This window comes from Streptomyces sp. NPDC001709, assembly GCF_053596375.1.
In genome coordinates, this window is sequence record NZ_JBSFGB010000002.1 from 401,980 (window position 1) to 459,069 (window position 57,090).

The window sequence follows — 57,090 nt, forward strand, 5'->3', positions numbered from 1 at the left end:
AGACCGCGGCTGCGCAGCACCCACCGCTCCAGCGGGCTGAAGATCAGCAGGTCGATGGCGATACCGACGAACAGGATCAGGAAGATCGCCTCGAACACCATCGACATGGAGCTGGCGTTGCGGCCGTTCTCCAGCAGCGCGCCCAGACCGATGCCCAGGTCGGGGGAGGAGGCGATGATCTCCGCGGCCATCAGCGAACGCCAGGAGAACGCCCAGCCCTGCTTGAGCCCGGCCAGATAGCCCGGCAGCGCGGCCGGCAGCACGATGTGCCAGGCGCCCCGCAGCCCGGTCGCGCCCATCGTGCGGCCCGCCCGCAGGAACAGCGGCGGCACCTGGTCGATGCCCGACACCAGGCCGTTGGCGATGGACGGCACCGCACCGAGCAGGATCACCGCGTACATCATCGAGTTGTTCAGGCCCAGCCAGATCACCGCGGGCGGCACCCAGGCCACCGACGGCAGCGACTGCAGCCCGGACAGCACCGGACCGATGGCCGCGCGCACGAACTTCACCCGGGCCACCAGCAGCCCCAGCGGGGTGCCGATGGCCAGCGCGAACAGGAAGCCCAGCAGACCGCGCGAGACGGAGGTCCAGATGTAGCCGAGCAGCGTGCCCCGCAGCCAGGCCGTCTTGAACTCGCCGGCGACATCGGCGGGCGAGGGCAGCTTCGCCGGATTGTCGACGATCTTGAAGGAGATCAGTGCCTGCCACACCAGCACCACCACCACGGCGGCGATCAGTGGCGGCAGGATCTTGTTGGTGAAGGTCTGCCGGAACGGGGTCCGGGAGGTGACGGCGGTCTCCAGGGCGTCCAGGCCCGCCTCGACGCTCGCGGCCTCGCCCAGGACGGTCTTCGCCGTGTCAGTGCTGGCCATGGCGGCGGATCTCCCCACGCAGTACTTCGGTGATCTCGAGGGACAGTTCGGCGACCGGCGCGTCCTCGATGCGCCGCGGCTGCGGGATGTCCACCTGCCACTCGCGCGCCACCCGGCCCGGCCGGGACGACAGCAGCACCACCCGCTGCGCGAGCCGTACCGCCTCGCGCACGTTGTGCGTGACGAACAGCACCGACAGTCCCGTCTCTTCCCAGATCCGGGTCAGCTCGTCGTGCAGCAGGTCACGGGTGATGGCGTCCAGCGCGGCGAACGGCTCGTCCATCAGCAGCAGCTGGCTGTCCTGGGCGAGCGCGCGGGCCATGGCCACGCGCTGGCGCATACCGCCGGACAGCTCGTGCACCCGCTTGCCGTACGCGCCCTGCAGCCGTACGAGGTCGAGCAGCCGCTCGGCCCGCTCCCGCCGCTCGTTCTTCGCGACGCCCCGGAGTTTCAGGGCGAGTTCGATGTTCTTGCCCGCGGTCAGCCACGGGAACAGGGCGTGCTCCTGGAACATCAGAGCCGGCCGCCCGTTGGTCGTGATGCTGCCGGTGGAGGGCTTGTCCAGCCCCGCCACCAGATTCAGCAGGGTCGACTTGCCGCAGCCCGAGGCTCCCAGGAGGGTGACGAACTCGCCCGGCGCGACATCGAGGCTGATGTCGTCCAGGACGAGCTGCTGCCCACCGGGGTGCGCGAAGGACTTCGAGACGTGCTCGATGCGCGCCGCGTGCTCTGTGGCCGCGGCGGCCCTGGCGAAGGTCGTGGCCATGGTCGTCACCTCCTGGGAACTCATCGGCTTTCGGGCTTACTTGACGCCGAGACCGGCGTCGCTGACGGCAGGCTTGCCCTCGGCCTTGAGGACCTTGTTCAGCAGGGTGAGGTCATAGATGCCGTCCAGCTTCGGGCTGTCCAGCAGACCGGCCTTGACCGCGTGCTGCGCCTCGGTGTTCAGGGTGGAGGCCAGCGGGTCGTCGGTGAACTGGATCGACTTCCACGCCGGGTCCAGGACGTTCGCCGGCAGCGCCTTGCCGGAGTCCGCCGCCAGCTGCTTGTTCGCCGCGTCCTTCGCCGCGTCCGGGTTGGCGTTGATCCACTTGTTGGCCTCGACCGAGGCCTTCAGCACCGCCTCGACCGCCTTCGGGTGCTGCTTCAGGAAGTCCTGCCGCACGATGATGTTCGTGATCACGAACTTCTTGTCCGGCCACAGCGACGCCTCGTCCAGCAGCACCTTGCCGCCCTTGGCCACCAGCTTCGACGCGGTCGGCTCCGGCACCCAGGCGCCGTCGATGGAGCCGGACGCGTACGCGTCCGGGGTGACCTTGTTGTCGGTGCGGACGACCGACACATCGCCCTTGCCGCTCTGCGCGTCGACCTTCCAGCCCTGCTCGGCGACCCAGTTGAGGAACGCCACGTCCTGCGTGTTGCCCAGCTGAGGGGTGGCGATCTTCTTGCCCTTGACGTCCTGCAGGGACTTGATCTTCTTCGGGTTCACGACCAGCTTCACGCCGCCGGACGCCGAACCGCCGATGATGCGCAGGTTCTTGCCGGCCGACTTGGTGTAGCCGTTGATCGAGGGGGAGGGGCCGATCCAGCCGATGTCGATCGAGCCCGAGTTGAGGGCCTCGATCTCGGACGGTCCGGCGTTGAAGATCTGGTACGCGGCCCGGGTGGCGCCCAGCTCCTTCTGGAAGAAGCCCTTCTGGTTGCCGACCAGCGCGGTGGCGTGGGTGAGGTTGCCGAAGTAGCCGATCTTCACGGAGTCGAGTCCGTCGATCTTCTTGGCCCCGGCGGCGACCTTGGCGGTGTTGTCGTCCTTGGCCTCGGAGCCGTAACTGCAGGCGGCGAGGGCGAGAAGGGGGAGCGCGGCTATCACCGCGAGGCTGCGGCGGAAGGCGGTTGTTGCAGGCACGGGAGGTGTTCCTCTCGGAGGCCCGGCGGTCACGGTCTCTCAGGTCGTGGCCGGGAGTTCGGCAAAGGGTCTTCGTCGCTTCCGGGACGTCGGGTGGGGGGTGAGGGCGCGCAAGCGGTGCGCGTACGTCAGCGCACACATCGCGCGACCCCGCCCTGTCCGCTGCCGAGGTCGCCGCTGCCGATGCGGCCGCCCTCCTTGGCGAACGTCGAGTAGACGTCGGTCGGATTCATGATCAGAAGTCCCAGCCGTCGTCGTCGGCCGCGTCCTTGACCGGCTCGGGGGAGGCGAACGACTCGCCGACCATGCCGGCGGTCAGCGTGGTGCCGTTGCTCGGGTCGATCAGGATGAAGGAGCCCGTGCGGCGCGAGTCGGCGTAGGAGTCGACCGGCAGCGGCTCGGCGGTACGGATCTTCACGCGGCCGATGTCGTTGGCGACGAGCAGTCCCGGGTGCGGGTGCAGGGACAGGTCGTCCAGCGTCAGCCGGGACGGGATGTCCTTCACGATCGCCTTCACCGTGCGCGTGCCGTGCTTGAGCAGCACCCGGTGGCCGACGGTCAGCGGCTCGTCGGCCACATGGCAGACGGTCGCCTCCACGTCCTGGGTGGTGGCCGGCGCGTCCTTCGTCGGCACGATCAGATCGCCGCGCGAGACGTCGATGTCGTCCTCGAGCAGGACCGTCACCGACTGCGTCGTCCAGGCCACGTCGACCGGCTTGCCCAGCAGGTCGATGCCGGCGATCTTCGTGGTCCGCCCGGACGGCAGGACCGTGACGGCATCGCCGACCCGGAAGGTGCCGGCCGCGATCTGACCCGCGTAGCCCCGGTAGTCCGGGTGCTCGGCGGTCTGCGGCCGGATCACGTACTGCACGGGCAGCCGGGCGTGGCAGTGCGCCAGGTCGTGGCTGACCGGGACGGTCTCCAGGTGCTCCAGGACGGTCGGGCCGCCGTACCAGTCCATGGTCGAGGACGGCTCCACCACGTTGTCACCGGCGAGTGCCGAAATCGGGATCGCGGTGACCTCGGGCACGCCCAGCTCGGTCGCGTACGCCGTGAACTCCTCGGCGATCGCGGCGAACACCGCCTCCTCGTACCCGACCAGGTCCATCTTGTTGACCGCGAGGACGACGTGCGGGACCCGCAGCAGGGCCGCGATCGCCGCGTGCCGGCGGGTCTGCTCGACCACGCCGTTGCGGGCGTCCACGAGGATCACCGTCAGCTCGGCCGTCGAGGCGCCGGTGACCATGTTCCGCGTGTACTGCACATGGCCCGGCGTGTCGGCCAGGATGAAGCGGCGCCGGGGCGTGGCGAAGTAGCGGTAGGCGACGTCGATGGTGATGCCCTGCTCCCGCTCGGCGCGCAGGCCGTCGGTGAGCAGCGCGAGGTCCGGGCCGTCCTGGCCCCGGCTCGCCGAGGCCCGCTCCACGGCCTCCAGCTGGTCGGCGAGGACCGACTTGGAGTCGTGCAGCAGCCGCCCGACGAGGGTGGACTTGCCGTCGTCGACGGAGCCGGCGGTGGCGAACCGCAGCAGGGTGGTGGCCGAGAGTGCCTCGGTCGTGATCGTGCTCATGGCTAGAAGTACCCCTCGCGCTTGCGGTCTTCCATCGCGGCCTCGGACATCTTGTCGTCGGCGCGGGTCGCGCCCCGCTCGGTGAGCCGGGAGGCGGCGATCTCGGCGATCACGGCGTCCAGCGTGGTCGCGTCGGAGTCGACGGCGCCGGTGCAGGACATGTCGCCGACGGTGCGGTAGCGCACGAGCCGCTTCTCGACACTCTCGTCGCCCTTCGGGCCGCCCCACTCGCCGGCGGTCAGCCACATCCCGCCCCGCTGGAACACCTCGCGCTCGTGCGCGAAGTAGATCTCCGGCAGCTCGATGCCCTCACGGTCGATGTACTGCCACACGTCCAGCTCGGTCCAGTTGGACAGCGGGAACACGCGGACGTGCTCGCCGGGGGCGTGCCGGCCGTTGTACAGGTTCCACAGCTCGGGGCGCTGGCGGCGCGGGTCCCACTGGGAGAACTCGTCCCGCAGGGAGAACACCCGCTCCTTGGCGCGGGCCTTCTCCTCGTCCCGGCGCCCGCCGCCGAAGACCGCGTCGAACTTCTCGCTCTGGATCTTCTCGGTCAGCGGAACCGTCTGCAGCGGGTTGCGGGTGCCGTCGGCACGCTCCTTGAGCACACCGCGGTCGATGTAGTCCTGGACGGAGGCCACATGCAGACGCAGGCCGTGCCGGGCGACCGTGCGGTCCCGGTACTCCAGGACCTCCGGGAAGTTGTGTCCGGTGTCCACGTGCAGCAGCGAGAACGGCACGGCAGCCGGGGCGAACGCCTTCAGCGCCAGGTGCAGCATGACGATGGAGTCCTTGCCACCGGAGAACAGGATCACCGGGTTCTCGAACTCGCCCGCCACCTCGCGGAAGATGTGCACCGCCTCGGACTCCAGCGCGTCCAGGTGCGACAGGGCGTACGGGCTGTCCGTACCCTCGCCGCCGGTCGCGGCCTTGGCGACGGTCGTCATGCCAGTCCCCTCTCACTCAGCAGGGCGTACACCGACGCCGCCGACTCCTGAACCGTCTGGTTCTGCGACTCGATCCGCAGATCGGGCGTCTCCGGCACCTCGTACGGGTCGTCGACGCCGGTCAGCCCGGTCAGCTCGCCCGCGGCCTGCTTGGCGTACAGCCCCTTCACATCGCGCACGCTGCACACCTCGACCGGGGTCGCCACATGGATCTCCACGTACGACGTCCCGTTCGTCGCGTGCCGCCCCCGGACCGCCGCCCGGCTGTCCGCGTACGGCGCGATCACCGGCACCAGCGCCTTGACGCCGTTGCGGGCGAGCAGCTCGGCGACGAAGCCGATCCGCTGCACGTTGGTGTGCCGGTCCTCGCGGGAAAAGCCGAGGCCCGCCGAGATGAACTCGCGGATCTCGTCGCCGTCGAGCACCTCGACGCGGTGGCCCTCGGCGCGCAGCCGGCCGGCCAGCTCGTACGCGATGGTGGTCTTGCCGGCGCTCGGCAGACCCGTGAGCCAGACGGTGGCTCCGGTGGTCACGTGGTTCTCCTGAAGATTCTGATGGTTCGTCATCCGTGCAGCCCGCACTCGGTCTTCGCGCGGCCCGCCCAGCGGCCGGCGCGCGCGTCCTCGCCCTCCAGGACCCTGCGGGTGCACGGGGCGCAGCCGATGGAGGCGTAACCGTCCATCAGCAACGGGTTGGTGAGCACGCCGTGTTCGGCGACATAGGCGTCCACGTCGTCCTGCGTCCAGCGGGCGATCGGGGAGACCTTGACCTTCTGCCGCTTCTCGTCCCAGCCGACGACCGGCGTGTTCGCCCGGGTCGGGGACTCGTCGCGGCGCAGGCCGGTCGCCCACGCCTGGTAGCCCTTCAGGCCCTCTTCGAGCGGCTTGACCTTGCGCAGCGCGCAGCACAGGTCCGGGTCGCGGTCGTGCAGCCTCGGCCCGTACTGCGCGTCCTGCTCGGCGACCGTCTGCTTCGGCGTCAGGGTGATGACGTTGACGTCCATCACGGCCTCGACGGCGTCGCGGGTGCCGATGGTCTCCGGGAAGTGGTAACCGGTGTCGAGGAACACGACATCCACGCCCTTGAGTACACGCGAGGCGAGATGGGCGACGACGGCGTCCTCCATCGAGGACGTGACGCAGAACTTCGCGCCGAAGGTGTCGACCGCCCACTGGAGGATCTCCAGGGCGGAGGCGTCCTCCAGGTCACGGCCCGCCTGCTCGGCGAGCGCCTTCAACTCCTCGGTCGTACGGGCTTGCTGAGCGGTCGTCATATCCGGTCATCCCCTCCGTTGTCGGCTCGCTGCAGTCCCCGGGCGAGCAGCCCGAGGAACTTCAGCTGGAATGCGCGGTTGCACGCCGCGCATTCCCAGGCGCCGTGACTCTGCTCGTGCGGACGCAGGTCCTCGTCACCGCAGTAGGGGCAGTAGAAAGGCGCGGCCCGCTCGCTCACGACAGGGCCTCCTCGGAAGCGCGCGCCGCCCAGGTGGCGAACCGCTCGCCCGCCTCACGTTCGGCCTGGAACCGCTTCAGGACCCGCTCGACGTAGTCGGGCAGTTCCTCGGAGGTGACCTTCAGGCCGCGCACCTTGCGGCCGAAGCCCGCTTCCAGGCCGAGTGCGCCGCCGAGGTGCACCTGGTAGCCCTCGACCTGCTCGCCCCGGTCGTTGAGCACCAGCTGGCCCTTGAGACCTATGTCCGCGACCTGGATGCGGGCGCAGGCGTTCGGGCAGCCGTTGAGGTTGATGGTGATCGGCTCGTCGAAGTCCGGCAGGCGGCGCTCCAGTTCGTCGATCAGCTGCGAGCCGCGCTGCTTGGTCTCGACGATGGCGAGCTTGCAGAACTCGATGCCGGTGCAGGCCATGGTGCCGCGCCGGAAGGAGGACGGCCGGGCGGTGAGGTCCAGCGCCTCCAGGCCCTCGACCAGCGAGTCGACCTTGTCCTGCTCGACATCGAGGACGATCATCTTCTGCTCGACGGTGGTACGCACCCGGCCCGAGCCGTGTGCCTCCGCCAGATCGGCGATCTTCGTCAGCGTGGCGCCGTCGACGCGGCCGACCCGCGGGGCGAAACCGACGTAGAAACGGCCGTCCTTCTGCCGGTGCACACCGATGTGGTCGCGCCACTGCTGGAGGGGCTGCTCGGGGGCGGGCCCGTCGATCAGCTTGCGCCCTCCCAGGTACTCGTCCTCCAGCACCTGCCGGAACTTCTCCGCGCCCCAGTCCGTGACGAGGAACTTCAGCCGGGCCCGGGTGCGCAGCCGGCGGTAGCCGTAGTCACGGAAGATCGAGATGACGCCCTCGTAGACGTCCGGAACCTCGTCGATCGGCACCCAGGCGCCGAGCCGCACGCCCAGCTTGGGGTTGGTGGACAGGCCGCCGCCCACCCACACGTCGAAGCCCGGGCCGTGCTCGGGGTGCCGGACGCCGACGAACGCCACGTCGTTGATCTCGTGCACGACGTCCAGCAGCGGCGAGCCCGAGATGGCCGTCTTGAACTTCCGGGGGAGGTTCGAATACGCCTTGTTGTTCAGCACGCGGCGCTTCATCTCCTCCAGCGCCGGCGTGGCGTCGATGATCTCGTCCTCGGCGATGCCCGCCACCGGGGAGCCGATCATCACACGCGGGGTGTCGCCGCAGGCGGTGACCGTGGACAGGCCCACGCCCTCCAGCCGCTCCCAGATCTCGGGCACGTCCTCGATCCGGATCCAGTGGTACTGGACGTTCTGCCGGTCGGTGATGTCCGCGGTGCCGCGCGCGAACTCCTGGGAGATCTCGCCGATCACCCGCAGCTGCCGGGTGGTCAGCGCGCCGCCGTCGATACGGACGCGCAGCATGAAGTACTTGTCGTCCAGCTCCTCCGGCTCCAGTACGGCGGTCTTGCCGCCGTCGATGCCGGGCTTGCGCTGGGTGTACAGCCCCCACCAGCGCATCCGCCCGCGCAGGTCGTTGGGGTCGATCGAGTCGAAACCGCGCTTGGAGTAGATCGTCTCAATGCGTGTCCGCACATTGAGACCGTCGTCGTCCTTCTTGAACTGCTCGTTGCCGTTCAGCGGGGTGAAGTGACCCACGGCCCACTGACCCTCACCACGGTGACGGCTCACCTTGCGGCGGGGCGCGGAGGCGGGGTTCGGCGGAGTGGCGGCCATGGTTCTACGTCCTTCGGGACCGGTGGGGAATCGGCTCTGACCTGCAAAGATGCGCGCACGCGGGCACGCGTGCGCGTCATTGCGCAGGGGGAATCAGGTGCGGGGGGCTCGGCGGTGCTGGGGCGGTCAGCTCGCCGGACAGATGGCGCTGGACATGCGGCCGAGGTCGACGTGCCGCCGACTCACCAAGGCAATTCCAGTTCCAGACATGGCCGAAGCGTGTCACGGCGATCTGGACACAGTCCAGCTTTATCCAACATGCGGACACCCTTGTCCCGGAGTGTGGGACAAGGGTGTCGTCGCTCACATGCGTCGCGGGAGGGCTTGTCCCGCCAGGTCAGAGGGGCTATCAGGCGGGGTGCGCACCGGGCCACGGCCCCGGCGCGGCCACGTCCGGCTCCAGCTCGACCTTGGTGTCGAACAGCTTGAAGCCGCGCCGCTGGTAGTTGTCCATGGCGAACTCGCCGTCCTTGCTGCAGGTGTGCAGCCACACCCGCTTCGTCGGCGTCCGCCCCGGCCACCGCTCGGCCAGGTCCCATGCGCGGGCCGTACCGTACGACAGCAGGTGCCCGCCGATGCGGCGCCCCCGGAAGGCGGGGACCAGACCGAAGTAGACGATCTCCACCACGCCCTCGTCCTGCGGATCCAGCTCCACATAGCCGGCCGGCGTGCCCCGGTCGTAGGCCACCCAGGTCTCCACGCCGGGCCGGTCCAGATACTCCCGCCACCGGTCGTACGCCCAGCCCAGCCGGTCGGTCCACCCGATGTCACCGCCGACCGAGGCATACAGAAAGCGGCTGAACTCGGGGGAGGGAACCTCGGCCCGAACGATCCGGACGTCGTCGCCCTCGGGCGCGCCGGCGGCCAGAAGATCGGCCGGGGACGTCTGCTCCAGAGACCAGGTGGTGACAGGAACGCTACTCATGCGGGCCAGGGAACCATCCCACCACCTGGTCTGTCGATCGAATGGGTCACGGGACGGTGGGGGCGGTGGGGGAGGGGCGGGGCTGTCCGGGGGCGGCGGATCCTGGGGCGGAGATCCGGGTCATGCGGGAGGCGGGCGGGGCGGGGTGTCCGAGGGTCGGCTGGGTCAGGCGGGAGACGGGCGGGTTTTCCGGTGATGGCCGGGGCCGGGTGAGAGGGCTGGGGCGTCCCAGAGTCGGTCGGCCGGGGCATACGGGAGACGACCGGGTATGCGGAGGAGGGCCGGGGGCCTGTGGGAGGGGGTCGGCCGGATCGCCGGGAGACGGCCAGGGTCTGCGGGGGCAGGTCGGGGCCTTCCGGAGATCTCCGGGTCATCCAGGAGACGTCCGGGTCGTCCCGGGGTCGGCCGGGTCGCCCGGAGACCGCTGGGGGTCCGGAGACGGCCGGGGGTCCGGAGACGGCCGGGGGTCCGGGGCGGGCCCGTCAGCCCAGGGAGTGGTCCAGTTTTGCCAGGGGGACTGCGAACAGCATGCGGTCCGACAGGGACCACACCTCGCCCGTCTCCTGCCAGTACGACAGGGAGCCCGCCGCCTCGGCCCAGCAGCGGTGCGAGGCGTCCGCGCCGCAGTGCGCCGTCTTCGCGCCCCCCGTGTCCTGACGCCACAGCCCGCCGTGCCCGTCCCGTGAACCGGGCAGGTGTCCCACATACCAGGACGCGGCTTCCGCCCCGGGCTGCCAGTAGGACAGCACGCCCCGGATCCCGGCCGCCCGGGTCCGGTACGCCTCCACCGCCTTCACCCGGCCGGCGGCATCCGTGGCGAGCAGCCCGCCGCGCCCGGGATCCGTACTGAACGTGTACCGCCACAGCCGGGCGTTCCGGTCGCCGTCCGGCGCGGTCCACTCCGCGGCGACCAGGCTGTCCGGCGCGGTGCCCCGGTCGAGGGCGAGCGCGCCGGGACACGGCGGGCCGGAGCGGGCGCAGCGGCCCGCGGTGAAGTGGTACGAGCCGACCGCGGGCATCACATACCGGTAGCCGTCGGCGGACCAGCCACCGGGCACCCGGCCGATCGCGGGCCCGTCGACACCGACGCGCTCGATCCGGTCGAGGTCGTAGACGTACAGCGCGTCGCCGCTGCCGCTCCCGGTGGTGACCAGCAGCTTGTCCTGGTACCAGACCATCCCGGAGATCTCGGAGGACAGGCCACGGTAGTCCCGGCCGCCGTCGACCGGCACCACCAGCAGCACCCATCGGTAGGCGAGACGGGCGGGGTCGTCGGCGTTGACGAAGGCGACCCTGGCCAGGCCCCGCTCGGCGGCGCGGCCCGTGGCGGTGCTGTGGGTCCAGCCGGCCAGGACCACCCGGTGAGTGCCCCAGACGCCGTCGTCGTCGGCGACCCCGGAGGTGGTCACCGACTGCGGCCGCCAGGCGCCGTCGGCGGAGTCGGCCGGGTCCCAGCAGTACGCGCGCGTGGCGGCCGGGGAGACGGGCAGGGACGCGCGGTCGCCGGAGGAGCAGTCCGCGGACTCGCGCATCCGGCGGTCGGCGCTCGCCAGTACGTCGTCCACGCCGACCGAGCCGTCCATCGCCGCGGACAGCCGGTCCAGCGAGCGGGCGGGGACCAGCTGTTCCCGGAGCTCGAGCAGGCCGGTGTCCGCCGGGGAGGAGAGCGGCCTGAGCGCGCCGGGGCTGTCGGTGACATCGGCCTGGGACACGCTGATCAGGGTGGCGGCCGCGGTGAGCGCCAGCGCGGTCCCGGTCAGGACCGCGCGCAGTGCGGCGCCGCGTCTGCGCCGGCGGTGTCTGCCGCGATGCTTCATCTCGTCCCCTCCTCCGGGACCCCTCCGCCGCCGGGCCGCCGCGTCGGCCGGTGGCGGGCCAACTGAGTCTGATGATCCGTCCGTTGACACGAGAAGCAGCTGAGGAGGCCCTCACGGGATGCTACGGCAGTAACGGCCCGCGCAGGGCGAAGACCCCGCAAATATGCGGAAGATACCCTCACCGATCTGCGAGCCCGCCGCCCTGCGCGGCCGTCCGCCTGCGCGTGATCGCCGGGGCCGTAGAGGAAGGCAGCAGGTCACGAGGGTCGTCGGGGAGGAGCACCTCGATCTCCGCGTCCTCGCGGAAACGATACGGCCGATGCTGGAGAAGTTCCCCGAAATACCGCCGGATCCGCGACATCTCAGCCCGCACCGTCACCGTGCGTGAGGCATCCCCGAACAGATCATCGGCCAGGGCCGCCGCACCACGGCCGGAGCGGTGCGTGGCGAGCAGATACAGCAACTCGGCGTGCCGGGGGCTGAGTTCACGGGACCAGGAACCCGCCGAACCGGTCACCGTCAGCGTACCGCGTCCCCGCCCGGCCAGATCCAGCACGATCCGCGTGGCGGTGCCGAGCGGTTCCTCCGCCGCCCGCAGCAACCAGCCCCCCGCCAGTGGCTCCACGGCGCACGAACCCAGCGCCGGCAACCACCGGCGGCCCGGCACCAGCGACTTGGGCAGCGCGACCCGCCGCACGTACGGCATCCCGGACACCGCCGCCGACCAGCCGTCCCGGTCCACCACCAGCGCCCGCCCGTCCAGCCGCGCCAGCACCGGCGCGGCCACCGCCCGCAGCCGCTCCAGCGAATCCCGGTGCAGCTCCCGCAACCGCGCCTCGGCCAGCTTGGCCACCGAGTCCACCCAGGCGAGCGTCGCCGGATGCATGGTCTCCAGGGGACCGCTGACATCCACGACACCGATCAGCCGGCCGTCCCTGGGGTCGGTGATCGGCGCGCCCGTACACGTCCAGGAGGCGTGCGAGCGGACGAAGTGCTCCGCGGCGAAGACCTGTACCGGCCGCCGTACGACCGCCGGAGTACCCACCCCGTTGGTGCCGACGACGTCTTCCCGCCAGTCCGCGCCGAGTTCGAAGCCCAGGCCGTCCGCCTTGCGCAGCACCTGCGGGGCACCCTCCCGCCACAGCACCCGCCCGTCGGCGTCCGCGACGACCATGATGTGCTGGGCGACATCGGCGACCGAAAGCAGACCCTCGCGCAGCACCGGCAGGACGTGCCGCAGCGGTGACTCCTCGCGCCGGCGCCGCACTTCGTCGGACGACAGCAGCCCCGATCTGAAATCGTGGTCGGGATCGACACCACTGCGCAGCATCCGTCCCCAGGACTGCTGGATCACCGGCCGGGGCGTGATCCTCGCACGCTGACCGGCAAGTGTGGCGTCGCGTACCTCACTGAGCAGCCGCGCCGCCTGTGCCGCGTCCACGGCGGCCAGGCGCGCCACGTTCATCGGCGGGTTCACCACGGGGGTCCTCCCGGAAAGGGCGTCGAACATACTTGTCAAGCCGTCCGGGCGGCGCTTTCCGGCCCGGCTGTGCCTCACATACTGCCGCTCCGGGCAGGCCGGAGGCACACACTCCGCGCACGTGCGCCACCAAGTTGCAACCCCTTGCAACCCTGGTGGACGGTCGGAGGGTGGCCGAGACTTGACCGTGGTGGGGGTGGTGCCGTGTCGGCGCAGCACCACTCCCTCCGGGGGTTAGGCCGCGTTCGCAGCAGGGGGTGCGTGGTGGCGGTTCGTTGACGGCTGCGGGTCCGTTGGGGTTGGTCGCGCAGTTCCCCGCGCCCCTGGGTAAGTCAGGTCGGCCTGCGTTTCAAAGCATCGGGTGTGCTCTGTCCACAACCGATGCCAGGTCCAGGCCCGTTGGCAAGGTACCGAAGGTTGCTCCGTGGTCTCCGCCCAGCCGGGAGGCACAGAAAGCGTCTGCCACCTCCGGCGGGGCGTATCGGACCAAGAGCGAGCCCTGAAGAACCAGCGCCAGCCGCTCCACCACCCGCCGGGCCCGGGCCTCAATGCTCTCCAGGTCGGCGAGTTCGGTGAAGAAGTCCTTCACCGCGCGGTCGAGCCGGTGGTCGGCGCCGTGGGCCCGGCCGATCTCGGTCAGACAGGCGTCCAGCGCGCCCGGCTCCCGCTGCAGCGCCCGGAGCACGTCCAGCGCCTGGACGTTTCCGGCGCCCTCCCAGATGGAGTTCAGCGGCGACTCCCGTACCAGCCGCGGCAGGCCCGACTCCTCTACGTAACCGTTTCCGCCCAGGCACTCCGCGGCCTCCACCACGACGGGCGCACAGCGCTTGGTGATCCAGTACTTGGCGGCCGGCACCGCCAGCCGCAGGAAGGCGCGTTCCTGTTCGCCGCCGTCGTCGTAGGCGGCCGCGAGCCGCAGCGCGAGCGTGGTCGCCGCCTCGGACTCCAGCGCGAGGTCGGCGAGGACGTTGCGCATCAGCGGCTTGTCGATCAGCTTCCCGCCGAACGCCTCCCGGTGTGCGCAGTGGTGGATCGCCTGCGCCACCGCCTGCCGCGTCAGCCCCGCCGAGCCCAGCGCGCAGTCCAGGCGGGTCGCCGCCACCATCTCGATGATCGTCCGCACCCCGCGCCCCTCCTCGCCGACCCGGCGCGCCCAGGTGCCGGCGAACTCCACCTCGGCGGAGGCGTTGGAGCGGTTGCCCAGCTTGTCCTTCAGGCGCTGGATCAGGAAGACGTTGCGGCTGCCGTCGGGCAGCACACGCGGGACCAGGAAGCAGGTGAGGCCGTCCGGCGCCTGGGCCAGCACGAGGAACGCGTCCGACATGGGCGCCGAGCAGAACCACTTGTGCCCGGTCAGCGCGTAGGCGCCCGCCTCGGCGAGCGGCCGGGCCTCGGTGGTGTTCGCACGGACGTCGCTGCCGCCCTGCTTCTCGGTCATGCCCATACCGACGAGCGCGCCGGGCTTCTGCGCCGTGGGCCGCAGCGCCCGGTCGTAGATCATGGACGTCAGCCGCGGCTCCCACTCGGCGGCCAGCGCGGGGTCGGTCCGCAGCGCCGGCACGGCGGCGTGGGTCATCGACAGCGGACAGCAGTTGCCCGCCTCGGCCTGGGTCCAGACCAGGAAGCCGGCGGCCCGCCGGACATGCCCGGACGGCCGGCTCCAGGCACTGGTCAGGCCCGCCGAGACGCCCTTGCCGAGCAGCCGGTGCCAGGCCGGGTGGAAGTCGACCTCGTCGATCCGGTGGCCGTACCGGTCGTGCGTGCGCAGCCGGGGCGGGTGCTCGTTGGCCTGCGCCCCCCACTCCTGCACCTGTGCCGAGCCCGCGGCCCGGCCCAGCGCGGACAGCTCCGCGCGCACCTCGTCGAGCACGTCCGGGCCGGTGTGCCGTTCGACGGCCGCCACGAGGGCCCGGTCGGCGGTGAAGAGGTCGTAGCCGACCAGCTCAGACGGCTGGTTCGTCACGGTGTGGGTGGGTGTGCCTGCCATGATTGCGAACCTACCCGGGACGGCGGCGATGATGGCCTCCAGAGTGGCACAGCGGCGCCCCCGGGCGCGCCGGACGAGGTCGTCCGCCCCGGAAGGTGAGGGCGGTCCGGTGCTGCGGATACCTTTGGGTCGTGCAGCCAGCAAGTGAACCCCCCGAGCGGCCCGCCGGTCGCCTCCACCGGGCCAGAGCCCTCTACCGGAACGTCTCCAAGCGCAGGACCGCCTGGCTGCTGCTGAAGGACACCGTCAACTCCTGCATGGAGTACCGCATCCTGGGCCTGGCGGCCGAGGCGGCGTTCTTCACGCTGCTGTCCGTGCCCCCCCTGCTGCTCTGCCTCATCGGGCTGCTCGCCTACGTCGACACCTGGACCGGCGCCCACACCATCAGCAGCCTGGAGACCAACATCCTCGACGCCTCGCGGACGGTCCTGTCCGACAAGGGCGTGAAGGAGATCACCGAGCCGATCCTGCACGACGTGATGAAGGGCCGCCCCGACATCATCTCCATCGGCTTCCTCTTCGCCCTGTGGTCCGGCTCCCGCGCGGTGAACGTCTTCATCGACACCATCACCGTGATGTACGGCCTCGACGGCGTGCGGGGCATCGTCAAGACGCGGATGATGTCGTTCCTGCTGTTCATCGTGGCGCTGCTGATCGGCTCGGTGGCGCTGCCGCTGATGGTGGCGGGCCCGGACGCGGTGGTCCGGGTGGTGCCCTGGTCGGAGACGGTGGTCCAGGTCCTGTACTGGCCGGTCGTCATCGTCTTGTCGATCGCCTTCCTGACCACCCTCTACCACGTCTCCGTGCCCGTTCGTTCCCCGTGGATCGAGGACGTACCCGGCGCCCTGGTCGCCCTGGCCATGTGGGTCCTCGGCAGCGTCCTGCTCCGGATCTACCTCGTGCACACCATCGAGGGCGCCACCATCTACGGCTCTCTCGCCGCCTCCGTCGCCGTGCTCCTGTGGATCGGAGTGTCGGCCTTCGCCGTCCTCGTCGGCGCGGCCGTCAACGCCGCCATCGACCGGGTCTGGCCCGCCGCCGCCACGGCCGCCGCCCGCGCGGCCAACGAACGGATCCGCGAGGCCCAGGTCGTCGAGTACGTCGCCCGGGCCGCGGCGGCCCGCGAGACGGACCCCGACGACCCCGACATGCCCTCCGAGTTCCCCGAGCGCTGGTCCCGCTTCCTGCCCCCGGAGGACGTCACGGCCCGCCTGCGCACCCACGCCAAGCACGCCCAGCACACGCACAAGGCCAACGGCAGGCATCCGCACGAGGGCGGCAGCGGCCGGCATCCCCACGAGGCGGGCGGGGACGGGGACTCCACCCACTGATCGATCCCCCCGTCCACCTTCTGTCCACCCGGCTCTCCACCCGTGCTCCGATCCGCCTGGTACCGACCCGGATCTAGCGTTTTTCGCAGGCCGACGCAGGCTGACGTAGGCCAGCGCGGGCTTGCGCAGACCCGGCGAGGGCCGGCGCGGTCCGGCCGGAGGCAGGGGCAAGGAGGCGGAGGACGTGGCGGACGCGGCGGAGACGACAGGCCGGGTAAGGCGGACGGGGACGAGGACGGGCAAGGGGACGGGCAGGGGGACGCGGTCGGGTACGGCGGCGCCGAGGAGGGGCGCTGCGGCCTACGGCCCGCTGCTCACGGTCGCCGCCGACATCCTCCTGCCGCTCCTCGTCTACTATGCGGCCCGCGCCCTCGGCACCGGACAGGGCCCGGCGCTGCTGCTCAGCGGCGCGCCTCCTGCCCTGCGGCTGGTGTCCGGTGCGGTGCGCCAGCGCCGGATCGACGGCGTGGACCTGTTCTTCACGGTGCTGCTGGCCGTCGCCGCGCTGGTGTCCCTCATCGGCGGCGGCCCTCGCGTCCTGCTGTTCAAGGACGCGGCGCTGTCCCTGGCGGTCGGCGCCTGGGTTCTCGGCACCGGGTGCACCGGCAGGCCGCTGGCCTTCCAGCTGGGGCAGCGACTGCACCGGGGGCCCGCGGCCCTGGCCCGGGCCGGGCTCTGGGAGGACTCCGCCGAGTTCCGCCAGGCACTGCGCGTTCTCACCCTGGGCTGGGGCACCGAGCAACTGCTCGACGGCGGCCTCGGCACGCTCGCCGCCGCCACACTGCCCACCGACACGGTGCCGCTGCTCACCCGCGTCCTGTCGCTGCTTCTGCTCACCATGACGGCCGCCGCCACGGCTGTGTACGCCCGCCGCTTCCGCACCCGCCACGGCCACCCGCTGCTCGGCGCCCCCGACACCGGAGGCGGCGACGTCCCCGGCACCGGAGGCGGCGACCGTCCGCGGGACGAGAGCCGGGCCCCCGACCGTGCGGGCGCCTCCGCACCCGACGAGGTGCATGCCCCGGCCCCGGCGAAGGGTGGCATACGCACCCCGGCGCCCCCGCGTCCCCCGGCCCGGCGCCCGAGCTGAGTGGGGGGCGCGGACAGGGCACCGGGCGCCGTCGGCGACGTAGGCTGGCACCCGTGTACGCGGAGCGGGCATCCCGGCTGACCGGCGCGGTCGTGTGGACGAACACCCCTGAGGGGGCCGGTGCCGGGCCCGTGCTGCCCGACGGCTGCATGGACCTGTTGTGGAGCGAGGGCCGGCTGCTGGTCGCGGGCCCCGACACTCGCCCCTACGTCCCCGAGGGCCCGCCGCGCTCCTGGGCAGGCGTCCGCTTCTTCCCCGGCACCGCGCCCGCACTGCTCGGCGTCCCCGCGCACGAACTGCGCGACCTGCGGGTCGACTTGGCCGACCTCTGGCCCGCCGACCGGGTCCGCTGGCTGCGCGAGCGTGTCGAGGCGGCGCCCCACCCGGCGGCGGCACTGGAGGACATCGCCCTGGACCGGGCCACGCGGACCACGGCCCCCGACCCGCTGCTGCACCGGCTGGTGGAGCGCCTGGACGAGGGCCGCCCGGTGTCCGCCACGGCCGCCGAACTGGGCATCGGCACCCGCACGTTGCACCGCCGCTGCCTGGACGCGTTCGGCTACGGCCCCAAGACCCTGGCCCGCATCCTGCGCCTGCAGCGGGCACTGGTGCTGGCCCGCTCCGGGACGTCGTTCGCCGAGACGGCCGTCCGCGCCGGCTATGCGGACCAGCCCCACCTCGCCCGTGAGGTACGGGAGTTGACGGGCGTGCCGCTGGGGAGGCTACTCGGCGGCCGGTAGCGGGGCGAACAGGTCGACGCCGTTGCCGTCGGGGTCGTGCACGGTGGCGTACCGCTGTCCCCAGAACGCGTCCCACGGCTTCAGCTCCCCGTGGTATCCGGCAGACACCAGGTCCTCGTACAGGGCGTCGACCTCGGCGGGCGAACCGCACCGGAAGGCGAGCCCCACGCGCCCGCCGCCCTCGGGCGGCCGCCAGCCGGAGTGGAAGGAACGGACGGTGGCCTCGGTGTCCAGTGCGAGCACCAGCCCACCGGGCAACTCGGCCTCGACATGCGGCTGTTCCTCGGCCCCCGGAGGGAAGACCAGCCCGAGGCGACGGTAGAAGGCGAGCGAGGCGGCCAGGTCGGATACCACCACGCCGATCACAGCGAATCGTGCAGTCATGCGATCACCGTAGGGGGGAGGGCGCCGGCCGGTCTTGAAGGAATCGGACACCCGGGGCGGCCTCCCGTGAAGCCCCTTGTGACGCGCCGCCCGTGCCCTCGGACGCTTCAGCCGAAGGTGACCGGTCCGTTGGGGGTGTCCACGGTGAAGGACAGCGCGACCGGTCCCGAGGCAAGCGTCAGACCGGTGCCCAGGGCCGCCAGCGGCCCGCGCACCTCCTCCGGGTCCGGCACCGTGGCGGTCACCTCCAGCAGCGGGGTGACCGGCAGGTCCGAGGCCGCCGGGTGGCGGGAGTCGCCCCAGTCGATCAGGAACGGGACCAGACCGGAGGGATGCGCCTGGCCGCCGTCGGTCAGCCGCCACCGCAGCACGGTGCCGTCCAGGGTACGGCGGCTCATCGGGTGCACGGGCCCGGGGTCGTAGCCCCGCGCACGGGCGGCTGTGATCGCCGCATCCAGGTCGGGCGGGCTGATCGCCCAGGTCAGCATGCGCGGCCCGGTCAACCGGTCGAGCCCGAACGGCCGTGGCCCGGCGGGCTCGGGCTGCTCGGGGTCGGGGCCGAGGATCTCCAGGTAGCTCCGGCCGCCCAGCCCCACCAGATGGTTGCGCGTGCCGAAGCCGGGATGCACACCGCCGGGTGCGGGCGTCACCCCGGTCCGCCGCGCGAAGTCGGCGAGCGTCGCCGCCAGGTCCGGCGTGGCGAGCACGAGGTGGTCCAGGAACGGGGGAATGGCGTTCATGCCCGGGGAGGCTACGTGACGCTTCTGCGCTGAACCGGTTCCGCCGCGGGAGTGAGCAGCGGTCGCGTACATAGAGGACCATGTGAACGGGCGCCGCACGTCACGCAGTTGACCGCTCCTCGGGCGGCGCTGCCGTGCTCGCGCGCTGCACCAGCCGGGTCGACAGCTCGGTGCGCGTGGCCTCCGGGCGTTCACCGTGCATCATCCGCACCAGCAGCCGGAGCGCGGCCGCCACCATCTCACCGAGCGGCTGGCGCACGGTGGTCAGCGCCGGGGCGGCCCAGCGGGCCTCGGGCAGATCGTCGAAGCCCACCACGCTCACATCGTCCGGCACCCTCAACTCCCGCTCCGCAAGCGCCTGGTACACCCCGAGGGCCATCCGGTCGGAGCACACGAACACCGCGGTCGGCGGCTCGGACAGGTCCAGCAGCTCACGCATGCACAGCCGGGCGGTGGCCACGTCGAGGGCGCCGGTCAGTACCAGGCCGGTCAGGTCGACACCGGACTCCAGGCGGGTGCCGGACCAGTTGTACGCCAGGCCGGTGGGCCTGTGGACAACGGTCCTGCGGCGTGCATCAGGCGACCCGGGCCAGATCCGCGTGCCGCACCTCGTGCAGGGGCGGCAGGCCCGCGGCCAGCCGCTCCAGCTCCTCCACGACAATGGTGCCCAGCCTCTCCAGCTCGTTGCCGAGCGAGCCCGCGATGTGCGGGGTGAGGAAGACGTTGGGCAGCCCGTACAGAGGAGAGCCGGCGGGCAGCGGCTCGGGCTCGGTGACGTCGAGGATCGCGCGCAGGCGGCCCGAGACCAGCTCCCGCGTCAGTGCCTCGTGGTCGACCAGCGCACCGCGCGCGGTGTTGACCAGTACGCCGCCGTCCCGGATGAGGGCGAGCCGGTCGCGGTCGAGCATGTGATGAGTCTCGGGGATGTCGGGGGCGTGCAGGGTGACGATGTCGCTGCGGCCGAGCAGCTCCTCCAGCGGCAGCAGTTCCGCCCCCAGGGCGGCGGCCTCGGCCGCGCTCACGTAGGGGTCGTACAGCAGGACCGTGAGGTCGAACGGCCGCAGCAGCTCCATGAGCCGGCGGCCCACGCGGGAGGCGCCGACGACCCCGACGCGGCGCCCGAGGTTGCCGGTGGTCGCGGTCTCGGCGTGGGTCGGCTGGGCATGGGTGCGGCGGTAGCGCTCGCGGTGACCGAAGGCGTCCTTGCCGGCGAGCAGGATCATCGCGAGCGTGTACTCCGCCACCGGCAGGGCATTTCCGGTGACCGCGCTGGACACGGTGACGCCGTGTTTCCACAGCGCCTCGCCGACCAGGGAACGGACCGAGCCGGCGGCGTGCAGGACGGCACGCAGCTTCGGCGCCGCGGCCAGGACGTCGGCGTCCAGACGCGGGCAGCCCCACCCGGTGATCAGCACCTCGGCCGGGGCCAGGGCGTCGGCCACCGCCGGATCGGCGAAGTCCCGTACGACGAGCGCCGCGTCGATGTCGGCCGTGCGGCTCAGCCGGGTCATGAGCGGCGGGGGGAAGAGCAGCGGGAGATGTACCGGATCCATCGCGAACACGGTCCGCGGCGGCTGGGGGCCGGGGGGCATGGCTCTCCTGACGAACGAGAAGAGAAACGTTTTCAGAAAGCGCCTTCTACCGTATGTCTGCCGGGAAGGGCGGTCAATCGGCAGGGGCGGGAGGCGGATCGCGGCGGGCCGGGGCGGCTAGTACCCGTGCCGGTACGGTGGCCACCCTGACCGCGGCCGCTTTCGGCATCGATCGCCGGATCCCCTGGACCGGGGTCGCTTCCCTCGGGGCTGGCATCTCGGGACTCCGTGAACGGGTGAGTTCGGGCGAGGTGGAGTGGCAGCTGACCGTGACAAGCGGTTTCTGCGATCGAGCGCAGCGTACGGTCAGGACGGCCAACCGCCCGGCACCGCCACGGTTTTCGAAGGTTCGTTGTGCCTCTTAACGCGGGGTGTTGGCAAGAAGGAGCTCCCTGCACTGCAGATAGAAAACGGTTGCTGGGACCTCGCACGCGGGGCCTCCCGGCTTCGTCGCCGGGGCGTCCACCGCCGCACTCGAGTCACCCGGCACCGCTCATCCCCGTACCCCTCGTCACGTGCGCAAGGAGCCCCCGTATGACCCCGCCCCTGTCCCGAACTCATGCGGGACTACGGCGCGTTCGACCTGGCCGCCTTCCAGGAGATGGTGGCCGACGTCTTCTACCCGCTCAACAACCAGTTCCTCACCGGCCACAACGACGCCTGTATCACCAACTACTGGGCCAACTGGGACCTGTGCAACATGGCCTCGATCAGGACGACAAGTGCATCTCGGCCATGTGCCACGACGTCGTCGCCCCCGAGGGCGGCGGAGGCGATTACGGCTCCACCAGCGGCGGCTACGACCAGCTCGGCTTCGGTACCCTGATGTACGCCAAGTGATCACCCGGCCACTTTCCGTTCCCGGATAGCCCGAACGGCCCTCCCGTGCGCCCGTGCGCCGGAATACCGGACGCTCCTGTGGTGCTCTGATGTTGCACGGTGCACGAGTGTGCGGCGAAGGGCTGGTGGGCGATGACGGCAGACCAGGCGAAACCGGTGGTCAGAACGCCGTACGGGGCGGTACGCGGCCGGTACGAGCAGGGCGTCGCGGTGTTCCGGGGCATCCCGTACGCCGCCCCACCCTTCGGCCTCCGGCGGTTCCGTCCGCCCGAGCCGCCCGATCCCTGGGACGGTGTCCGCGACGCCGGCGCCTTCGGGCCCACCGCACCGAAACCGCCGTACTCCGAAGCGTTCGCCCAGTATCTGTCCGACCCGGAGATCCCCGGCGACGAGTGCCTCAACGTCAACGTCTGGACCCCTCAGCCCGACCCCGGCGCGCACCTCCCCGTCCTGGTCTGGCTCCACGGCGGCGCCCTGACCAGGGGATCCTCGGCAGTGCCCGTGTACGACGGCGCCACCTTCGCCCGGGACGGCGTCGTCTGCGTCTCGGTCAACTACCGCCTCGGCGTCGAGGGCTACGGGCTGTTCCCCGACGCAACCCCCAACCCCGGCCTGCGCGACCAGCTCGCCGCCCTGCACTGGGTGCACGAAGCGATCGGCGCCTTCGGCGGCGACCCGGACCAGATCACGCTGTGCGGCCAGTCGGCCGGCGCCATCAGCGTCGGCGCCCTGCTCGCCGCCCCCGCCAGCCGCGGCCTGATCCGGCGGGCGGTACTGCAGAGCGGAGCGCCGGAGGCGTCCGAACGGGACAAGGTACGGCGGATGGTGCGCCGCATGGCCACCCGGCTGAAGATCCCCGCCACCGCCGAGGCCTTCGCCGCCGTCGACCGCGAGCTGCTGCTGCGCACCCAGGCCGAGGTCGGCCGGCTCAGCAGTCCGGTCCTGGGCGGCCCCGCCTTCGGCATCGTCGTGGACGGCGACCTCGTACCCCGCGACCCGCTCCGGGCCCTGATCGACGGCGAAGCCGCCCCGGACGTCGATCTGCTCATGGGCTGGACCCGCGACGAGTACCGGCTCTGGCTCGTGCCCGGCGGGCTGCTGGAGCACGTCGACCGGCTCGGGCCCGTCGCCCTCGCCGGTGCCATGGCCCGCTGCCGCGCCGGCCACGAGGTGACCCGCGGCTACCGCGCCCTGAACCCCGACGCCGGCGCCGCCGAGATCGTCGGCCAGATGGTCACCGACCACCTGCTGCGCCGCCCGCTGCACCGTCTCGCCGACGCCCGCCCCGGCACCTCCTACCTCTACGAATTCGCCTGGCCGTCCCGGCTCCCCGGCCTCGGCGCCTGCCACGCCCTGGAGCTGGGATTCGTCTTCGACTCCGGTGAGCTGCCGGAGTCGAAGAAACTGGCGGGTGAGGGCGCTCCGCGGCAGCTGGCACAGGAGATGCACGCGGCCTGGGTACGGTTCGCGACGACCGGGGATCCCGGCTGGCGGGCCTGGGACGCGTCCCATCCGGTGCGGATCTTCGACGACGGTGAGCCGCATACGGTATGCGGTCTACGGGATGCGGAAGTCGCCCTCTGGTCGACCGCCCCCACCGTCCCGGAACCCGATCCCACCTCGGAAGTCCGGGCTCCGGGAGCCGAGTTGGCGGCGGCGATGCGGCGATTGCGACGGTCGGTGGGGACGGCGGCCCGGCGCCGCTGATTGTCTACGGTCGCCCGTCGCCCGTCGCCCGTCGCCCGTCGCCCGTCGCCCGTCGTCCGTCGTTCGTCGTCCGTTGCTCGTCGTCGGCAGACTCGGAACTGCGGGCGTGCGCCTCGGCGCCGGGCGGCGCGTCGAGACCGAGCACCCCGGCGTCCGCCCGGCCGCAGGGCGCACGGCTCAGGCCGCGTCCAACGCCTGCCTGATCGACGCGATCGCCTCCGGCCCCACCCGGCAGCAGCCCCCGATGAGTCTCGCGCCCGCCTCCTGCCACGTCTTCACCTGCCCGGCGCCGAACCTCGTCCGCCCCGTCCAGGCACGTGCCTCGGCGTCCCAGGCCTCGCCGCTGTTCGGATAGACCACGACCGGTTTGCCGGTGACCCGCGCCGCGATCTCCACCGCGGGCCCCACGTCCTCGGGCGCACAGCAGTTCACGCCCACCGCGATCACCTCGTCCACGTCGGCGGCCAGGGCGAAGGCCTCCTCCAGCGGCTGCCCGGCACGCGTGTGCCGACCGTCGACCGTGTACGACAGCCACGCCGGGACCCCGAGCCCGCGCACCGTCCGCAGCAGCGCGGCGGCCTCGTCGGCGTCCGGCACCGTCTCCAGTGCGAGGACGTCCGGCGCCGCCCCGGCCAGCACCTCCATCCGCGGCCGGTGGAAGCGCTCCAGCTCGTCCACGCTCAGCCCGTAGCGGCCCCGGTACTCGGAGCCGTCCGCGAGCATCGCCCCGTACGGCCCGACCGAGGCCGCCACCCACAGCGGCCGCTCGACACCGGCGTCCCGGGCTCGGCGGGCGGCCTCACGTGCGAGGTCCACGCTCAGCGCGAGCATCCGCGCGGCGTCGTCATGGCTGATACCGCGCCGCGCGAAGGCCTCGAAAGTGGCCTGGTAGCTGGCGGTGATGGCCACGTCAGCGCCGGCCCGGAAGTAGGCGAGGTGCGCCTCCGTAACCGCTTCCGGACGTTCGGCGAGCAGCCGTGCCGACCACAGCTCATCGCTCAGGTCGTGGCCGGCCGACTCCAACTGGTTGGACATGCCGCCGTCGAGCACGACGGTCCCGGCGGCGAGGGTGTCGGCGAGGCTGGGGTGGGTGTTGCTGGTCATGTCACGACGCTAGTCGAAGCGGACGAGAGGCGCGGTGGGCCCGACCAAGAGCGAGAAAGGGCTTTCTCGAATCCAGCAGGACCCATTGACCTCACAGTGACCCGCCCTTACCTTTTCGGCGTTCGGAATAACAGATGGCATCCGATATTTCGAATCCCCATCGAGAGGCAGCCCGCATGAGCCGCGAGCACGACGTGCCCGAAGTCCCCAGCCGCCGACTGATGCTGAAGGGTGCCGCGCTGGCCGCGGGCGCCCTGGCCGCCTCTCCCGGCACGGCCCAGGCGTCCCCCACCGCCACCCCCCGGAAACCGGCTTCCTACCTCAATCCCCTGGTCCTCCAGCGTGCCGACCCGCACATCACCCGCCACACCGACGGCTTCTACTACTTCACGGCCACGGTCCCCGAGTACGACCGCATCGTCCTGCGCCGCTCGCGCACTCTGAACGGCCTCGCCACCGCCGCGGAGTCGGTGATCTGGCGGGCCCACGCCACCGGTCCGATGGGCGCGCACATCTGGGCGCCCGAGCTGCACCGCATCGGCGGCAAGTGGTACATCTACTTCGCCTCGGCCCCGGCCGAGGACGTGTGGGCCATCCGTATCTGGGTGCTGGAGAACGCCAACCCCGATCCCTTCCACGGGACGTGGACCGAGCGCGGCCAGATCAGGACCGCGTGGGAGACCTTCTCCCTCGACGCCACCACCTTCAAGCACCGCGGCACCCGCTACCTGGTCTGGGCACAGCACGAGCCCGGCATGGACAACAACACCGCGCTGTGGATCTCGAAGATGGCCAATCCCTGGACCCTGACCGGCCCCCAAGCGCGGCTCTCCACCCCCGAGTACGACTGGGAGTGTGTCGGCTACAAGGTCAACGAGGGCCCGTACGCCCTGCGACGCAACGGCCGTGTCTTCCTCACCTACTCGGCCGGCGCCACCGATCGGCACTACTGCATGGGCCTGCTGACCGCTGACGCCGACAGCGACCTGATGGACGCCCGGAGCTGGTCCAAGTCACCCGTGCCGGTCTTCACCAGCAATGACACCACCCGCCAGTACGGGCCCGGCCACAACTGCTTCACCGTCGCCGAAGACGGTCGCAGCGACGTCCTCGTCTACCACGCCCGCCAGTACAAGGAGATCACCGGAGACCCCCTGCACGACCCCAACCGTCACACCCGGATCCAGCGACTGGGCTGGAAGCCCGACGGCACCCCGGACTTCGGCGTCCCTGTCGCCGACACCGTGAAGGGGAGTGCGTGAGATGAGACGCGTGTACGCCGTTCTGCTCGCCGTGTGCTGCGCCCTCGCCGCGGCACTGGCGGCAGCCGGACCGGCCCAGGCGGCACCGCGGACGATCACCAACGGCACACAGTTCACGGATACCTCGGGCAACCCGGTGCACGCCCACGGCGGCGGCGTCATCAAGGTCGGCTCCTCCTCCTACTGGTTCGGCGAGGACCGCAACAGCGACAACACCTTCCGGTACGTGGCGGGCGTGCGGGCCAAGGGCGGCGAGCCGGTGCTGGTCACCGCGATCGTCCGCCGCTGGTTCAACGCCGACGGCACCCTGAACAACAACACCGCCCTGCTGGTCAACGGTCTCGGCGTAGACCTCCCCGCGGTCGTCCGGTCCGTCGCCGCCGCCGAACACGTCCCCCTGATCGACCTCACGGCGAGGACCAAGGCGCTGGTGGAGTCCCTCGGTCCCGAGGCCTCCAAGGCGCTCTACCTCTACAACGAGAAGCGCGACAACACGCACACCTCCGTGCACGGCGCCGCTCTCTGCGCGGGCCTGGTCCGCGACGGACTCCTCGCCCTGCACCTGGTGCCCGAGGGCGCCGTGCGGGTGGGATGAAGCCCTGGGGCGCCCCGACCGGAACCGGGGCGTCCCAGGCCCTGTCAGGAAGGACAGCCACCACCGTGATCGAACTGCCCCCCGACGACCGCGTGTCGAGCCCGTACACCGGCTACACCCGCGCCCACTGGGAGGCCGCCGCCGACGCCCTGCTGGCCGCCGTCGAGCCCTACGCCACCCCCGACCGCGCCCTCTACCACCTCCCCGGCGACCATGTGAGCCACTCGGGCCGCCTCTCCGACGGCTTGGAGGGATACGCCCGAACGCTGCTGCTGGCCGCCTTCCGCCGCGACGAGACCGCGCTCGGCCGCTACGCCGACGGCCTCGCGGCCGGTCCCGGCGGGATCTGGCCGCGCATCGAGGACCGCGGCCAGCCGCTCGTCGAGGCCGCGTCGGTCGCGCTCGCCCTGCGGCTGACCCGGCCGCTGTTGTGGGACCGGCTGGACGACTCCGTGCGGCAGCGCACCGCCGACTGGCTGGCGGACGCGCTCACCGCCGAACCCTGGCCGTGCAACTGGGAGTTGTTCCCGGTCACCGTCGGCGGCTTTCTCCAGGAGATCGGCCACGAGAGCGGGCAGGCCCGCAAGGCCGTCGACCGCGGCCTGGAGCGCATCGAGAAGTGGTACGTCGGCGACGGCTGGTACACGGACGGAGACGGCCGCAAGTTCGACTACTACAACGGCTGGGCCATGCACCTGTATACGGTCCTCCACGCATGGTTGGCCGACGACGGTGAACTGCTTTCTGTATACGGCCGACGGTTGTCACGCCACCTCGCCGACTACGCCCACCTGTTCGGCGGCGACGGCGCCCCCATGCACCAGGGCCGCTCCCTCACCTACCGGTTCGCCACCGCCGCCCCGCTGTGGCTGGGCGCGCTCACCGGCCGCACGCCCCTCACCCCGGGTGAGACCCGCAGGCTGGCCTCGGGCGCGCTGAAGTACTTCCTGGACCGGGGCGCGGTCGACGAGCGCGGCCTGCTGCCGCTGGGCTGGCTCGGCCCGGACGAGGCCGTACTCCAGAGCTACTCGGGCCCGGCCTCCCCGTACTGGGCGAGCAAGGGCTTCCTCGGCCTGCTGCTGCCCCCGGAGCACGAGGTGTGGACGGCGACCGAGGAACCGGGCCCGGTGGAGCGGGCGGACGAGGTGCGGTCCGTACCCGCCCCCAACTGGCTGATCCAGTCGACCCGTTCGGACGGCCTGGTGCGCCTGCACAACCACGGCAGCGAGGATGTCCGCTACGACCCCTACTACACCCGCCTCGCCTACTCGACGGCGACGGCGCCCTCGGCGTCGTACGACAACAGCGTGATCGTCGGCGGCGATCCGGGCCGCAGCGGGATCGTGCCGCTCGGGACCGGCGAGGGGTGGATCGCCTCCCGGCACACCGTGGGCGACGGGATCGGTGTGACGAGCGTGGTGCTCGCCGAGGGTGCGGTGGAGGTGCGGGCCCATCTGGTGTCGGGGGCCACGCCCGGGACACCGGTGCGGATCACCGGGTGGGGAGCGGCACGGGACGGCGTACGGGCCGAACTCCAGCCCACCGTGGGCCTGTCCGGCACGCTCACGGGGGTCGTCGGGGAGGGCGACACCCTCTTCGTCGCCCTGGCCCGGCTCACCGGAGACGGGGATCCGCTGCCGCTGGCGGAACTGGTGTCCGTGCGGGCGGACGGGGAGGGGGAGTTGGAGGTCCGGTGGAGCGGGGGAGGCACGGTCCGGGTGCGGCTGGCGGCGGCGGGGGTGAACGTCGCCCCGGTCAAAGGGGTGGCGTAGGCCGGGGCGACGGGCGCGTAGGGCCAGGTTGAGGGTGCCGTGTCCTACGGTGGCCGCCGGGCCGGGAAAGGTTGCCTTCAGGGGTTGCCGATCTTCACGGTCGCTCACCAGACTCCCTGACATGACTTCCAAGATCCGTCACGTGACCATCGACTGTGCCGACGCCTACGCCCTGGGCAGCTTCTGGGCGCAGGCGCTGGGCCAGCCCCTGCACGAGGACGACCACCCGGGTGACCCGATGGCCCTGATCGAGGGCGCGGGCATGCTCTTCATCACCGTGCCGGACGCCAAGACCGTCAAGAACCGCGTCCACCTCGACCTCCAGCCCCAGGACCGCAGCCGCGACGAGGAGGTCGAACGGCTGCTCGCCCTCGGCGCCACGCTGGTCGACGACCGGCGCAACGCCGACGGCACCGGCTGGGCGGTCCTCTCCGATCCCGAGGGGAACGAGTTCTGCGTGGAGCGCAGCGCGGCCGAGCGCGGGGAGTAGCCGGGCCGGGCCGCGCCGCGCCGGATGGTTCGGCGACCCGGACCGTTCGGACGGTTCGGCGGCCCGGATCGGCACGGACGGCCCAGATCGGCACGGACGGCCCGGATCGGACCGGGCAGCCCGGACAACCCGGCCCGGACGTTTCGGTGGGCGCCGAAACGACCCGCGCCTAGCGTGGCCGTATGACCGCTGAGCCCACCATGACGACGTTCGCCGGACTCCACCACCGGCCCGGCGTGCCGCTGCTGCTGCCCAACGCCTGGGACCATGCCTCGGCGGCCGCGCTCGCTGCCCGGGGCTTTCCCGCGATCGGCACGACGAGCCTGGCCACGGCCGCAGCCGTCGGCCTGCCCGACGGTGAGGGCGCGACCCGGGAGCAGACCCTGGCCCTCGCCCTGACCCTCGGCTCGGGGCCCTGGCACGTCTCGGTCGACGCCGAGGACGGCTTCAGCCCGGATCCCGGCGAAGTCGCCGAACTGGCAAAGGAGTTGTGGGCCGTGGGGGCCGTCGGGATCAACCTGGAGGACGGCCTGGGGCCGATCGACCGGCACGCGGCGAAGATCGCCGCGGTGAAGGCGTCCGTGCCCGGTCTGTTCGTCAACGCCCGCACCGACACGTACTGGTCAGGGGACGGCGACGAGCGGGACACCCTGCGCCGGCTCGATGCCTGTCAACAGGCCGGTGCCGACGGGGTGTTCGTGCCCGGGCTGACCGACCCCGAGCGGATCGCGGCCCTCGTCCGGCACCTCGACGTCCCCCTCAACATCCTCTACTCGCCCACCGGACCCACCGTCGCCCAGCTCGCCGACCTCGGCGTCCGCCGCGTCAGCCTCGGTTCGCTGCTGTACCGGCGGGCGCTCGGCGCGGCCCTGGACGCGGTGGCCGGCATCGCCGCGGGGCGGCCCCCCGGCGGAAGTACCCCCAGCTACGCCGAGGTCCGCGCACTGGAGCGGAACGTGTCGGTGAGCAGGTCCGCGAACGCCACCGGGTGATCGAGGGTGCCCAGATGCCCGCCCGGGAACTCCACGAACCCACCACCCAGCCGCTCGGCCAGCAACTCGGCGGTGGTGTACAGCGGTTGGCCGTGCGAGTCGGCGCCTGCGGCGAGGGTGAGACCGCCAGGGGGAGCGGTGAAGGACGGCAGGTGCGACGTGAACGGGCACAGCACGCGCGCCAGGAAGACCCCGTACGGGGTGGCCGCTTCACCCTCCGAGGCCGGGCGTCCGGGCCCGTCCAGCTGCCGGATCAGCTCGGCTCGCCGCTCCTCCCCGTCCGGCAGCGCCGTCACGCACGGCGGTTCGTGCGCGACCACGTGCGCCAGCCGCCCGGGGTGCCGGGCGAGCAGGTCCAGGGCGGTGATCCCGCCGGAGCTGGTCCCGAACACGTACGCCGGTCCGCCCGCCGGAAGCACTTCCTCCAGCACCCGGTGCGCGCCCTCGCTCCAGTCCGCCACCCGCTGTTCCGGAACCGGCAGGCCGAGCCGGCCGTGGGCGAGCCCGAGCGGGTCGTAGGTCACCACGGTGAAGTGCGCGGCCAGCCGCTCGGTCAGCGGCCCGAGCCCCATCGGGTGTCCGGCCCCGCCCGGCAGGACCAGCAGCACGGGACCGCTGCCCGTGACGTCGTAGTGAGGCTGTTCCGTCATCATTCCCGGTCCTCCCGGGGCCAGTGGGTGAGGGCGAGGTGCAGTGCGTCGATCGCCTTGTCCCAGGAGGCCTGTACGTCCCGGTCCGCGCCGAAGCCTCCGGCGGACTCCAGGGCGCAGTAGCCGTGGAAGGTGCTGCGCAGCAGGCGTACGGCGTCGGTCAGGTCGGGCTCGTCCAGGCCGTAGGCGCGCAGCATGCCGTAGGTGATCTCGGCGGTGCGGCGCAGGGCCGGGGAACCGGCGATCAGGGACTGGTCGATGCGGATCTGGGTGGCCGCGTACCGGCCGGGGTGCTCCAGGGCGTACGCGCGGTAGGCGCCGGCGAAGGCGGTCAGCGCGTCCTTGCCCGCGTGGCCTGCCACGGCCACCGCGATCCGGTCGATCAGCTCGCCGCCGGCATGCAACGCGAGCCGGGTGCGCAGGTCCGCGAGGCCCCGGACGTGCGAGTACAGGCTCGCGTCCTTCACCCCGAAGCGGCGGGCCAGCGCGGACAGGGTGACGTTCTCGAAGCCGGACTCGTCGGCGAGTTCGGCGGCGGCCGTGACGACACGGTCGACGGTGAGGCCCGCTCGAGCCATCCGCGATCCCCTCCTCCTTGGGTGCCTAGTGACAATCCTAGGATAACTAGGTTTAGGGGAGGGGACGAGGTTGAGCGGTGAAGTGACGGGCCCACTTACGGGACTCAGCCCATCGGTTCGTACAGCACTCCCAGTTTGTCGATCTCGTCGCCCGCGCGGCCGGTGAAGCCGACGATCTGCCAGCCGGACGGTGCGGTGAAGGTGGCCGTGTCGGTCGTCACCGTACCGGCGGACAGGGTCCGGCCCCGGTCCGTGGTGAACGCGGCGGAGAAGATCCGGGTGTGGCCGTCCTTCTGGCCCTCCGTCAGCTGCACCGAGGTGAGGTGTTCGCCGGAAGCGAGGGTGAAGGAGGTGGCCGTACCGCCCGTGCCGCCGTGGCCGAGGACCGCGCCGTCGTCGTACGTGAGGGACACCGCGTCCAGCCGGGCGGCACCGCGCAGGGTGAGGGTGCGCGGGGCGAGGGCGGCCGGGAGGTCGTCGGCGTCGGTGAACGCCGTACCGTGCGGGCCGCCGAAGAAGTCGCTCGCCCGGAGCTTCGGGTTGAGGGTGTAGGAGAAGTCGACGGTGTGCGGGAAGTGGTCGGAGAGGTTGCCGCCGGCGGAGTCCAGGAACTTCGCCCACTCGTCGTTGTACCGGGTCGCGGAGAGCGAGACGAGGTCGTTGCCGCGGTAGAGCACCTTGTCCACCACCTCGCAGTCGTTCGGCGGCGCGGACGTCGGGCACAGCAGCGGGTCGGCGCCCTGCGTGGGGGCCGTACCGCCCTTGACCAGCCGCACCCAGGCGTCGGTCAGGTGGTTGTCGTCGACGAGCTTGCGGATGTTGTCGCCGGTCCGGGTGTAGCGGGTGTTGGTGTCACCCATGACGATCACCGCGTTGCCGGCCGAGTTGGCCCGGATGAACTCCGACAGCTGAGTGATGTTGGCGCGGCGTGCGGCGAGGGCGTCGTCGGTGTCGTCGGCGTTCGGGTGGAGGTTGTACAGGTCGACGTAGACACCCTCGGCGAGCCGTACCCGGGCCAGGGTGAAGCCCTTCGGGGTCAGGCAGTTGGTGCCGGTGCAGTCGTTCCACTTGACCCGCTCGAAGTCCTCGAAGGGGTAGCGGGACAGGGTGTTGAGGCCGTCGCCGATTCCGGCGCCGCCGCTGGTCGCCGTGCGGTAGGGATGGTCGTCGCCCGCGTACAGCGCCGAGTGGTAGTTGAAGTCCTCCTGGACGTCGACGATGTCGTACCGCGCCAACCTCGGTGAGATCAGCGGGGTGTTGGTGGCCGGATGGCTGGAGCTGAGCCCCTCCGGCAAGCCCGCCACGTTGTACGTCAGCACGTTGAAGGTGCCCGAGCCGGCGGCCTGTGCGGGACCGGCGGACAGGGTGAGTCCGGTGAGGGCCAGCGCGCCGGCCGCGAGGGCGCCGAGGAGTCGTCTGATGGGTCGCATGTGACTCATGTTCATGTCAACTCACCTGTTTTTGAAGGGTAGTTGAGAAAACTGTTCAACATTAATGCATGGCCTGGGAGTGGACTCCTGGACCACTTGTGTAAGGTGACCAGGTGCAGCGTGACGACCCCCAACCCCTGTTACGACAGCGGGACTTCGTCGTCTTCTGGGTCGCCCAGACCCTCTCCGTCCTCGGTGACTCCTTCGCCCTGATCGCGCTGCCCCTGCTGGTGCTGGAGGCGACCGGATCGGTGGCCCGGATGGGGCTGCTCACCGCCGTGGGCGGGGCCGCCGCCGTCCTCGCCGCCGTGTTCGCGGGCACCGTCGTGGACCGCGTCGACCGGCGGCGGCTCCTCATCACGTGTGACCTCGTCCGTATGGTCCTGTACGGTCTGATCCCGCTCGTGTGGGCCTTCGGGCCCCGCATCTGGCTGCTGTACGCGGTGCTGCCGGTCTGTGAGGCCGTCGGCATGTTCTTCGCCGTCGGGTACGTCACCGTGGTCCGCGGGCTCGTCGGCACCGCGCGGCTCACCGAGGCCAACGGCCTGCTGAACGCCACCGCCGCGGCGGCCGGAGTGCTCGGGCCCGTGGGCGCGGGGCTGGTCGCCGCCTGGACCGGTCCGGCCGCCGCCGTCGCCGTCGACGCGGCCAGCTTCGCCGCCTCCGCCGCGTGCCTGCGCTGGGTACGACTGCGCCCCCGGACCGGCGACGACACCCCCGCGCCCGGCCGCAGCACCGTACGGCAGGACCTGCGCACCGGCATCGCCTTCCTGTACCGGCACCCCCTGCTGCGCTCGCTGACGGCCCTGCTGTTCGGCTTCAGCTTCCTCACCCTCGGCCTGAACGACCTGGTCATCTACCACCTGAAACACGACCTCGGCCACGATGACGGCACCGTCGGCACCGTCATGGCCGCCGGCGCGCTCGGCACCATCGCCGGATCGCTGCTCGTCGCCCGCGTCCGCCGCCTGGTCGGCTTCGGCACCGCCTGGATCGGCGCGACCGCGCTGTGCGGGTTCGCCTGCGCCGGTCTCGGCCGGGTCGGCGCCGTACCCGCGGTCGCCGTCCTCGCCGCCGTCTTCCTGGCCGGCGTCGGCATCGCCGGCACCTGCTCGATGTCCCTGCGCCAGGAGGTCACCCCGGAACACCTGCTCGGCCGGGTCACCTCCGCCTACTGGACCCTGCAGTACTCCGCCGCTCCGGTCGGCGCCGCCCTCCTCACCTGGGCCGCCGGCCGCTGGGGCACCGAACCGGCCGCCCTGACCGCGGGCACCACCTGCGTCCTGCTCGCCCTCACCGCCCTCCTCACCCCGGTCCGCACGGCCTGACCCCGCCTTCCGCGCCACTCGACGTGCCCCGGGACGCTCAGGAAGGCACTCTCGTACGACCCGCGAGCAGCGCCGCCCCCAGGCCCGCCGCCGCCAGGGCGAGCAGCGCCACCCGGAGACCCGTCACCCCGGCCGCCAGTCCCACCGCCGGGCCCGCCAGCAGGAAGCCCGGCCACTGGCCGATCGACACCACCGAGACCCCCTCCCCGGCGGGCACCCCGGGCTGCCGGCCCGCCAGGGCGATCACGGCCGGCAGCACACAGGCGACACCGAGTCCGGTGAGCGTGAATCCGGCGACGGCGAAAGGCAGTTGGGGGCGGGACACGGCCAAGGCCACACCCGCCGCCACCATCAGCAGCGACAGCCGCAGAAAGCCGCGCCGGCCCCACCGGGCCACCCCCGCGTCCCCCAGCAGCCTGCCTGCCAGGATCGCCACCGAGAAACAGGTGTAGGTCGCCGCACCCAGCGCCGACCCGACCGCCAGGTAGTCCGCCGTGTACACCGAACTCCACTGGGAGGCCGCGCCCTCGACGAACGAGCCGAGGAACGCGATCCCGGCGAGCAGCCGCAACTGCGGTGTGAAACGCCGCCGCAGCGGACGCCGCTCCGTGCGCCCTGGCCACTCGCCCGCGTCGGACGGCAGCCGGCGGCCCAGGAGGAGCAGCAGCGCGCCCAGCACGCCGCTGCTCACCGCCATCTGAGCGCCGGGCGCCAGTCCGACGGCCGCCGAGAGGGTGCCCAGGGCGCCGCCCGCGAGCACGCCACAGCTGTACGAGGCATGGAAACCGGACATCAGCGGACGGCCCGAGGCCCGCTCCACGGCGACCGCGATCGCGTTCACCGGGGTCGCGAGGAAGGTCGCCGACAGCCCCCACAGCCCCAGGCCCACCACCAGCGCCGACACACTGGACGCACCCGCCAGGACCGGCGCGTTGAGCAGCACCAGCGCGGCGGCGGACAGACACAGCAGACGGCTGCCGACCCGGCCGATCAGCACCGTGATCAGCACCAGCGCCACGATGTCACCGGCCGCCGACGTACTGCTCACCAGGCCCCACCGGGCCGTGTCCAGGCCGGTCGCGTCCCGGATCGCCGGGATCCGCGCTATCCACCCGCCCTGCGTGGCCCCGAGCACCACGAAGACCAGCCGCACCGCGAGCCGGGCCGGTACACCGCTCGTCGTGCCGTGCGCGGTCGCGGTCATCCGTCCACCCCCGTGCGGTGCCCGAGGGCGCGGCGCGCCGCGCGCACCTCGATGCTGCCGGGCACCCCGGCCGTTCGGGTCACAGGGCGTTCCTCCTGGTCGGCGCGGCCGCGGCCGGCCGGGTGGGGAGCCGTTCGGCCGCGGTGGGTGTCGGGACCGTGGCGGTCAGCCGGCCTCCGGGGTGGTGGAGAACACGAAGGAGAACTCCGCCGGTTCGGCCCGCAGGTGGTACTGGGGCAGCGGGGCCGGACCGCAGGACTGGGAGCCGATGCCGTGCTGGCCGTGGTCGAGGTTGACCCAGACCCCCGCGGCGGAGCCGCTGTCGGACGCAGTGCCGGGGGTGAGGTCGGTGCGGTGCGTGGCGGCGTCCAGTTGCTCGGTGGTCCAGCGGCGGGCGGTGAACCAGAACGCGGGGTCGCCCTCGATACGCAGGCCGCCGAGTTCGGCCCAGCGGACGTCGATGCGGGCGCCGTTCTCCTGGGGGCGGACGTAGGGCGTCTGCAGATCGTCTACGGTCGACTGCCAACGGCCGACCGCCGACGCCGTCCTGGTGTCCGGATACGCCTCGCCGGGACCGCCGCCGTACCACTGCACACGGTCGGCCGCGGACAACCCGAAGCGGATGCCGAGCCGGGGGAGGGGGACGGTCCACTCACCCTCCGGGGTGGTGCATACAGTCAACCGCAGACGGTCTCCATCCGACGTCCAGCGGTATACCGTCGACAACCCCAGTTCCCAGGCGGCCGGCGCCACGCGGGTGCGGACCGTCAGCGTGTGCGCGCCGGTCTCCACCGCGTCCAGCCGGTGTCGCATCCGGTGCAGACCGAGCTTCCGCCACAGCGGTCCGTAGCGCAGGTCGGACTGCCAGGGGGCACCGTCGTCGTTGTCGGTGGTGGCCCGCCACACATCCAGGCGCAGCCCGGAGACGGGCACCTCACCGACGGCCGTCAAGGCGCCGGTGCGGGCGTCGAAGGTGCCGGGGCCGAGGGTGATCACCCCGTCGCCGGGCACCGGCCGGGCGGTCGCCGCGACCACCGGCACCCGTCGCTCCGCCGCCCGGACCTGGCCCCAGGCCACCACATAGCCCTTCGGCGCCCACGGGCTGTCGGCCGCGAGCGCCGCCCGGACCGTCCAGTGGGCCTCGCCCGCCGGGGCCCCGGCCGGCGGCGCCGGCAGCTTGACGTCGGCGGACTCGCCGGCCGCCAGCTCCGGCACCGACAGCGTGCCGGACTCCACCGCCTCCCCCTCGACCTCGTACGACCACGAGAACGCCAGTGCCGAGAGGTCGGCGAAGTCCTGCTTGTTGGTGACCCGGACCGTGCCGTCGCCGGTGTCACCGGTGATGCCGACCGGTTCGATCACCTTCTTGTACTCCACCAGGCCGGGGGAGGGCCGCCGGTCCGGGAAGAGCAGGCCGTCGCAGACGAAGTTGCCGTCGTGCAGCTCCTCGCCGAAGTCGCCGCCGTAGGCGTAGCCCAGTTCCGGATGGGCGATGCCGTGGTCGATCCACTCCCACACGAAAGCGCCCTGCAGCCGGTCGTACGACTCGAACAGCCGCTGGTAGTCGGCGAGTCCGCCGGGGCCGTTGCCCATGGCGTGCGCGTACTCGCAGAGGATGAAGGAAAGTTCACGTCGCTTGAGGGTGCCGCCGTCCAGGCCCCGGCCGATCCGCTCGACCTCGGCGTGGTCGGCGTACATCCGTGAGTACACATCGGTGTCGCGGCAGGTGATGTCGCCCTCGTAGTGGAGCAGCCGGGAGGGGTCCCTGCCCTTGATCCACTCGGCCATCGCGGTCAGGCCCCGGCCGGTGCCGGCCTCGTTGCCCAGCGACCAGATGACCACCGACGGGTGGTTCTTGTCCCGTTCGACCATGCGGGACGCCCGGTCCAGCAGGGCCGGGGTCCAGCGGTCGTCGTCGACGGGGTTGTCCCGCCAGCCCTGCTCGGTGAAGCCGTGGGTCTCCAGGTCGCACTCGTCGATCACCCACAGCCCGTACTCGTCGCACAGGTCGAGGAAGGCCGGGTGCGGCGGGTAGTGGGAGGTGCGGACGGCGTTGATGTTGTGCCGTTTCATCAGCAGCACGTCCTCGCGCATGGTGGCGAGGTCCAGCGCGCGGCCCTGCTCCGGATGCCACTCGTGCCGGTTGACGCCCTTGAGGAGCACCGGCCTGCCGTTGACCTTGATCAGGCCGTCCGCCAGCTCCACGGTACGGAAACCGATGCGCAGCGGCACCCGCTCGCCCTCGGTGGCAAGCGTGCCCTCGTACAGCCGGGGCGTCTCCGCCGACCACGGCTCGACCGGCACGGTCACGCTCTTGCCGGTCGCGATGTCGATACCGAGTTCGGAAACGGTTACCCGGCCGTCCACGTCGGAGTCGACGCGCAGGGTGCCGGTGCCGGCACGGTGGTCGTAGGAGGCGTGCACGAAGAAGTCGAGGGCGGCGCCCGCCGGGCGGTGCAGCAGGGTGACGTCACGGAAGATGCCCGGCAGCCACCACTGGTCCTGGTCCTCCAGATAGGAGCCGGCCGACCACTGGTGGACGCGGACCGCCAGTACATTGTCTGCGGTTTTCAGTAGATGGCCGACCGCGAACTCGTGCGGCAGCCGGGACCCCTTGAACTCGCCGAGATCCGTGCCGTTCAGCCACACCCGGGCGCAGGACTCCACCCCGTCGAAGCGCAGTACGGCGCCGCCCTCGGCGTGGTCCGGCCAGTCCTGGGGCAGATCGAAGACGCGCAGATGGTCGCCGGTCGGGTTCTCGGTCGGCACCCGCGGCGGGTCGACCGGGAACGGGTAGAGGTGATTGGTGTAGATCGGGGATCCGAACGCGCCTCCGCCCTGCAGGACCCAGTGGCCGGGAACCGGGATCTGCGCCCAGTCACCGGCGTCGTACCCCTGCGCGGCGAAGGAGTCGTCCTCGGCGTCGGCCGTCCGCGACAGCCGGAAGCGCCAGTTTCCGTTCAGGGACAGGGACTTGGCGTCCGAGGACGCGTACCAGGCGCGGGGCGGCAGCGCCCCGGAGCCCGGCGAGACGTCCTCGACGTAGTCGGTGGTGGTGCGCGATGACATCGGTCTCCTCGCTCAGCCCTTGATGCCGGTCTGCGCGATCCCCTGGACCAGCCAGCGCTGGAGGAAGAGGAACACGAACAGCAGCGGCAGGATGGAAATGGCGGTTGCCAAGAAGATCTCGTGGAAGATGACGGTCTGGTTGGTGATGTACGACGAGAGCGCGACCTGGACGGTCCACGAGCTCGGGTCCTGCCCGATGACCAGCGGCCACAGGAAGGCGTTCCAGCCGTTGATGAAGGTGATTGTGGCGATCGCGGCGAAGAAGTTCAGCGAGTTGGGGACGACGACCCGCCAGTACGCGCCCCAGTAGCCGAGCCCGTCCACGCGCGCCGCCTCCTCCAGCTCCTTGGGGAACCCGAGGAAGTACTGCCGGAAGAGGAAGCAGGTGAAACCACTGAACAGGCCCGGGACGATCAGGCCCCGGTAGGTGTCCACCCAGCCGAGTGACGACACCAGTACGAAGCTCGGTACGAAGGTCACCGAGGTCGGGACCATCAGGGTGCCCAGGACGACGTAGAAGATCTTGTTGGCGTGCCGGTACGGGATGCGGGCCAGGGCGTAGCCGGCGAGCGAGCACACCAGCAGGATGCCGACCGTCATGGAGACGGCGACGATCGTGGAGTTCAGCAGGGCCCGGGCGAACGGCACCGACTGGTCGTCGAAGAGCTCGCCGATGTTGCCCCACTGCAGGTGCGTGGGGAAGAACTCCCAGTGTTCGCCGGTGATCCGCGCGTCGGTGGACAGGGCGTTGCGGAGCAGCACGTAGAACGGGATCAGGAAGAGGAAGGCGGCGACACCGGTGGCGATCCAGAGCCCCGTGCTGCCCATCACCCCGCCCCTGCGTCTCGTGGTCACTTGGAGTCCTCACCCCTTCCGAAGCCCATGAGCTTGCCCTGGAACAGGGTGACGACGACGATCAGCGCGGTCAGGATGACGGCGCCCGCGCTGCCGGCACCGTAGTCCTGTTCCGTGCCCAGGGCGGTGTAGTACAGCTCGACCAGCGGCGGCCGGCCCCATGTCGTCTTGTCGAGCAGGTTGTAGAATTCGTCGAAGGCCTGGTACGCGGCGATGAGCAGCAGCAGGATCACCGCGGTCGACGTGGCGCGCAGCTGGGGCAGCGTGATGTGCCGGAAGGTCTGCCAGCCCGGCTTGGCGCCGTCGATCGCGGCGGCCTCGTACAGCTCGGCCGGGATGTTCTGCAGCGCGGCCAGGAACAGGATCATGTAGAAACCGGACTGCAGCCACAGTCGTGCCGTGACGATGACCAGCCAGTACCAGGGCGGATCGGGGCTCGCCAGCCAGGCGATGTTGTCGATCCCGAACCAGCCGAGGACCGTGTTCATCAGGCCGAAGCGCACGCCGCTGAACAGGGACATCTTCCAGATCAGCGACGCGGCCACATAACTGCACGCGGTCGGCAGGAAGAACACCGACCGGAAGAACGCCCGCAGGAACCTGAGCCGGTTCACCAGCAGGGCGAGACCCAGCGACGACGCCCAGGTGGTCGGCACGATGAACGCGGCGAAGACGGTGAAGGTGCCGAGCGAGTGGACGAACTTGGGGTCCGTCAGCATGTAGGAGTAGTTGTCGAAACCGATGAACTTCGACGGTGTGACCGTGAAGCGTGCGTCGAAGAAGCTGAGGTAGACACTCCAGGCGATCGGCACGTAGATGAAGACGATCAGGCCGATGAGGAAGGGGCTGAGGAAGAGCCAGAAGTTGAAGGTGCGGCTGCCCCGCAGACCCCGCCAGGTCCGGGCCGGTCGGGCCTTCGCCGGGGCGGGGCCCGCGAGGGCGGGCTTGGTCGTCGTCGACATGTCGTGGTCCGTCCGCCGGCCTATCCGAAGAGCTTCTTCAGCTCGCGGCCCACCGTCCTGTCGCACTCGTCCAGAGCCTTCTCCGGGTCACCGTCCTTGCGGACGCAGTTGGCGAGGAGGTCCCAGGTCGCCTGGATCATCGCCTGGGTCCAGCCGATGTTGTCGAAGTGCCCATAGTCGTTGAAGAGCTTGACGCCCTGTGCGGGCAGACCGGACTTGAGCTTGGTCGCCGAGGCGGCGATCGAGGAGCGCGGCGGGATGTGGAAGCCGTACGAGGTCGAGAAGTCCTCCTGGTACTGCTTCTGGTCGATCCACAGCCACTTCACGTACTCCTTGGCCGCGTCGACGTCGCCGCCCTTGGCGTTGACGAACATCGACCAGCCGCCGTTGTAGACCGAGGGCTTGCCGGAGTCGACGGTCTTCGGGAAGGGGAAGATCCCGAGGTCGTCGCCGAGCGCCTGCTGGAACTGCGGCATCGCCCACATGCCGCAGAACTGGATGGCACACAGACCCTGGCTGAGCGAGGAGGGGTCCCAGAAGTCGGTCGGGGCACCGAGGAGCAGATGGCCGCTGGTGAAGAGCTTGCGCAGCTTCTTCAGGCCCTCGATGACGCCGGGCGTGTGGTAGGCGATCCGGTTCTTGTCGTCGAGGGTGTCGGCGCCCGCGGACCAGATCAGCGGGTTGACGATGGCGTGCAGGTCGTTGCCGAGGTAGACGCCCTTCATCTTGCCGGTGGTGAGCTTGGCCGCCGCCTCGATCAGCTCGTCCAGGGTCTCGGGGACCTTGACGCCGGCCTTCTCGAAGAGCGAGGGCCGGTAGAAGAAGAACTGCGGGTCGTCGATCATCCGGACGCCGTAGACCTTGCCGTCGACCGTGTGCGACTTGATGTCGGCCGCGTTGAAGTCGTCCTTGACCGGATTGACGAGGTCGCTCAGGTCCGCGACCTGGCCGCTCTTGACCAGCTGGATCTGCGGGTGGAACTCGAACACATCGGGGGCGTTCTTGGTGAGCAGCGTGGCGAAGAGCTTGCTCTCGTAGTCGGCGCTGGTGATCCACTGCGTGGTCACGTCCGCTTTCTTGTACGCGGCGGCGTACCGCTTGACCGCCTGCTCCACCCCCGGCTCGCCGTAGGCGTGGAACATCTGGGTGAGCTGCTTGCCCGAACCGGAGCCTGAGCCACGGCCGTTGTTGCTGCCGCAGGCGGCGAGCGGGGCGGCGACGGTCAGACCGGCGGCGGCCCGGAGTATCGAACGGCGGTCCCAGGCGCTGTTGCTCTGTGCCGACATGGTGACGTCCTTGTCTGTCGAGTGCGGGTGCGGGTGCGCGTGCGGCTAAGGCTGGTGCGGGACGTTAACCTTCGGCTAATGCTTCAGCAAGGGGTTGGACGAAGTCTGCTCGAAGCGTTGTATCCAGTTCGGAATACCGAACGTCCGGGCGGGGGAAGGGAGATGAGGGCCGTCCGGTCAGGGGAGTGTCCGGCGGCCCTCGGTCAGGGAAAAGGTGCCGTCGCCGGCGGGCGTGGCGGTGGCTGTCAGTCCCGAACTCCCCGCCGTCAGATGGCCGTTCGCGCCCTTCAGGGTGCCCCTCGCGTCGTACGCCACGACTGTCCCGCCGCGCCCGTGCAGGAGGCGATCGTGGCGCCCGAGGCGTCGGCGGTCAGGCACTTGCCGGACTGCCTGCCCACCAGGGCGCCGGTCAGCGCAGAACTGCTCTGGTCCCTACTGCCGTGGTCCTCCTGGTCGAAGACGTACGTCGTGATGGAACGGGCGGCCAGAGTTGTGGAAACGGTTCCGCCGCTGACATCCGGTTTCGCGACCTTCGCCCAGTTCTCGTCCGCCGACGTCCGCACCGCCTGCGTGGCCCGCACCGGTGTGTCGCTGTTGAAGTGCAGGTTCAGCGCGGTGTCGGTGGTGTTGTGGTTGTTCACCACGACCACCCACTGCCCGTTCCGGTCGTACGACGACACCTCCACGCCGTCCGGGGCCCCGGTCACGTTGTGCGCGACCGCGCCCGGCCGGACGAACCTGCTGTACTGGCCCAGCGCGTAGTACCGCTTGGTGAAGTACAGCTTCTGGTTGCCGTTCGTCGCGTAGTCGGGGTCGTAGTAGATGAGGCCGTCGTTCCAGCCCTGGTCGTTCCTCGTGTTCGGATCGGCGCCGTAGCCGCTGGCGAGAGCCACCCACCACTGGAACGCCGAGTCGTGGGAGGTCGCGAAGTCCTTGTAGATGATCCGCGACATCAGCAGCGCGTTGTCGATCGTCGGGTCGTACTCCTGGTTCCAGCCGGTGCTGCCCTTGCCGAAGCAGCAGATCTCGGTGGCCCAGGGCGTCTTCCCGACCGACCTCGACGTCTCGTAGACGTTTGCGAGCCGGCCGTCGTCCGGGTTGTCGTACGTGTGATGGGCCAGCTTGGACACGTACTGCGCGGTGCCGGGCTGTGCGATCCACTGCGGGACCTCGCTGGTGAACTGCGTGGTCTTGCTGGACTCGTCGGCGATGACCGACGTCTTCCCGTGCCGGGCCCGCTGCTCGGCGCCCAGCGCGCGCACGATGTCGTCGCGCTGGTCGACCGGCACCGGCATGCCCTCCTGGCCGCAGTCGGCGAAGCTGTTGTCCGGCTCGTTGAAGGGACTGATGTAGTCGAGCTTCACGCCCTGCCGCGCGAAGTGGTCGGTCACATCGGCGATGTACTTGGCGAAGTCGGACTCGTTCTCCGCCTTCAACCGGCCGCCGCAGCTCTTGCCGTTGGTCGTCCACCGGGCGGGCGCGCTGTTGACGAAGCCGATCAGGTCCTCCACGCCGTACTGCGCGGCGTACTTCAGGAACGTCCGGCCGCCCCTGTCCCGGCTCCAGTCGTACGAGCCGTCGGGATCGAGGAAGTCCTCGGCGGCGCGGGCCGGGGTGGTGACGGCGACACCGCCGCCGCCGATGTTGTAGCGGTACGAGCTGAGGTCCAAGCCCTGCTTGGAGAAGAGGAGTCGGGCGACCCGGGCCTGGACCCTGGGGTCGAAGTGCTGGAGGTCGTTGACCCACCAGGCGCCGGACGCACCGATGTTGTCGATGGTCTGCGCGGCGTGGGGGGAGACCTCGGCGGGGGCCGGGGCGGCGGTGGCGCTCGCGGACGGGGAGGTGAGGAGGGCTCCGGTGACGGCCAGTGCGGCGGAGGCTGTCAGCAGCAGGGATCTCTTGCGGGGGTGAGACACGTGCATCCCTTCCGTCGTCATGAAGGCGGTGCGGTACGGCTCCTTGCGAGGGCGGTGGTGCGCTTGGCGGTGCCCTTGGTGGTGCCCTGCCTCTGCCCGACGGACTGCAGCGCCCCCTCCAGCGCGAACGTGGCCGCGCCGAGGGAGACCGGGTCGGTGGGGATCGGGGAGAGGACGATCTCGGTGGCGGCCAGCGGCCGACGCAGCGCGTGCCGGGCGACCGCCTGGCGGACCTCGTCGAGCAGCGGCTCGCCCAGCCGGGCGGCGACCCAGCTGCTGAGCACGACCACTTCGGGGTTGAGCAGATTGATCAGGTCGGAGATGCCGGCGCCCAGGTAACGGGCGGTGTCCCGGACCACCTTGACCGCGACCGGGTCGCCGGCGGCGACCGCGCGGGCCAGCGCGTCGATGGTGGCTGTCTGGTCCTCGGGGTGCAACAGGGGGGAGCGCGGGCTGAGTTCGCGCAGGTTCTGCATGATGCCGGGCGCGCCGACGTACGTCTCGACACAGCCGTGGTTGCCGCAGTGGCAGAGCCGGCCGTCCAGCACCAGCGTGGTGTGGCCCCACTCACCGGCGCTGTTGCTCACGCCCCGGTGCAGCCCGCCGCCGAGGGCGAGACCGGCGCCGACCCCCGTGCCCAGATTGACCACGACCGCGTCCCCGCGGCCCCGGGCGGCCCCGAACCACAGCTCGGCCACCGCGCAGGCGCGCAGCGGATTGTCCAAGTGCAGGGGGTAGGCGATGTGTTCGGCGAGCAGATCGAGCAACGGCACGTCGTGCCAGTCCCAGTTGGGCGCGTACTCGGCGACGCCGGTGTCCCGGTCGACCTGGCCCGGCACGCTCACCCCGACCCCCAGCACCCGGGCCGCCTCGACCCCGGCCTGCGCCACCACCGAGCCCACGGCGGCGGCCACATGGCCGACCACCTGCTCCGGGCGGCTCTCGCCGGGCCGCATGTCCTCGTCGGCGCGGGCCAGCACGTTCAGCGCCAGGTCGAACAGCTCGACGTGGACGTAGGTCTCCGCGATGTCGACGCCGATCAACGCGCCCCCCGACGCGTTGACGGCCACCAGGCCGCGGGGGCGGCCGCCGGCCGAGTCCTCGAAACCCACCTCGGTGATCATGCGTAGGTCCAGCAGCTCGCCGACCAGCGTGGCGACCGTGGCCAGGCTCAGTCCGGTGGCGGCGGCCAGCTCCTGCCGGGAGGTGGGAGACTCGGCGATGATCTGGCGCAGCACCTCGTAGCGGTTCGCGGTGCGGATGTCACGTGATGTGCGCTTCAACGCGGCTGCCCCTCCCGTCCCGTCCAGCCGGACTGCGTCGGGGCGACAATCGACACCGGCGCGGGCGTCAGACTATGGGCTCGGAGGGGGTTTCTACAAGGGATTAGGAAAGGGGCTGGAGGAAGTCCCGCCCGAGCGGCCCTCAGTCGTAGGGGAGGCCGAGCAGGTCCCGCACGAAGGCGTTGGCGAACGTGCCGGAAGGATCCACGGGGCGGGCCAGGGCCTGGAAGTCGTGCAACCGTGCATAGCGGCCGCGGAGTACGGCCGAGGGGATCTGGAAGACCTTCCCCCAGTGCGGGCGCGAGTCGAACGGCTCCAGCACCTCCTCCAGTCGGCGCACCACCGGCAGCACTGCCGTCTCGTCCCGCACCCAGGTGAAGTGCAGCGCGACCGAATCCCGTCCGTGGGCCGGGCTCAGCCACTGCCTGTCGGCGGCGACCGTACGCACCTCGCAGGTCTGCAGGACACCGGCGACCGCCGACCGGATACCGTCGATCGCATACAGCGCCTCGACCGCAGTCGACCGCGGCAGCAGATACTCCGACTGGATCTCCTCCCCGCTGCTCGGCGTGAACTCCGCCCGGAAGTGCGGTAGCCGCTCGTGCCACGGCCCGGGCACGCCCAGCTGCTCGGTGCAGTTGCGCGCGGGCATGCCCGGCACCGGGTGCAGCGGGCCCGCCGCGGGCGCGGCCCACGGGAAGTCCACCGCCGGCCGGTCCGTGCGCCGCTTGACCCACACCTGTCTGAAGCCCGGCTTCCGCCAGTCCGTGAACAGGCTCACGCTGTACCCCGCGGCCGCCACGGCATCGAAGTCCAGCCCCTCCAGCGGGAGTTCGGTGTAGACCCGCTGCTCCACCTCGTACGCCGGCTCCAGGTCGAGCGTGAGCGCCGTGACGACGCCGAGCGCGCCGAGGGAGGTCACGACACCGTCGAACCGCTGGTCGTCCCGGCCCATCGTCCCGGTGTCGCCGCTCGCGACGATCATCTCCACCTCCCGGACCGCCGACGCCAGCGGGCCGTTGTCCACGCCCGAGCCATGCGTGCCCGTGGCCACCGAACCGGCCACCGAGATGTGCGGCAGGGAGGCCATGTTGGGCAGGGCGAGACCGTGCGCGTGGACCGTGCGGGCCAGTTCGGCGTAGCGGGCCCAGCCCGACACCCGGACCGTGCGCGCCGCCGTGTCGACGTCGATCTCCCGCGGCAGACCAGCGGTGGACAGCAGCACGCCGTCCGGGCCCGGGTCGGCGATCCGGTTGAAGGAATGCCCGCTGCCCAGCACCCGCACCCGCTCACTCCGCGCCACCAGTGCCGCGAGCACGTCGACGGTGCGCGGACGGTGGAACTGCCGCGGGGTGTAGCTGACGGTCCGCGCCCAGTTGGTGATCGTCCCGCGGGTCTTGGCCGTCCCTGTCACAGCTGCGTCCCTCCCGGAGAGTACGTGTGGGCCGACCCTCTCATCCAGCATGACCCGGGAGGGAGGCTTGCTGCGGATTTCGTTGTCCAGACGGACATTGATTGATGCATCTCGAATATCACTGGCTCCACTGCTGCGATATCGGTACCGTCCCGCTCATGACTCAGGAACCGCTTCCCGCCCGCCTGCCCGTCACCGACCGCACCCGCCACCGCCGCCTGCGCGAGCAGGGCAGCCGGGAGCGGGCGGAGCTGGAGGCGATCCTGGACGCCGCCTTCGTCTGTCACCTCGGCGTGCTGGTCGACGGGCGGCCGGTCGTCGTGCCCACGGTGTACGGGCGGGACGAGCGCTGGCTGTATCTGCACGGGTCCGTGGCCAGCCGAAGCCTCGCCGGTGACACGCCGGTGTGTGTGACCGTCACCCACGTGGACGGGCTCGTGCTCGCCCGGTCCGTCTTCGAGCACGGCGTCAACTACCGCAGCGCCATGATCCACGGCACGGCCCGCAAGGTCACCGACCCCGAGGAGAAGCTGGAGGGCCTGCGCCGGCTCACGGAGCACTCCGCGCCGGGTCAGTGGTCGTACGCCCGCCGCCCCAGCCGCAAGGAGCTGGCCGCCACCACCCTCCTCGCCCTCTCCCTCGAAGAGGCCTCCGTCAAGATCCGTACCGGCGCCCCGGACGACGGCGACGGACCCGACGCCGCCCTCGGCCTGTGGGCCGGGGTCCTGCCGCTGACCACGGTCTGGGGCACCCCGGAACCCGACCCGGCGCTGCCGGCCCGGACCGCCGTACCGGACCACATCGCGCGCCGTGCGGGGACCCGGCACGGTTGAGCCGCAGGCGGGGGCATACGGTGTAAGTCGTACGCCTGAGCCGGGAGGAGACAGACGGATGGGCAGTCGTACCGCGCTGGTCGAGGATCTGATGGAACGGTTCCCGCACGTGCCACGGGAAGCCGTCTTCAAGGAGGATCTGCTCCGCGGCGGTGTCGCCTTCGACCCGTCCGCCCTCAGTGACAACGAGGGCGGCGAGGTCAAGCCGAAGTCGTACTTCATCTTCTCCTTCGACCACGGCACCCTGCCCGAGCTGGGCGAGGCCGCGCTGCGCCGGCCCCCGGAGGAGATCATCCTCACCGGTGGGCCGTACGACCTGCGGCGTACGGTTGTCTCCGTACGGGTGAACCCCGCCTCGCCCTACCGGGTCGCCGCCGACGACGAGGGGCTGCTCGGGCTCTACCTCGACGGGAAGCGGATCGCCGACGTCGGTGTGCCGCCCATGCCGGAGTACTACCGGCACACCCTCTCCAACGGGAAGTCCGTGATGGAGGTGGCCCCGACCATCCAGTGGGGCTATCTGATCTACCTCACCGTCTTCCGGGTCTGCCAGTACTTCGGCGCCAAGGAGGAGTGCCAGTACTGCGACATCAACCACAACTGGCGCCAGCACAAGGCCGCCGGTCGACCGTATACAGGAGTCAAGGACGTCGAGGAGGTCCTCGAGGCCCTGGAGATCATCGACCGGTACGACACCCAGCGGGCGTCGACCGCATACACGCTGACCGGCGGCGCGATCACCAAGACGGTCGCGGGCCGGGACGAGGCCGACTTCTACGGCCACTACGCCAAGGCCATCGAGGAGCGCTTCCCGGGCCGCTGGATCGGCAAGGTCGTCGCGCAGGCGCTGCCCAAGGCGGACGTGCAGCGGTTCAAGGACTACGGCGTGCAGATCTACCACCCCAACTTCGAGGTGTGGGACCGCCGGCTGTTCGAGCTGTACTGCCCCGGCAAGGAGCGGTACGTCGGCCGGGACGAGTGGCACAAGCGGATCCTGGACTCGGCCGAGGTGTTCGGCGCACGCAATGTGATCCCCAACTTCGTGGCGGGCGTGGAGATGGCCGAGCCGTTCGGCTTCACCACGGTCGACGAGGCGATCGCGTCCACGACGGAGGGCCTGCGCTTCTTCATGTCGCACGGCATCACGCCCCGTTTCACCACCTGGTGCCCGGAGCCCACCACCCCGCTCGGCAAGGCCAACCCGCAGGGCGCTCCGCTGGAGTACCACATCCGGCTGCTGCAGGCCTATCGCCAGACGATGGACGACTTCGGGCTCTCCTCCCCGCCCGGCTACGGCCCGCCCGGACCCGGCCGCGCGGTCTTCTCCGTCAGCTCCTTCATGGACAGCCTGTCCGCCGGTGACCCGGTGGCGGACGCCGCGGAGGTGCCGGCCGAGGTGTGATCCCGCGCACCGGGCCGGCCGGACGGTGAGTACAGCGGCGCCCGCATCCGTACAGGAGGCCGGAGTTGCGGGCCCATCGCGTCACGCAGCCGGCCCGCCACCCCCGGTAACCGGATGTGAACAGGCCGCTTGTCAGTTGTGTCAAGGGCGTGAAAGGCTCTGTGCCCTGCCGCGAGGTTCCCTCGCAACTCCCTTCCTCATGTGGTGAGTTGCCCTCGTTCGTGGATGCAGGAGTCCCATGCCCGACCTGCCGACCCCCAAGGACGCCACCGAGTCCGCGCTGTTCTCGGAGGGCTGGGACGCCGTGCTCAGTTACGCGGACCTGTGCACCTCCGGGTCCCTGACGGCCCATCAACTGGCGACCGAGGCGTTCACGCTCGGCATGCGCGAGGTCCGCGCCGCCGCGAGCACCCATGTGCGCGGCGCGGGCCGGCGTACCGCACGGCTGCCCACCATCCCGGCGCTGCTCACCGCCGTACGCGACACCGCCGCCGCCTGGGAGGCCGACGGGCAGGGGCACAAGCTCGACCCCGACCTCAGACTGTGGCTCAACTCCGGTAAGGCCGCCCGCTTTTCGGGGCCGCCGCTGGAGCGCCCGGTCGCGTTGCGCGGCCTCAGGGACATGCAGGAGGCCGACGCGGCGCTGCTGTGGCTGGCCGAGGTGGAGGCACTGCCCCTGCCCACCGTCGCCCGCCGGCTCGGCCTGGACCCGGCCACCGTCGCCGACGAACTCGACCAGGTCCGCACCCTGTTCCGGGACCGCTGCCGCCGCGCCCACCTGGACACCCCGATGGACGCGCAGTGCCGCTCCTACGCCCGTCTGCTCGACGCGGTCACCCGCTCGCCGGCCGCCGGCACCCCCGACGACCTCTCCCGGCACCTCGCCACGTGCGTGCGGTGTGCCGAGGCCGCCGCGTGCCTGCGCCTGCACGGCGGCGGGCTGCCCGCCGCGCTGGCCGGCGGGGTCATCGGCTGGGGCGGCCTCGCCTACCTGGAACGCCGCCGCCGCGCCGCCGAGGTCCGCCTCGGCGCCGGCCGCCCCGGCGGTGCCGACCCCGCCGGCGACGATCCGGAGGAGGGCACCGGCCGCAGCCGCGTCCTGCGCGGCAGCCTGCTCGCCGCCGCCGTGCTGCTGTCGGCGCTGGCGCTCGGCGTGTCGATGATGCCGTTCGGCGACTCCGGCGGCGACTCCGCCGCCGCCCGCGAGAACAGCCGGCCGATCGCCGACCCCAGCCTCTCCCGCCCCACCACCCGTCCGGCCTCGCCGACGGCACCCGCCGCCGGCCCCTCCGCAGTGCGTACGACAGCCGCCTCCGGCCGGGAGCGGCCCGACCCCGAACCGCAGGGCACCACCTCCTCGGCCGCGCACTGGCCCGCCCCCGGCCGCACCACCGCATCCGCGCCCGCCGCGAGCTGCCAGGTCGCCTACGACCTCGTCAACCAGTGGCCCGACGGCTTCCAGGCCACCGTCACGGTCACCACCGGTCGGCCCCTCGACGGCTGGAGCGTGTCCTGGGCCTTCCGCGACGGCCAGCAGGTCGGCCAGATGTGGGACGCCACCGTCCACCAGGACGGCTCCCGCGTCACCGCCACCGCCGCCGACTACAACAAGACCGTCGCCGCGCACGGCACCCTGTCGTTCGGGTTCATCGGCACCTGGCAGGGAAGAAACCGGGCGCCGTACGGCTTCACGCTGAACGGGGCGTCCTGCACGGCCGGATGAGCACGGGCGGCGAACATCGTCGCCGTGTCGCGGAGGCCCGCGTACTCGATCGATCCGACGGCCACACCGCTCCCCTGTGGCGGTGTGACCGTCGGAGTTTCAGGGGCCGGCACCGGGACTCGCCCCAGCGCACAGCCGTCCAGTCCACCGCGACGCCCTCCTGTCGCAGGTCAGCACTGCCACCTCGACCGACGAGTGAGGTGATCTCCGAGTCCGTCGTGACGGGGAGGGGTCATCTCGAAGACGCGGTGAGCGGCGAGGGCCGTGATGATGTAACGCTCATTCATGTCTCCTGCGGAGGCGAGAACTCCATCACGATCAGGGATCATGCTGCACTCACTCACGGATGTCAATTGACGCCTAGATCATCCATCGGGACCCCTCGATGGGCTACAAATGTGACCCCGTTGGTGCGGTGCGCACCCTTCTGGCGCTAACCTTCAGTGCGCCGCCCACGCGGGTTTACCGACGACGAAGCAGGAGACCGCCTGTTTATGGAGAAGACCACCGGGGTGGAGGACGTCGCGGCGGCCCTGGCATCGATCAAGGCGGAGCTCGAAGAACTGGGCCACACCATCGAGGTGATCAACTTCGACCGGCTCACCCATGAAACGGGCATCGCCGAGGCGACGGTCCGCAAACTCTTCGCAGGGGAGTGCGTCGCTCCCGAGGAGGTCGACCCGCCCTTCAAGGACCGCCTGCGGTTCCTCCTGGACACGAGGCTCAAGGAGAACGGGCGCAAGCACACGTTCCAGGAGGTCGCCGATGCCGTCGGCGTGGCCAAGTCCACGATCACCAACCTGCTGAACGGCTCGCGCAACCCGGGATTCGACGTCAGCAAGGACCTGGCGGAGTTCTTCAACGCCCCGGGCTTCTTCACGCTCGGTCCGAAGACGGCTCTCCTGACGGCCCTTGAGCCCGTCCTGGAACAGGCACGTCTGATCGCCGAACTCAAGGGCCGGCAGGTGCAGCGCGTGGCTCTGCGGGGAAGCGTGTCGGCCGGCAGTGACCAGTTGTCACGGCAGTTGCAGGCGGCGATCCACCAGGTGGTCGAAACGGCCCAGCGCGCGTCCCAGGCACCGGCGGCTGCGACCGGTGGCGACGAGGACCCCGAACTCAGCGAACTCGCTGCCACGATGCGCTCGTTGCCGGCGAAGCACCGCAGGAGCGTGATGGGCATCCTCAGAAACGCGGTCGGCCTGGCCAAGCACGACGACTGACGACAGCTCCTGGATGCGGTCCGCGGCCTCGTGGCGCCCGGCCGGCCCGGGGAGACCGTCCGTCACCTCGATGGGCGCCGCACGCTTCTCGCGGCGCGATACTGCCGCGCCAGGACGCGGAGAGAGGCTGGGATCGACGGTCGCGCCCCGCCGTGCAGGAGGTCACCCCCCTTGCGTCGTACGGCCTGGAGCTGGAGCACCTGAAGGGAGATCAGGGCTCGCAGGAACGGCCGGTAGGGCGCGTCGACCAGATCAGGCAGTCCCCGGCACGCGGTGAGCGCGGTCTCGGCGAGATCGGCCTGCGCGCCGACCAGCCGCCCCAGAGCGGGAACGCGTGCCTGCGACTTGCTTCGCAGGTCCTCGACGGTCAGCCCGTACCGGTGAAGTTCCTCGGTCGCGATGCCGATGCGGCCCTGCTCGGCGTCCTCGGCGAGATCGGCCAGGAAGTCGATGCGCTGCCACCCCTCGATCAGCGCCCGGCATCCCTGGCGGAACAACTCGTCCACACCTGCGGTCGGCGCCGGCGCGATCAGCGACGCGGTGAGCATCAGGGCGGGCAGCGAGTAACGGTCGATGTAGGCCTGGTAGTCGGCCTCGCTGTCGAAGCCGGTCCATTCGGCCTCGACGGGCGCCCCGTCCAGGAAGTCGTGCACGCGCGCAGCCGTGTGCGGGCATCGGCGTGCGGTGTCGGCGAGCGCCCGGAGCAGAGTGGACGCGGGAGCCCCCGGGCCGGGGACGGCATCGAGTGCCTCCGTGACCTCATGGTGCCATGAACTCAGTGCTTCCTTGCGGGCGCCGACCTCTCCGGCGTCGATCCGCTCGTCGGTTTCGTGCATGAAGGCCACCATGGCGACGACGGACGGATGGAGCTTCGCGGGGAGCAGCAGCCGGGTGGCGAGGTACTGGTGGAGGGCGTACTTGCGTACCAGGTCGCGCTGGGCGTCGTAGGCTCGCCGCAGTGTCGGGTCAGTGATGCCGGCCTCGGTCAGGGCCGCGGGCCATCGGGGCACTGCTCTCCTTCGGTTGGTGGTTCCGGTACGGGCACGGACGGTCAGCGGTCCAGGAGGACGCGGGCCGTGCGCAGCAGGACACGGGGGCGGGTGAGGGTTCGCGGAGGCCGTCGCATGTGGACGACGTCCATGTAGGCGCGGTTGATCTCCGGATCCCGGACCGATGCTTGTGTGATCTTGTCGCCTACCCAGCGGATCAGGGGATAACCGCGTGGATAGGGACCGGTGACGTGGGGCTGGGCCAGGTCGGCGGTCGTGGACAGTTTCCACCCGGCGTCGATGAAGACCTCCGCGCGACGGAAGTAGTCCCAGGCCGGGGCGTGCGGCGCGGCTCCGGAGCGCAGGTACGTGGCGAGCGCGCCGGCCTGCAGGGCCGCGAGGGTGAGTCCCTGCCCGTAGACCGGGTTGACGGAGGCCATGGAATCGCCCGCCGCGACCAGTCCGCCCGGGAAGCGACTTGTCGCGCGGAACAGGCGGCGCCGGCTCTCACGGAAGGAGAACGTGCCGACATCGCCCTGCAGCGCGCAGTGGTCGGCGACCTCCCGCAGCGGGGCGACGCAACGTCGCATTCTGGCGACGAACTCCCGCGGGTCCCTGGTGGGGCGGTGACCGGCGTAACCGGCCAGGACGACCGTCCACCGGCCGTTCTCGACCGCCGCGAGTGCTCCGGGTTCGCAGCGTGCGGGCTGGTAGCCGCTGTCGGGTCCCGGGGTGGAGTGCGCGATCACCGTCCCCGGGAGTTCGCTGCCCCGGTGGAAGGTGGCCGTGGCGTAGCCGAGGTCGATCCGCATCCGCTCCACAGGCGGCATGGGCCACCCCTCCTGCTCGAGCCAAGCGCTCAGGCGGCTCGAGCGCCCCATGGCATCGACGACGAGGTCGGCGGCGAGCGTCGTCTCGTGCCCGTGCCTGTGCTCGTGTTCGTGCCTGTGCTCGTGTTCGTGCCCGGCCGGGGTGTAGCGGACGCCGCACACGCGGTCGCCCCGCACCAGGAGTCCTTGGCCGCGGCCGGTGAGGAAGCGCACGTTGGGCAGGTCTCGCGTGCGCCGTCGTACGGCGCGCTCGATGAACGGGCGTGTGGCGCCGAGCATTTCGACGTCGTCCAGGGGTGGGCGTGGCCTGCCGTCGACGTAGAACCGGACCGCTCGGCCGCTGCCGACCAGGGCGCCCTGCGCGGTCATCTCCCCGGTGATGCCGGGAAACCAGCGTTCCAGCTGCGCGTGCCCCATCGCGAGCAGGGCGTGCAACTGGTGCCGGTGCGGTGCGCCTGGGCCGGTTGCCTCACCGTCGAGGTGGTCTGGTTCCACGATGACGACCTCTTCGGCGAAGTCGCTCAGCACGCGGGCCGCCAACAGGCCCGCGTAGCTTCCACCGAGCACAACTGCCCGTTGCACGGGGCTCCCCTCCGAGCCCGTGACGGCTCAGCTCCGTTCGAATGGGTGCGTCGCCGAGAAGAGCGACCGGACGGGACACTATCGTGCCGCTGTGCGAGCCCGGGGCACCCCTTCGCCCTCCTGGGCAGAGCGGACCACCTGGAGTGACGAGTCCACCAGCGGGGAGCGGAGCGCCCGGGCCAGGCGCACCAGGCGGGTCCTCTCCTGAGCGGCGGGCGTGTTCTTTCCCGGGGCGAACAGCGCCGGCCCGGCAGAAGCGGCCGGTGCCGCGCCGTCCGGGCCTGCCGCCTGGAGTCGTTCGACCGCGTCACGCAGGACCGCGGCCGTGGCAGCGGCTTCGAGCTCGTGGGGGGACAGGCCCTTCTTCCCCAGGCCCAGCTGGCTTCGCAAGGCGTCGGTCTTCATGGCCTCGCTGTACAGGCCCGCGACCGCCTGCGCCGGCAAGTCGCTGATCCAGGCGCGCCGTTCCAGCTGCCGGATTCCGTCGAGGATCTCGATCACTCGTCGGTGAAGTGTCCACCGGACATTGAAGATGCGATTCGGCTTGGACCGCGCGGGACCGGCTGAGGCCTGCCGGTCGCTGTGATCCGACCGGCGGCGCCCCGAGCCCAGGGACAGTTCCTGGTCGACCCCGGCGACGACGAGATCCCACAACGGCTGCAGCACCGCGATGTCCCGACGTTCGCCGAGCCACTTGCTCAACGCCGCTCCGGAGACTCCGTAGCACGTCATGATGGATCCCACGACTCCGAAGGCGGAGCCCAGCACGCCCAGGTCGTCGAGTTGGTGGTGACCGAGGGCGGCGGCCGCGGCCGCGGGCGCCGAGCACACCACGTACCCGGACGTCACGAGCATGCTGCGCCCGTACCAGCGGACGGAGTGCATGATCGCCTTGTCGTCGGCCCGTGCGCGTCGCGTACGACGCCATGTGTGCACCGTTCCGCAGGTGAGCATGGTCAGAAACACAGTGAGGAAGACCTGCACCTGCGGATGGTTCACCTGGGCGGTATTGAACTCGAGCGGAACGACCGGTCCGCCGAGATCCGTGGTCACAAACGTGACGACCATGACCGCGAAGGCGATGCCGTAGGCGACCGTCCAGGCAGCGATCTGCCGCCGGACCCGCCGCGGTTGATCCGACCGGGACGGGGTCCACACGATGGTCAACAGGTGCTGCGTCCCGAAGCACAACAGGATGCCCAGGTAGATCGGCAGCGTAGGGAGCCACGGTTGACCGGACGCCGAACCGAGACTCCGGTATCCGAAGGGTGAGGCGACGACGTAGACGATGCCGCCCAGTCCGTGGGTCGCAACCTGCAGGCTCAGCCCGAAAGAAGGGGAACGGACGAAGGCAGAGGCCTTCCAGACGGCGATCGTCAGATGGAGGGCGGCGATCACCAGGTAGACAGTGGTCGCGCTGCTCTCAGACACCAGTCCTCCGGTGGGTGAAGCTGAAGGCGAAGCCATGCGCGTCGGACTCTTGGAGCGCGATCTTGCGGTCCAGCGCCACGGTGGCGAAGGCCTCGACTTTTCGCTCGACCGGCGAGTCGTAGTGGGACCGTTGGAAGAACGCGGTGACCGTATCGGGGTTGAGCGCGGGTGTGAGCTGAACCGCCAGTTCCCTCGACAGCGGGCTGCCGTCACTCGCCCCGACAGGCACCGTGACGTCCTCCGCCTTGTCGAAGAGGAAATGACCCAGTTCGTGGGCGATGGAGTTCACTTGGGTGAGTTCACTGGCGTGCTCGTCGACCGCGATGTAGTCCTGGTCCGGGGTGGCGAGAGAAAACGCGCTGACGGTGGGCGGCATGTCGATGTACAGTACAGAGATGGGGGTGCCGCGCCGTTCTGCGACGAGCTCCACCAGAGCGTCGATGCTCTGCACGCTTGAAAGGCCCAAGTCCCTGCGGATCTGCCGGGCAGCCGCATGGGTTTCGCGGCGTATGGCGAGTTCTTCCCTGAGCGTGCCGATCCAGCGTGGCCATTCCGGTCGCCCACGGCCCGTCCTCACGATCGGCAGCCTCCTCGTTCCCCTCCACCTGGGACCGCGGCCACCGCGCGCCGGTTGAACCTCTCGTCGACGAGGGTGGCGGTCTGCGCAGCGCCCGGTTGCGGGAGCCATGCCCGGTGCTTGGCTGGAAGCCCCGCTTGTACTGCCCTGGTGCCCGCTCCTGTGGCGGATCGCGCGATCCACCCCGTCATCCGTTCTCCTCACCCTGCCCCGACCACACCCCGGAAACCGCGTTCAAGTCACCAGACCCGGACTGTGTTTCAAAGCGTGTCGACCAACGCGTCGTCAACTATAGGGCGGGAACGTCGAGGGGTGGGCAGCCTACCGCGGCCCGTGAAGCCGATGCGGCGGAGGAGTTGGCCCTTGAGCGCGCAGCCGCGCGAGCGGGCGGACGGCTGGGACGAGGCGTGGGCGGACCATTTCCGCACCCTACGACTCCGAAAGCCTGCCGCCCGGAGGGGTGGTCCGCGTCGACCGCGGCCAGTGCGAGCGGCGAGGCACTGCCGCAGGGTCCCGCCCGCCGCCGCGGTGAACGCCAGGGGCCCGAAAACCGTAGGCCACTGCGGCGGTACGGGTGCGACATCCGATCGCCAGTTCCTCGATCGCCGCCCAACAAAGGGGTCCCATGAAACACCGCCGCCCGCGCCACCGTCGCAGAGTGATCGCCCGAGCGGTCGGTACGGCGGGGACGCTGGCCATCGCCCTGGGTGCGGGGATGACGCCGGCGATGGCCGCCGGGAAGACGGCCAACAAGCCCACCGCCACCGGATTCTCACCCGACCAGCCCGACCAGCCCGACCAGCCCGACCAGCCCGACCAGCCCGACCAGCCCGACCAGCGCGCCCAGGACGACGCGCCCTGGGCGCCCCAGCACGACGAGGTGCCGAAACAGCACACGGCCGTCCGTCCGGAAGCCGTCACGCCCCGCGCGGGCACGTCCGCACTCCAGCTCAGTCTGCCCGCACCGACCGGGCACCATGGCGTGGGCACGTTCAGCCTGCACCTCGTCGACAAGTCCCGCACCGACCCGTTCGTGCCCGGTAACAAGCCGCGCGAGCTGATGGTGTCGTTCTGGTACCCGGCCGCCTCCACCCGCGGCCACTACGCGGCGCCGTGGATGCCGTCAGTCTCCGGCGCCCACTTCCTCGCCTCCCAGGGCCTGACGCCACAACAGGCGACGCTGCCGAAGACCGCGGGCCATGTCCTCGCGCCGGTCGACACCAAGCTCGGCAAGCTGCCCGTCCTGCTGTACTCGGCCGGGCTGCACGGGGACCGCGCCGGGAGCACCGCTCTCGTCGAGGACCTGGCCAGCCGCGGCTATCTCGTCGTCACCGTCGACCACACCCACGACGCCAGCGAGGTGCAGTTCCCCGGCGGACGGGTCGAGGGCAACACCATGCCGGCGGGCGCGCACTCCCGCGACACGCTCGACGTACGCGCGGCCGACATCCGCTTCGTCATCGACCAGCTCGGCGCGATCGACAAGGGCCACAACCCGGACGTCGACCACGCCAGGCTCCCCACCGGGCTGTCGCACGCCGTGGACATGTCCCGCATCGGGATGTTCGGCTGGTCGCTGGGCGGTGGGGCGGTCGACACCGCCATGCAGCTCGACCACCGCATCGCCGCCGGCGCCGACCTGGACGGCCAGTTCTTCGGCTCGGCGCCGAGCAAGGACCTTCACCGCCCCTTCATGCTCTTCAGCTCCGGCACCCACAACCTCAACAACGACTCGTCGTGGCGCACGCTGTGGTCGCATCTGAAGGGAGACCGGGTCGACATCCAGCTGAAGGGCTCGGCGCACCTGTCGTTCGGCGACACGGAGGCGATGCTGCCGCAGGAGGCGAGCCTGCGCGGGCTCTCCCCGGCCCAACTCCAGCAGATCCTCGGCACGCTCGACCCGAACCGCGCGATCGAGATCCAGCGCGTCTACCTCGCCGCCTTCTTCGACAAGGAACTGCGCCACCAGCACGGCACCTTGCTCGACGGGCCCGACAAGAAATACCCGGAGATCTCCTTCGTCCGCTGACCGGGCCATCCGAAGGGCCGGCCCTGCACGCGGGCCCGCCCTCCGGATGGGCCGAAGCCCGACCGGCACGGCCTGTGACCCTGCCAGAAATTCGATGGCGCCGGAATTGCGGGTGCCTCTAGGGTGAGGACTGCTTCGCGCAGTGACTGTCGGCCACTGCCGTCAGCCGAGTGAAGAACGGGAGGTGTGACCGATGGCTGTCTCTGT

Annotated in this window: 48 protein-coding genes and 4 pseudogenes (1 of these 52 only partly in view); 18 read left to right on the forward strand and 34 right to left on the reverse strand. The window is 71.2% G+C overall.

Annotation, left to right across the window (positions count from 1 at the left end; all coding sequences use genetic code 11):
• The 14 genes from ACWC0C_RS04660 to ACWC0C_RS04725 all read right to left on the reverse strand — a co-directional run.
• On the reverse strand, positions 1–875 hold the 5' portion of the coding sequence (locus ACWC0C_RS04660) for an ABC transporter permease (RefSeq protein ID WP_450861566.1). 16 nt of this gene lie to the left of the window's left edge; the window shows 875 of its 891 coding nt (coding positions 1–875); it begins with the start codon at positions 873–875; its stop codon lies off the left edge, out of view.
• Positions 862–1,665 carry an ABC transporter ATP-binding protein gene (locus tag ACWC0C_RS04665; protein WP_450861568.1) on the reverse strand — a complete coding sequence of 268 codons (804 nt, stop codon included), beginning with the start codon at positions 1,663–1,665 and terminating at the stop codon, positions 862–864. Before ACWC0C_RS04665 ends, ACWC0C_RS04660 begins: the two co-directional genes overlap by 14 nt.
• Before the next feature lie 12 nt (positions 1,666–1,677).
• On the reverse strand, positions 1,678–2,781 hold the full coding sequence (locus tag ACWC0C_RS04670; RefSeq protein ID WP_450861569.1) for an aliphatic sulfonate ABC transporter substrate-binding protein: 1,104 nt from the start codon (positions 2,779–2,781) through the stop codon (positions 1,678–1,680).
• Positions 2,782–3,016: 235 nt separating this feature from the next.
• Entirely contained in the window at positions 3,017–4,351 is a 1,335-nt protein-coding gene (locus ACWC0C_RS04675) for a sulfate adenylyltransferase subunit 1 (RefSeq protein ID WP_450861571.1), read from the reverse strand.
• 2 nt (positions 4,352–4,353) lie between these two features.
• Positions 4,354–5,298 carry a sulfate adenylyltransferase subunit CysD gene (gene cysD, locus ACWC0C_RS04680; protein ID WP_450861573.1) on the reverse strand — a complete coding sequence of 315 codons (945 nt, stop codon included), beginning with the start codon at positions 5,296–5,298 and terminating at the stop codon, positions 4,354–4,356.
• Positions 5,295–5,831: an adenylyl-sulfate kinase gene (cysC, locus tag ACWC0C_RS04685; protein ID WP_450861575.1), complete on the reverse strand. Its 537-nt coding sequence runs from the start codon at positions 5,829–5,831 to the stop codon at positions 5,295–5,297. The genes cysD and cysC overlap by 4 nt, the downstream gene beginning before the upstream one ends.
• A 29-nt stretch (positions 5,832–5,860) precedes the next feature.
• Entirely contained in the window at positions 5,861–6,571 is a 711-nt protein-coding gene (locus ACWC0C_RS04690) for a phosphoadenylyl-sulfate reductase (RefSeq protein WP_450861576.1), read from the reverse strand.
• Positions 6,568–6,750: a hypothetical protein gene (locus ACWC0C_RS04695; RefSeq protein ID WP_450861578.1), complete on the reverse strand. Its 183-nt coding sequence runs from the start codon at positions 6,748–6,750 to the stop codon at positions 6,568–6,570. Before ACWC0C_RS04695 ends, ACWC0C_RS04690 begins: the two co-directional genes overlap by 4 nt.
• Complete coding sequence (locus tag ACWC0C_RS04700; RefSeq protein WP_450861580.1) at positions 6,747–8,444, reverse strand: nitrite/sulfite reductase; 1,698 nt, start codon at positions 8,442–8,444, stop codon at positions 6,747–6,749. The genes ACWC0C_RS04695 and ACWC0C_RS04700 overlap by 4 nt, the downstream gene beginning before the upstream one ends.
• 126 nt (positions 8,445–8,570) lie before the next feature.
• Positions 8,571–8,654: a putative leader peptide gene (locus tag ACWC0C_RS04705; RefSeq protein WP_309486338.1), complete on the reverse strand. Its 84-nt coding sequence runs from the start codon at positions 8,652–8,654 to the stop codon at positions 8,571–8,573.
• A gap of 139 nt (positions 8,655–8,793) precedes the next feature.
• On the reverse strand, positions 8,794–9,369 hold the full coding sequence (locus ACWC0C_RS04710) for a GNAT family N-acetyltransferase (protein ID WP_449194689.1): 576 nt from the start codon (positions 9,367–9,369) through the stop codon (positions 8,794–8,796).
• Between the two features lie 482 nt (positions 9,370–9,851).
• Positions 9,852–11,186: a hypothetical protein gene (locus tag ACWC0C_RS04715; RefSeq protein WP_449194688.1), complete on the reverse strand. Its 1,335-nt coding sequence runs from the start codon at positions 11,184–11,186 to the stop codon at positions 9,852–9,854.
• Between the two features lie 178 nt (positions 11,187–11,364).
• Positions 11,365–12,651, reverse strand: a complete 1,287-nt coding sequence (locus tag ACWC0C_RS04720) for a GAF domain-containing protein (protein ID WP_450861722.1) — start codon at positions 12,649–12,651, stop codon at positions 11,365–11,367.
• A 364-nt stretch (positions 12,652–13,015) separates the two neighbouring features.
• A complete protein-coding gene (locus ACWC0C_RS04725; RefSeq protein ID WP_450861582.1) occupies positions 13,016–14,653 on the reverse strand; it encodes an acyl-CoA dehydrogenase family protein in 1,638 nt (545 codons plus the stop codon).
• Between the two features lie 131 nt (positions 14,654–14,784).
• Here ACWC0C_RS04725 and ACWC0C_RS04730 point away from each other — a divergent pair, with 131 nt between their 5' ends.
• From ACWC0C_RS04730 to ACWC0C_RS04740, 3 genes are all read left to right on the forward strand, one after another.
• Positions 14,785–15,984, forward strand: a complete 1,200-nt coding sequence (locus ACWC0C_RS04730; RefSeq protein ID WP_449194685.1) for a YihY/virulence factor BrkB family protein — start codon at positions 14,785–14,787, stop codon at positions 15,982–15,984.
• Positions 15,985–16,168: 184 nt separating this feature from the next.
• Positions 16,169–17,074 (forward strand): VC0807 family protein, encoded by a 906-nt coding sequence (locus tag ACWC0C_RS04735; RefSeq protein WP_450861584.1) that lies wholly within the window; start codon positions 16,169–16,171, stop codon positions 17,072–17,074.
• 53 nt (positions 17,075–17,127) lie between these two features.
• Entirely contained in the window at positions 17,128–17,814 is a 687-nt protein-coding gene (locus ACWC0C_RS04740) for a helix-turn-helix domain-containing protein (RefSeq protein ID WP_450861585.1), read from the forward strand.
• Here ACWC0C_RS04740 and ACWC0C_RS04745 read toward each other — a convergent pair.
• The 4 genes from ACWC0C_RS04745 to ACWC0C_RS04760 form a co-directional block, all read right to left on the reverse strand.
• Entirely contained in the window at positions 17,797–18,198 is a 402-nt protein-coding gene (locus tag ACWC0C_RS04745) for a VOC family protein (protein ID WP_450861587.1), read from the reverse strand. The genes ACWC0C_RS04740 and ACWC0C_RS04745 overlap by 18 nt on opposite strands.
• A gap of 107 nt (positions 18,199–18,305) precedes the next feature.
• Positions 18,306–18,938, reverse strand: a complete 633-nt coding sequence (locus ACWC0C_RS04750) for a VOC family protein (RefSeq protein ID WP_450861589.1) — start codon at positions 18,936–18,938, stop codon at positions 18,306–18,308.
• A gap of 100 nt (positions 18,939–19,038) precedes the next feature.
• Positions 19,039–19,599, reverse strand: coding sequence for a LacI family DNA-binding transcriptional regulator (locus ACWC0C_RS04755; protein WP_450861590.1), 561 nt, complete (start codon positions 19,597–19,599; stop codon positions 19,039–19,041).
• Positions 19,514–20,530: a hydroxyacid dehydrogenase gene (locus ACWC0C_RS04760; protein ID WP_450861591.1), complete on the reverse strand. Its 1,017-nt coding sequence runs from the start codon at positions 20,528–20,530 to the stop codon at positions 19,514–19,516. Before ACWC0C_RS04760 ends, ACWC0C_RS04755 begins: the two co-directional genes overlap by 86 nt.
• A 553-nt stretch (positions 20,531–21,083) precedes the next feature.
• On the opposite strand from ACWC0C_RS04760, the pseudogene ACWC0C_RS04765 reads away from it, so the two are divergent.
• From ACWC0C_RS04765 to ACWC0C_RS04775, 3 genes and pseudogenes are all read left to right on the forward strand, one after another.
• Positions 21,084–21,242 (forward strand): annotated as a pseudogene (locus ACWC0C_RS04765) (alginate lyase family protein); the annotation flags it as partial.
• Positions 21,224–21,370, forward strand: a complete 147-nt coding sequence (locus tag ACWC0C_RS04770) for a hypothetical protein (protein ID WP_450861593.1) — start codon at positions 21,224–21,226, stop codon at positions 21,368–21,370. The pseudogene ACWC0C_RS04765 and the gene ACWC0C_RS04770, both read left to right, overlap by 19 nt.
• A 132-nt stretch (positions 21,371–21,502) precedes the next feature.
• On the forward strand, positions 21,503–23,077 hold the full coding sequence (locus ACWC0C_RS04775; protein ID WP_450861595.1) for a carboxylesterase/lipase family protein: 1,575 nt from the start codon (positions 21,503–21,505) through the stop codon (positions 23,075–23,077).
• Between the two features lie 177 nt (positions 23,078–23,254).
• On the opposite strand, the gene mmuM is transcribed toward ACWC0C_RS04775, so the two are convergent.
• A complete protein-coding gene (gene mmuM, locus ACWC0C_RS04780; RefSeq protein ID WP_450861597.1) occupies positions 23,255–24,181 on the reverse strand; it encodes a homocysteine S-methyltransferase in 927 nt (308 codons plus the stop codon).
• A 176-nt stretch (positions 24,182–24,357) separates the two neighbouring features.
• On the opposite strand from mmuM, the gene ACWC0C_RS04785 reads away from it, so the two are divergent.
• From ACWC0C_RS04785 to ACWC0C_RS04810, 6 genes and pseudogenes are all read left to right on the forward strand, one after another.
• The gene (locus tag ACWC0C_RS04785) at positions 24,358–25,443 is read left to right on the forward strand and encodes a glycoside hydrolase family 43 protein (protein ID WP_449194677.1); all 1,086 of its coding nucleotides are present in this window, start codon (positions 24,358–24,360) and stop codon (positions 25,441–25,443) included.
• A gap of 1 nt (position 25,444) precedes the next feature.
• A pseudogene (locus tag ACWC0C_RS04790) lies at positions 25,445–25,687 on the forward strand (beta-xylosidase); the annotation flags it as partial.
• Positions 25,670–26,038 (forward strand): annotated as a pseudogene (locus ACWC0C_RS04795) (carbohydrate esterase); the annotation flags it as partial. The pseudogenes ACWC0C_RS04790 and ACWC0C_RS04795, both read left to right, overlap by 18 nt.
• A 68-nt stretch (positions 26,039–26,106) precedes the next feature.
• Positions 26,107–27,810: a DUF2264 domain-containing protein gene (locus ACWC0C_RS04800; protein WP_450861724.1), complete on the forward strand. Its 1,704-nt coding sequence runs from the start codon at positions 26,107–26,109 to the stop codon at positions 27,808–27,810.
• Positions 27,811–27,931: 121 nt separating this feature from the next.
• Positions 27,932–28,300 (forward strand): VOC family protein, encoded by a 369-nt coding sequence (locus ACWC0C_RS04805; RefSeq protein WP_450861600.1) that lies wholly within the window; start codon positions 27,932–27,934, stop codon positions 28,298–28,300.
• Between the two features lie 182 nt (positions 28,301–28,482).
• Complete coding sequence (locus ACWC0C_RS04810) at positions 28,483–29,292, forward strand: isocitrate lyase/PEP mutase family protein (protein WP_450861602.1); 810 nt, start codon at positions 28,483–28,485, stop codon at positions 29,290–29,292.
• Here ACWC0C_RS04810 and ACWC0C_RS04815 read toward each other — a convergent pair.
• From ACWC0C_RS04815 to ACWC0C_RS04825, 3 genes are all read right to left on the reverse strand, one after another.
• Positions 29,226–29,945, reverse strand: coding sequence for an alpha/beta fold hydrolase (locus ACWC0C_RS04815; protein ID WP_450861604.1), 720 nt, complete (start codon positions 29,943–29,945; stop codon positions 29,226–29,228). The genes ACWC0C_RS04810 and ACWC0C_RS04815 overlap by 67 nt on opposite strands.
• Positions 29,942–30,520, reverse strand: a complete 579-nt coding sequence (locus ACWC0C_RS04820; protein WP_450861605.1) for a TetR/AcrR family transcriptional regulator — start codon at positions 30,518–30,520, stop codon at positions 29,942–29,944. Before ACWC0C_RS04820 ends, ACWC0C_RS04815 begins: the two co-directional genes overlap by 4 nt.
• A 104-nt stretch (positions 30,521–30,624) precedes the next feature.
• Entirely contained in the window at positions 30,625–31,941 is a 1,317-nt protein-coding gene (locus ACWC0C_RS04825) for a jacalin-like lectin (RefSeq protein ID WP_450861726.1), read from the reverse strand.
• Positions 31,942–32,063: 122 nt separating this feature from the next.
• Here ACWC0C_RS04825 and ACWC0C_RS04830 point away from each other — a divergent pair, with 122 nt between their 5' ends.
• On the forward strand, positions 32,064–33,278 hold the full coding sequence (locus ACWC0C_RS04830; protein WP_450861607.1) for an MFS transporter: 1,215 nt from the start codon (positions 32,064–32,066) through the stop codon (positions 33,276–33,278).
• Between the two features lie 37 nt (positions 33,279–33,315).
• On the opposite strand, the gene ACWC0C_RS04835 is transcribed toward ACWC0C_RS04830, so the two are convergent.
• The 8 genes and pseudogenes from ACWC0C_RS04835 to ACWC0C_RS04870 all read right to left on the reverse strand — a co-directional run bounded on the left by ACWC0C_RS04835 (position 33,316) and on the right by ACWC0C_RS04870 (position 45,267).
• Complete coding sequence (locus ACWC0C_RS04835) at positions 33,316–34,482, reverse strand: MFS transporter (protein WP_450861609.1); 1,167 nt, start codon at positions 34,480–34,482, stop codon at positions 33,316–33,318.
• A gap of 165 nt (positions 34,483–34,647) precedes the next feature.
• Positions 34,648–37,551: a glycoside hydrolase family 2 TIM barrel-domain containing protein gene (locus ACWC0C_RS04840; protein WP_450861611.1), complete on the reverse strand. Its 2,904-nt coding sequence runs from the start codon at positions 37,549–37,551 to the stop codon at positions 34,648–34,650.
• A 12-nt stretch (positions 37,552–37,563) separates the two neighbouring features.
• Positions 37,564–38,379: a carbohydrate ABC transporter permease gene (locus tag ACWC0C_RS04845; protein ID WP_450861728.1), complete on the reverse strand. Its 816-nt coding sequence runs from the start codon at positions 38,377–38,379 to the stop codon at positions 37,564–37,566.
• A gap of 23 nt (positions 38,380–38,402) precedes the next feature.
• Entirely contained in the window at positions 38,403–39,368 is a 966-nt protein-coding gene (locus ACWC0C_RS04850; RefSeq protein WP_450861613.1) for a carbohydrate ABC transporter permease, read from the reverse strand.
• A 20-nt stretch (positions 39,369–39,388) separates the two neighbouring features.
• Entirely contained in the window at positions 39,389–40,654 is a 1,266-nt protein-coding gene (locus ACWC0C_RS04855) for an ABC transporter substrate-binding protein (protein ID WP_450861615.1), read from the reverse strand.
• 213 nt (positions 40,655–40,867) lie between these two features.
• Positions 40,868–42,576: pseudogene (locus ACWC0C_RS04860) on the reverse strand (glycoside hydrolase); the annotation flags it as partial.
• Between the two features lie 11 nt (positions 42,577–42,587).
• Complete coding sequence (locus ACWC0C_RS04865) at positions 42,588–43,853, reverse strand: ROK family transcriptional regulator (RefSeq protein ID WP_449194666.1); 1,266 nt, start codon at positions 43,851–43,853, stop codon at positions 42,588–42,590.
• Between the two features lie 142 nt (positions 43,854–43,995).
• Entirely contained in the window at positions 43,996–45,267 is a 1,272-nt protein-coding gene (locus ACWC0C_RS04870) for a D-arabinono-1,4-lactone oxidase (protein WP_450861617.1), read from the reverse strand.
• A 158-nt stretch (positions 45,268–45,425) separates the two neighbouring features.
• Here ACWC0C_RS04870 and ACWC0C_RS04875 point away from each other — a divergent pair, with 158 nt between their 5' ends.
• The 4 genes from ACWC0C_RS04875 (at position 45,426) to ACWC0C_RS04890 (ending at position 50,445) form a co-directional block, all read left to right on the forward strand.
• On the forward strand, positions 45,426–46,100 hold the full coding sequence (locus tag ACWC0C_RS04875; RefSeq protein WP_450861619.1) for a pyridoxamine 5'-phosphate oxidase family protein: 675 nt from the start codon (positions 45,426–45,428) through the stop codon (positions 46,098–46,100).
• 58 nt (positions 46,101–46,158) lie between these two features.
• The gene (locus tag ACWC0C_RS04880; RefSeq protein WP_449194663.1) at positions 46,159–47,502 is read left to right on the forward strand and encodes a radical SAM protein; all 1,344 of its coding nucleotides are present in this window, start codon (positions 46,159–46,161) and stop codon (positions 47,500–47,502) included.
• 238 nt (positions 47,503–47,740) lie between these two features.
• A complete protein-coding gene (locus ACWC0C_RS04885; RefSeq protein ID WP_450861622.1) occupies positions 47,741–49,225 on the forward strand; it encodes a cellulose binding domain-containing protein in 1,485 nt (494 codons plus the stop codon).
• Between the two features lie 494 nt (positions 49,226–49,719).
• Positions 49,720–50,445, forward strand: a complete 726-nt coding sequence (locus ACWC0C_RS04890) for a helix-turn-helix domain-containing protein (protein ID WP_450861624.1) — start codon at positions 49,720–49,722, stop codon at positions 50,443–50,445.
• 62 nt (positions 50,446–50,507) lie between these two features.
• Here ACWC0C_RS04890 and ACWC0C_RS04895 read toward each other — a convergent pair whose 3' ends face one another.
• The 4 genes from ACWC0C_RS04895 to ACWC0C_RS04910 form a co-directional block, all read right to left on the reverse strand.
• The gene (locus tag ACWC0C_RS04895; protein ID WP_450861626.1) at positions 50,508–51,455 is read right to left on the reverse strand and encodes a squalene/phytoene synthase family protein; all 948 of its coding nucleotides are present in this window, start codon (positions 51,453–51,455) and stop codon (positions 50,508–50,510) included.
• A gap of 41 nt (positions 51,456–51,496) precedes the next feature.
• Entirely contained in the window at positions 51,497–52,846 is a 1,350-nt protein-coding gene (locus ACWC0C_RS04900; RefSeq protein WP_450861627.1) for an FAD-dependent oxidoreductase, read from the reverse strand.
• A 78-nt stretch (positions 52,847–52,924) separates the two neighbouring features.
• Positions 52,925–54,277, reverse strand: a complete 1,353-nt coding sequence (locus ACWC0C_RS04905) for a DUF6545 domain-containing protein (RefSeq protein WP_450861629.1) — start codon at positions 54,275–54,277, stop codon at positions 52,925–52,927.
• Positions 54,270–54,854: an ImmA/IrrE family metallo-endopeptidase gene (locus ACWC0C_RS04910; protein WP_450861631.1), complete on the reverse strand. Its 585-nt coding sequence runs from the start codon at positions 54,852–54,854 to the stop codon at positions 54,270–54,272. Before ACWC0C_RS04910 ends, ACWC0C_RS04905 begins: the two co-directional genes overlap by 8 nt.
• Before the next feature lie 658 nt (positions 54,855–55,512).
• Here ACWC0C_RS04910 and ACWC0C_RS04915 point away from each other — a divergent pair.
• The gene (locus ACWC0C_RS04915; RefSeq protein ID WP_450861633.1) at positions 55,513–56,883 is read left to right on the forward strand and encodes an alpha/beta hydrolase family protein; all 1,371 of its coding nucleotides are present in this window, start codon (positions 55,513–55,515) and stop codon (positions 56,881–56,883) included.
• Positions 56,884–57,090: the final 207 nt, after the last annotated feature.

What these genes read in the sequence shown, in the direction of transcription:
- ACWC0C_RS04665 (WP_450861568.1), bottom strand. Translation starts at nt 1,665, where the DNA reads ATGAGTTCCCAGGAGGTGACGACCATGGCCACGACCTTCGCCAGGGCC.
- ACWC0C_RS04885 (WP_450861622.1), top strand. Translation starts at nt 47,741, where the DNA reads ATGCCCGACCTGCCGACCCCCAAGGACGCCACCGAGTCCGCGCTGTTC.
- ACWC0C_RS04815 (WP_450861604.1), bottom strand. Translation starts at nt 29,945, where the DNA reads ATGATGACGGAACAGCCTCACTACGACGTCACGGGCAGCGGTCCCGTG.
- ACWC0C_RS04835 (WP_450861609.1), bottom strand. Translation starts at nt 34,482, where the DNA reads ATGACCGCGACCGCGCACGGCACGACGAGCGGTGTACCGGCCCGGCTC.
- ACWC0C_RS04705 (WP_309486338.1), bottom strand. Translation starts at nt 8,654, where the DNA reads ATGTCTGGAACTGGAATTGCCTTGGTGAGTCGGCGGCACGTCGACCTC.
- ACWC0C_RS04890 (WP_450861624.1), top strand. Translation starts at nt 49,720, where the DNA reads ATGGAGAAGACCACCGGGGTGGAGGACGTCGCGGCGGCCCTGGCATCG.
- ACWC0C_RS04745 (WP_450861587.1), bottom strand. Translation starts at nt 18,198, where the DNA reads ATGACTGCACGATTCGCTGTGATCGGCGTGGTGGTATCCGACCTGGCC.
- cysD (WP_450861573.1), bottom strand. Translation starts at nt 5,298, where the DNA reads ATGACGACCGTCGCCAAGGCCGCGACCGGCGGCGAGGGTACGGACAGC.
- ACWC0C_RS04775 (WP_450861595.1), top strand. Translation starts at nt 21,503, where the DNA reads ATGACGGCAGACCAGGCGAAACCGGTGGTCAGAACGCCGTACGGGGCG.
- ACWC0C_RS04760 (WP_450861591.1), bottom strand. Translation starts at nt 20,530, where the DNA reads ATGCCCCCCGGCCCCCAGCCGCCGCGGACCGTGTTCGCGATGGATCCG.
- ACWC0C_RS04725 (WP_450861582.1), bottom strand. Translation starts at nt 14,653, where the DNA reads ATGGCAGGCACACCCACCCACACCGTGACGAACCAGCCGTCTGAGCTG.
- ACWC0C_RS04880 (WP_449194663.1), top strand. Translation starts at nt 46,159, where the DNA reads ATGGGCAGTCGTACCGCGCTGGTCGAGGATCTGATGGAACGGTTCCCG.
- ACWC0C_RS04840 (WP_450861611.1), bottom strand. Translation starts at nt 37,551, where the DNA reads ATGTCATCGCGCACCACCACCGACTACGTCGAGGACGTCTCGCCGGGC.
- mmuM (WP_450861597.1), bottom strand. Translation starts at nt 24,181, where the DNA reads ATGACCAGCAACACCCACCCCAGCCTCGCCGACACCCTCGCCGCCGGG.
- ACWC0C_RS04850 (WP_450861613.1), bottom strand. Translation starts at nt 39,368, where the DNA reads ATGTCGACGACGACCAAGCCCGCCCTCGCGGGCCCCGCCCCGGCGAAG.
- ACWC0C_RS04855 (WP_450861615.1), bottom strand. Translation starts at nt 40,654, where the DNA reads ATGTCGGCACAGAGCAACAGCGCCTGGGACCGCCGTTCGATACTCCGG.
- ACWC0C_RS04820 (WP_450861605.1), bottom strand. Translation starts at nt 30,520, where the DNA reads ATGGCTCGAGCGGGCCTCACCGTCGACCGTGTCGTCACGGCCGCCGCC.
- ACWC0C_RS04710 (WP_449194689.1), bottom strand. Translation starts at nt 9,369, where the DNA reads ATGAGTAGCGTTCCTGTCACCACCTGGTCTCTGGAGCAGACGTCCCCG.
- ACWC0C_RS04690 (WP_450861576.1), bottom strand. Translation starts at nt 6,571, where the DNA reads ATGACGACCGCTCAGCAAGCCCGTACGACCGAGGAGTTGAAGGCGCTC.
- ACWC0C_RS04715 (WP_449194688.1), bottom strand. Translation starts at nt 11,186, where the DNA reads ATGAAGCATCGCGGCAGACACCGCCGGCGCAGACGCGGCGCCGCACTG.
- ACWC0C_RS04675 (WP_450861571.1), bottom strand. Translation starts at nt 4,351, where the DNA reads ATGAGCACGATCACGACCGAGGCACTCTCGGCCACCACCCTGCTGCGG.
- ACWC0C_RS04810 (WP_450861602.1), top strand. Translation starts at nt 28,483, where the DNA reads ATGACCGCTGAGCCCACCATGACGACGTTCGCCGGACTCCACCACCGG.
- ACWC0C_RS04785 (WP_449194677.1), top strand. Translation starts at nt 24,358, where the DNA reads ATGAGCCGCGAGCACGACGTGCCCGAAGTCCCCAGCCGCCGACTGATG.
- ACWC0C_RS04720 (WP_450861722.1), bottom strand. Translation starts at nt 12,651, where the DNA reads ATGAACGTGGCGCGCCTGGCCGCCGTGGACGCGGCACAGGCGGCGCGG.
- ACWC0C_RS04875 (WP_450861619.1), top strand. Translation starts at nt 45,426, where the DNA reads ATGACTCAGGAACCGCTTCCCGCCCGCCTGCCCGTCACCGACCGCACC.
- ACWC0C_RS04805 (WP_450861600.1), top strand. Translation starts at nt 27,932, where the DNA reads ATGACTTCCAAGATCCGTCACGTGACCATCGACTGTGCCGACGCCTAC.
- ACWC0C_RS04845 (WP_450861728.1), bottom strand. Translation starts at nt 38,379, where the DNA reads ATGGGCAGCACGGGGCTCTGGATCGCCACCGGTGTCGCCGCCTTCCTC.
- ACWC0C_RS04750 (WP_450861589.1), bottom strand. Translation starts at nt 18,938, where the DNA reads ATGAACGCCATTCCCCCGTTCCTGGACCACCTCGTGCTCGCCACGCCG.
- ACWC0C_RS04700 (WP_450861580.1), bottom strand. Translation starts at nt 8,444, where the DNA reads ATGGCCGCCACTCCGCCGAACCCCGCCTCCGCGCCCCGCCGCAAGGTG.